This window comes from Clostridiales bacterium, from assembly GCA_014799665.1.
Classification (GTDB): Bacteria; Bacillota; Clostridia; order Christensenellales; family Pumilibacteraceae; genus Anaerocaecibacter.
Genome location: JAAVHP010000025.1, coordinates 1 through 57,671 on the forward strand (window position 1 = coordinate 1; position 57,671 = coordinate 57,671).

The following is a 57,671-nucleotide window of genomic DNA, read 5'->3' on the forward strand; positions in this document are numbered from 1 at the left end:
AAAGTAACGGACGCAAAGAGCTATGTGGTAAAGATCGGGGATAAGACTTATCCTGCACAGAGCAATACCCTCGACCTCAGTAAAATCACGAACGTAACGACGGATAAAATAACAGTACAGGCAGTAGGAAACAACGCGAGCGAAAGTTCTTTATGGTCTGACGAATACGAAGTAAGGACGAGCATAAAAGGAACGGTCAAGTACGAGAGCGGAATAGTGAGCTGGCGACCTGTATTGAACGTAAGCGATTATACGGTCAAGGTCAACGGCACGACTGTAAAGACAATAACGGACGGAAAGACGTCGACAAGGATAACGCTGACGAAAGCGGGCGACAATAAGATAACCGTAAGCAACGCTAACGAGACCGAAGAGATAAACGTATATGCGTATACCGTAAAGTTCGATACGCAGGGTGCTGCGGGAATGTCCGTTGCGGATAAGTACGTAGCGATAGGCGACGAGCTAGTACTTCCCGAACCTCCGGAAGCGTCGGGGTATGAGTTTGCGGGCTGGTACAACTCGGTCGGCGGGGCTAACGGCAACGGACAGAAGCTGGACAAAACGACGGTGTTCAACACCGCAGGCGACCTCATGCTGTTTGCTAACTGGAACAATGCGAAGTATGCGGTAAATCTTAATTACGGTGACGGGCGCGCACCCACAGGTTCGACCGGTCAAGGACTTGCGCAGTACCGGAGCGACTTTGAGTTCGAGGTGCCTACGCCGAATGATGCGAGATACATATTCCTCGGTTGGTTCAGCGCGCCGACAGGCGGTATACAGTACACCGATGAACGAGGAAAGAGCGTGGAAGAGTGGGCTAACCGCTACGGCGGCACTGCATACGCGCGGTATATAGTTGGCTTTGATTTCGCTTATCTTGAAAACAGTGAAGCGTACTCCGTCGTAAAAAACTCCAATCTGTCAAGCTCTACCATTAAGCACATAACTCTTCCCGTTAGCTACAACGACGGTGTTCACGGCGAAAAATATGTGAGGGTTATAGACAGCAACGCGTTTAGCTATTGTTCAAACCTTGAAAGCATTTCCATACCGAATACGGTAACTACGATCGAGGTAGACAGCAGCGCATTTTATAAATGCTCTAATCTTAAAGAGGTAACAATTTATGAGGCGGGCAACAGCGATCCCGTATACAGCTCCGCAAACGGTGCGCTTATTGCGTTTAACGAGCGGACGAGCGATTACGAATTGAAGTTCGTTCCGCAAGCGGTCGTCTGCGAGGACGGCGTTTATACCGTTCCCGATGTAGTGGAAGCAATTCCCGCGTACGCTTTCAGAAGCTGCGAGGTTTCGAAGATAATTATCCCTACCGGCGTAAGGAATATTTACGCCAATGCTATATACGACTGCCAAAACTTAGCGGATATTACGTTTAGTAAGAACGTTGAGAACAAAAATCTCGAACAACTCGTAATAGAGGAAAGTGCGATCCGCAATTGCGGTCTTTTATCCGGCGTAACGCTACCCGCGCATATCTCGGGCTTTAATTCCAAGATTTTCAATAACTGCAAGAATATCTCTAAAATAGATATAGAGACCAACAATAGGTACTATATAGTCGACGATATGCTTGTGGAGAGCGCCGACAGGCGATTGATTTATTTCCCTATAGGAAAGGAAGACTGTAATATAGATTCGCGCATAGCCGTAATCGGCGCCAACGCTTTCTACCAGGCGGCAAAATTAACAAGTGTAGAAATTCCGGCTTGGATAACAAAAATCGAATCGGGCGCGTTCGAGAGTTGCACTGCGCTTGCCGAAGTCACGTTTAAAGGCCCCGAGGACGCCGATAGCTCGAATACGCTTATTATCGACGAGCGTGCGTTCTACGGTTGTAAGACTCTGACCTCGGTTGATTTCCAAACGGGAACGGACGTCAGAAAAATAGGCGATTCGGCGTTTTATAACTGTTCCGCATTAAAAAGTATAGATATTCCCAATACCGTCACTGAAATAGGCGACAACGCTTTTTATAGTTGTACGGGCTTGGCTTCCGTAACGCTCGGGTCGGGCTTAACTACAATCGGTGCGCAAGCCTTTATGATCTGTTCGGCTCTCACGGAAATCGATTTGCCCGAGTCCTTAACGAGAATAGGCGACAGCGCGTTCGCTCGTTGTAATAAACTCAGTCGAATCGATTTCCCCGCAAGCCTGGAGGAAATAGGCGACAGCGCGTTTATAAGCTGCTCCGCGCTTAAAACAATAGGATTTGTCGACGACGAGCTCGGCGCCGATCTTTCGATAGGCGACAGTGCATTCAACGGTTGTACCGGTTTAACGAGCTTCTACGTTCCCAAATACGCCGTGAGCATAAATTCGGGTTTTTTGCGCGGGTGCAGAAATATTACCACCGTAACCTGCTCGGAGAATAACGTAGGATACATGGTCGAGGATAACGTAATTTACGAGCTCGACGTGGACGGCGATATAACGGGTATCCTCTTCGTCCCGACCACTAAGACGGGCGAGTTTAGGCTTCCCGCAAAGCTGACCCGATTGGGTGACGGCGTATTCCAAAATAACACGAGCATAGTACGGGTAGTTATCCCGAGCGGCATTACCTTGATAGGCGAATACGCGTTCAGCGGTTGCACCAATTTGCGTGAGGTCGTGTTCGAAACCGACGAAAATAACGAGAACCATGCCGATATCACAATGAAGAAGTATGCGTTCTATAACTGCAAGAACTTGGAATCCATTAATTTGCCCGAAGGTCTTGTTTATATCGGCACTACAGCGTTCAACTCCTGCGAGAGCTTGTCGAGTATAACCATTCCGTCCACAGTGAAAACGTTGTCTAAGGAGGGATATGCCTCCAATCTTAACAACAGCAACGGTTCGTTCTACGGTTGTACCAAACTGGCTTCCGTTACGTTCGCTCACAGGGTGGACGAAAACGGCGCGCTCGTAAACGATCTTACCACTATCGGTAAAGGTACGTTCTATAACTGCACGTCGCTTGGCTCAATCGAAATACCCGCAAAGGTCCATACGATCGAAAACAGCGCGTTCGATAGATGTTTGGCTCTTACTACGGTTACATTTGAAGATAGCACCGTAGAACTGACTATCGACAACGGAACGACCACGACGAGCAGCGGTGGTCAAGGCGGTGGTTCCACCACTTATAACGGCGCATTTTCGTATTGCACGTCCTTAATAAATATAGAGCTTCCCGACAGATTGAAGCGCATACCCGACTATGCGTTCTACGGCTGTGCAAGCTTGACATCGATAAATATAGCGGGCGGTATTCACGATACGTCCAATACCGACGTGGGCATAGGTATTTATGCGTTTTACGGTTGCAGTGCGTTAACGTCCGTTACTTATGCGACTAACGACGCAGTAGACGCGAACGACGCTTATGCATACCATACGGATAAAGAGATTTCCACCGGTGGATTGTCGATCGGAATGAATGCTTTCGCCGAGTGCACGTCCTTGGTATCGGTCGCATTGCCTAAGCGTTTGGCGCCGCGTTCCAATGCAACCGGCACAAACGCGGGCGAAAAAATAACGAGCCTTATCTATGTCAAATCAAGTCAGGGCACCTACACGGCGTTCACCAACGATTATTCTCTGGAAAGGTTTGTTGTGGAGTCGGGTTGTGCCAAATACGTTACGGACGATCAAGGCTTACTGTATTCGGCAGGATACAAAACCTTGCTCATTTGTCCTAGGGGTAAAACCTCGGTCGTAATAGATTCGAGAGTGCAGTTCATAGAAACGGACGCATTCTATCAAGCGATCTATTTAACGGAAGTGTTGTTCGAAGAGGACACCAAGGCTTATACCGACAGTCATACGGCGGAGCAAAAAGCGGCGCTAAACGATCTCGTTTTCAACGATAAAGACGGCACTTACTCCTACGGCGCTTTCTATAGCTGCACGGCGCTTGAAAGCATAAGCTTCCCTGCGCGGTTGAAAACGCTCGGTATTCAGGCATTTTACAAGTGTACGGCACTTTCGGAAGTCGAATTCGCAGCCAATTGCAGACTGACGAGCATAGGCAAGAACGCTTTCGACAGTGCGCCGTTAATCTCGATAGCCATTCCCAAAAACGTGGTTTCTGTCGGCGACAACGCTTTTAAAGATACGTCGATAACCTCGGTTACCGCGCCGCAGGATATTGTTATCGAAAGCAGGAGAATAGGGTTAACGAAATTAACCGACGTAACCGTTTATGCTTCGGACGGAAGCACGACCAATCCTACCGAGTACCTGACCAATAGCAACGGCGATACATTAACCTGGTATTCGCCTACAAATACGGCTACCTCATTTACCGTGCCCAAAGGCATAACCGCAATAGGCGAGTCTGCGTTTTACGGCAATCCGTATCTGCAAAGCGTTACCTTTGCCGTTAATGATGATGGCAACAGCACTCTTCAAACAATCGGCAATTATACTTTCTACGGATGCACTGCACTTAAAAGCATTACTATTCCCAATACCGTTACGGCGATAGGCGACTATGCGTTCAGCTACTGTACCGACCTCGGTAAAGGCGTTGTAGCGGACGAGAGTAAGGGAATATCTGCGGGCGAAGGCGTTATCTTTGCGGCGCTAAGCGACGGGAAACACAGTATTCAATCGTTTGGCAGGGAAGCGTTTTCCTATTGCTCTTCGTTAGGCGCTATAACCATTCCCGGCAGCGTAGTCAAGCTGGGCACGAGCAACTCCGCAGGCGCGGTATTCAGAGATACCGGTCTTGTTACGGTTACGTTTGCCGAAGCCGAAGTATCGACCGCCGTAAACTTCTACTCGGGCAGTACTTCTTCGCCTTTCTACAATTGCAAAAGCCTTGTTACCGTTAATTGGAACAATAGGGCGGTGAGCTTGCCAACCTACTTCTTTACGGGCTGTACGAGTCTTACTACCGTTACCGGTATCGATAAGGTTACTACTTTCAATACTTACTTGTTCAACAACTGTTCGTCCCTGCAATCGATAACCATACCGAACGGCGTGACGAGCTTACCGAACAACTGTTTCTACGGCTGTAAAGGGCTTCAAACCGTCGATTTAAATAAGGTGACCACTCTCGGAACGAAGGTATTCCAGAATTGCACGGGCTTGCAATCGATAACCATACCGAGCGGCTTGACGAAATTGTCGGACTACACCTTCGACGGTTGTACGGGGCTTCAAACCATCAGCATGGACGGCGTTACTTCTTTCGGAACGTACGTATTCCAAAAGTGCACGTCTTTGCAATCGATAACCATACCGAGCGGCGTAACGAGCCTGTCGAATTACTGCTTTAACGGCTGTACGGGTCTTCAAACCGTCGATTTAAATAACGTGACTACTCTCGGAACGTATGTGTTCCAGGATTGTTCGTCCTTGGGTTCGATAGACCTTAGTAAAGTAACCTCTTTGGGTACGGCTACTGCGAACGTGTATACGTTTAAGAATTGCTCGAACTTAACCTCGGTCACGTTGCCTACGAGCGCGTCGTTCACCGCAATACCCAAATATTGCTTCCAAGCAACGGGATTGACTGAAGTCACGATCCCCGCAAATGTTACTACCATCGCCAACTGCGCATTCTACAACTGCAAGGGTCTGCAAACCTTGAACTTTGCTAGCGGAACCAAAACACTGACGATAACAGACGCGACGTCGGCAAGTACCGGAGCATTCAGCGGTTGCTCGGAATTAACCACGGTTGATTTCGGTGGCAGAACGATTAACGGCTGTAAATACGCGTTTGCGAACTGCACGAATTTGACCGACGTCGATTTGACCGGCGCGACTCTGATAGCGCAATATATGTTCGACGGGTGCACGGGCTTGGAGTCCGTAACCATTCCCGCGTCGGTCGCCACGCTCAATCTCTATGCGTTTAGGAATTGCAGTAACCTCGAAACGGTCGAGTTTGAAGAATCTGCTTCGCTTCTTACAATCCCCGCCGCAAATAACGCGATATACGCGCCTTTCTACGGTACGGCGTTGGGGACGGTTGACTTCGGCAAAAGAAAGATATCGATCGGTACTCGCGCGTTTTACGGTTTAAGCAGTTTATCTACGGTCGAAAATATGGATAACGTTACTAATATCGGCGACTATGCGTTTGACGGTTGCGGAATAATCGAGCTGGTACTGCCGAGTTCGCCCGTAACTCTCGGTATTCAAATTTTCCACGCAAATGAATCGTTGACTAAGGTTACGATTAATACCGACGCGATAACCGCTATAACCAATTATATGTTCAGCGTTTGTCCTAAGCTTTCGGAGGTTGTGTTTGTCGGTGAAGGTACGGCGCTTAAATCAATCGGTATATCGGCATTTCACACCAGCTCGTCGCTCACTTCGATAGTGATACCCGAATATATTACGAGTATAGGTAATTCGGCATTTAACAACAGCGGACTTCAAACGCTTACTTTGCCGTCGACCGTAACCTCGTACGGGTCGTATGTGTTCGCCAATTGCGCTAACCTTCAAACCGTAGAGTTCGAAATCGGCGACGATATGATCACGGAGCTTCCGACCGGTTTATTCTCGGGTTGCGCCAAGCTCGAAGCGATAACGCTTCCCGAAGAAATCGTGTATATAGGCGATTACGCGCTTAGGGGCACGGGACTCAAAGAAATGATCCTGCATAACGGTTTAACGGGCATAGGCAACGGCGCGTTTGCCGATTGCGAGGCTCTTACAAAGGTCTTTATCCCCGCTACCGTTACCGGTATTGACGGCAATCCTTTCCCCAACTGCAAGCTGTTAACCGACTTGACAATCGACGACCTGAACGAATACTATACTCTTTCGGGCGCGTTGGTTTACAATAAAGTGCCGGACGGCAACGGCGGATACGAAGAGGGTAACATACTGGTATCGGTATTGCTGTCCGCTTCCGGCACGATAACGATAACCGGCGATATGACCGTTTCGACGGGTGCATTCGCAGGCTCGGCGATGAAAAGGGTCGTTGTCGAGGAAGGTGTTGCAAGCATAGACGACGGTATGTTCAATGGCTGTGCCGAATTGGAAGAGATAGTTCTTCCGAGTACGCTTGCCAGCATCGGAGTCGGTGCGTTCGAGGGCTGCGTTTCGCTTGCTTCGATTACGCTTCCCAATTCGCTGATCAGTATCAGCGACAGCGCGTTCGAAGGCTGTGTTTCGCTCGAAGAAGTTATTCTTCCGAATGCGCTTGTGAGTATCGGCGACAATGTGTTCGCGGGCTGCACTGCGCTCGGCACGATCGAGCTTCCCAATACGGTTGTAAGTGTCGGCGACAATGCGTTCGAGGGCTGTGTTTCGCTTGAAGCTATCACGCTTTCGACTAACCTTACGATTTTGGGCGCGGAAGCGTTCAAGGGATGCGTTTCGCTCGGTACGATCGAGCTTCCCGCAAAGCTTGCCGCACTAAAAAATAACACGTTCGAGGATTGCTCCGACCTCGAAACCGTTGAGTTTGCGGAAGGCAGCGCGCTCAATGCGATCGGTTCGTACGTGTTCAAGAATAGCGGTATTACGGAGATAACCGTTCCCGCGGGCGTTACGGTATTTAATAACAATCAGTTCAGCGGTACCGCACACCTTGCCAAGGTAAAGTTTGGGGCGGGTGAAAAGGCGCTCACGATCGGCGGTGCGAACTCTGCGTTCTTCGATTGCGCCGCGTTGCAGGAAGTCGATTTCGGCGGACGGAAAACATACTTGCTTGAAAAAGCGTTCTTTAACTGCGCCAACCTCACGACGGTGAGCTGGGACGATTTGATAACGGTTATAGAAAGATATGCGTTCCAAGGTTGCGCGAGTCTTGCCGACGTAACAATTGCCGCAGGCGTTTACAAGGTCAATACCGGCGCGTTCTCAGATAGCGGTGTAGTTAATTTGTCGTTCGGGCTCGGTAATAAAACGCTAATGGGTAGTTCGTTCAAGAATACCAAGATAGTAGAGCTTACGCTTCCCGCCAACGTCAGACTGTCCGACGGTAGCGACAAACAGGATAAGGTGTTCTCCGAGAATGCCGAGCTTACTACGGTGAATATACAGAACGGGTTCAGCTATATCGGAACCAAAACATTTATCGACTGCGATAAGCTAAGCACAGTTAATATCGGCAACGCCCTTCGCGTTATCGAATCGAGCGTTTTCGAGAATTGCACGGCTTTGACGCAGATTTATATTCCCGCCACCGTCACTCAGATCGGCGGATCTTCGTTCAAGGGTTCGGGGCTTGTTACCGTAACCTTCGGTGAGTCGAAGAAATTGTCCGTGCTCTCGTCTGCGTTTGAAAATTGCACTGCGCTTAGAAACATAACGCTCCCGAATGTCGTTACGTCGGTTAGTAACCGCGCGTTCGCGGGCTGCACGAGTCTCGAAAGCTTTATAATACCCGCAGACGCTACTTCTGTCGACACGAACGCATTTACGGGTTGTACTGCTCTTAATAACGTTACGTTCGCGGGCAACAAGTGTGTGTCTATATATGCAAACGCATTTAACGGTTGCGACAGCTTGACGAGCATTACCTTACCCGCCGGTATCAGGACGATTAACGTGGCCGCGTTTACCGGCTGCGCTAACCTTACCGATATCTACGTTCCGCACATTGCAAGCGCGGAGCTTGCGCCGAAAAGCTGGGCGGAAGGCTGGAACAGCGGCGCTACCATCCATTGGGGCGCGTCCGCTCCCGTAGCGGTCGGTTACGACGAAACCGGACTTGCGGCGTAAAAAAATACTTGGTTCTACACAAGAGCCCGCGAAAAGTCGCGGGCTTTTGCGTTAGTCAAAAGATTGACAGGAGACGGCTTTAAGTGTACAATATCGGTATGAAAATTCTTGACGATATTGATTATAGGGTAGAGCGCGAGGTGCTCCTCGACGCGGTTAATTTTCAGGGTGGCAAGCTGATTGTTCATGACGAGAACGCGGCAATAGTAGACATGGGCGATTGGTATAAGTGCGCGTTTCGCACCGCTTCGGCGTTCGCCGCGCATAAGGCGAGTTTGCGTAAGGGTAACGAGGCGTGCGTTATGGGCGCAAACTCTCTCGACCCTGCCGAGTTCGGTATAGGCTCACTCGAAACCCCGCCGTGCAAAAGCTTTGCTTATCTGGGCGCTATGCCGCCCGAGCTCGACTTGCCCAGGGGCGTCGTTATAAAGCGGCTCGCGCCGTCGCTTGCCGAAACGGTGGCTAAGGCGTACAACCATAACCCTGTGGGATACTCGCCAGAGCGCATGGCGGAAATTATGCGTACCATGGGTGTTTTCGGCGCGATAGCGGACGGCAAGCTCGCGGGCTTTATCGGTAGGCATAAGGAAGGCTCTATGGGTATGCTCGAAGTATTCGAAGCTTTCCGAAGAAAGGGGATTGCAAGCGCGCTTGAAAAATTTATGATAGGCTACGTTATGACCTTCGGTCGAACGCCGTTTTGCGACGTCTTCGCCGACAATGCGGCGAGCCTCGCTTTACAAGATAAGCTCGGCATGACGGCGAGCAACTTTTATACTTTTTGGTTGGAGATCGAGTAAAATTGTATTGTTAAGCGAATGAAAAATTTTTTGTGTCATACCTCATTGTGCTTGACATAAGAATATATATATGGTAGAATAGATATAACTATACAAGTAGTTTTGCAACGGTGCGAATAGTGTATAGCATATTTATGGATCTGACAAAGCCGTCGACGCATTTTATTTGCGTGGGCGGTTTTTGTTTGACATAAGCTGTCGAAGTATGTTAGAATAAACGATACGACGGCTGCAATCTCAAAGGAGGCTATTATGCAAAACGAAATCTTCAACAAGTTCAGAAAGAGATTGGTTCTCGAAGGAATTCTTAAAGCGTTCCTTTTGGGCCTTGCCGTATGCGGCGGAGTCGAATTCATTGTCGCGTTTATTACGTGGTTCGTGCCGTCGTTTAAGGGTGGCTTATGGCTGTCGATCGGTCTCGGTCTCGGCGTAGGCGCTATTGTCGGCGTGCTTGTATATTTCTTAAAGTACCGTCCTACTACCGAGGACGTGGCGCGCAGGCTCGACCGCATGGGTATGCAGGAGCGTATGATAACCATGCTCGAACTTAACGGCGACGAAAGTTATATGGCTACGGCACAGCGCGAAAACGCGGTCGGTGTTGCGTCGACCGTTTCGAGCAAAGGACTTAAAATAGGCGCTTCGGTCGTGAGTATCGTGCTTGCTTGCGTGTTTGGTATTGCGGTAGGTCCCGCAATGACAACGGTTACTGCGCTCAGCGCGCAAGGCATAATCGACAAAGGCGGCGATTTTATAGACAGCATAACCGAGACGGATGTTTTCTACGAGGTTGAGTATGCGATCGGTAACGGTTCCGGCGACGGCGAGATATTGGGCGATATCGTTCAGGTAGTTAAGGCGGGCGAGTCGACCTTACAGGTTACCGCCGATCCCGACGACGAGTCTGTGTTCTACGAATGGCAAGACGAATTCGGTAATTCGCTCGGCAAGAATCCCGTGCGTATCGACACAAATATAAATAACAACCTGGTGATTTACGCAATATTCGCCCAAAGCGATGAGAGCGACGACGGCGATGAAGAGGGCGACGACGAAGGCGATAAAAACGCGCCGTCCAATCCCGGCGATCCCAACCAGAACGGCGGCGGAGGCGCAGGTGGGCTTGAAGACAACGGCTCTAATAGCGTAATAGACGGCGAAACCCCGTACAGCGCCGTATTCGACGAGTATTACCGTTTGGCAATGCAGTACCTTGCCGACAACGGGACTATTCCCGAATATCTTCGTAAAATAATCGAAACGTATTTCGGAGTACTTGCGTAGTATTCACAAAGTATATTTCGGTATTTTGTTTCAAAAAACTAATAAAAGAGGTTGGATAACTTTTATGGCAGAAGAGAAGGACATCAAGCAGTTCAGCGAACAGTGCAAAAACATTTTCGCGCAGGTCGAGCGTGACGTTATAGGGCAAAAGAACGTCGTCGAAGGCACGATCATCGCCATGATTGCGGGCGGTAACGTCTTGCTCGAAGGTGTTCCCGGCGTAGGTAAAACGCGTTTGGTGCGTTCGCTCGGACGCGTATTCAATCTCCCGTTCTCGCGTATTCAGTTCACTCCCGACCTGATGCCTGCCGACGTTACGGGTACAAACATTATCGTCAAAGACGAAAAGACGGGAAGCTCGTCCTTCCAGTTCCAACCCGGACCTATTTTCAGTAATATCATACTTGCGGACGAGATCAACCGCGCCACGCCCAAAACGCAGTCGGCGCTTCTCGAAGCCATGCAGGAGCATACTGTTACCGTTATGGGTGTTTCGCGCAAGCTTAACGAGCCTTTCTTCGTTCTCGCTACGCAGAACCCGATCGAGCAGGACGGTACTTATCCACTTCCCGAAGCGCAGATGGACCGTTTCATGTTCAAGCTTATTGTCCACAACCCGTCGCTTGACGAGCTTATGGATATAGTCGATATGACCCAAAAGACCATGGCTGAGGTCGCTGAAGCGGCGTGTAGCGGCGACGAGCTTTTGAAAATGCGCAAGACCGCTAATCAGATCCCCGTTGCAAAAGAGGTTCTGCGTTATGCAATGACCCTTTGCTCGGCAACTCACCCCGACAGCGAATACGCGTCGGAAGCGGCTAAGCAGTACGTGCGTCTGGGTGCTTCGCCGCGCGCGGGACAAGCGCTTGTATCGGCCGCAAAGGTCAAGGCGCTCATGAACGGACGGTTCAACGTTGCGTACAGCGACATCAACGAGCTTGCGTATCCCGTCCTTCGTCACCGCATGAAGATGAACTTCGAAGCGATTGCGGCGCGCGTATCCGCCGATAAGGTAATCGAAATGATGATTGCCGAGCTGTGCAAAAAGAACGGCATTTCGCCTAATGCAAAAGTAGAGGGTGAGCCCTTGGTTCAAGGTGCGGCGTTTGTCGAACAGACTGCGTCGTCCGAAATCGAGTCTGCGGTAGGCGAAGTCAAGGAAGCGCCCGTCGAGGAAAGTGCAACCGAAAATAAGACGGAGGAAGGCAAGAAGTCCAAGCGCAAAGGCTTCGGCCGTAAATAATGAAAGTTTCTTACATTAACGATGATTTTTTCAGTCGGTTGGAAACTTTGGCGCTTAACCTGAGGACCGATTTGTCGGGATTTTTCGGCGGCAAGCATCTGGTTCGTACTTACGGACAGACTGTTGAGTTTGCCGATTACCGCGAGTATATGCTCGGCGACGACATTCGGCGTATCGACTGGAATTTATACAGTCGGTTTGAAAAATTCTTCTTAAAGCTGTTCACTGACGAGCGGCAAATGCACGTTCAAATTTTTTTGGACTGCTCCGCTTCCATGGGAAAATCCGACCCTCAAAAAGCCGCGTACTCGATAGCTACTGCGGCTGCTTTGGGGTTCTTGTCGGTTCATAACATGGATAAGCTTTCCTTTAAGCTCATAAAGGGCAATAAAGCCGAGGACCCGTTTGGCACGATTATAGGCAAAACACCCTTTTTCAGAGCCGTAAGCGAGCTTGAAAAAATAACCTTTTCGGGCGAAACCGATATCGCCGCGGCGGTAACGGGTTGCCCTAATACGGGGACGAGCGACGGTCTTACCGTAATCATATCCGACTTCTTTACCGAAAACGATTGGAAAAAAGCGGTTGATTACATTTGCTACAAACGCCGTCAGGTATTACTCGTTCAAATAATGTCGCCTGAGGAATACGACCCGCTGTACAACGGCAGGGTGCATCTCATAGACGCCGAGAGCGAAGATTTATTAGACGGGCGCAATATGAAAATAAAGATTACGCGCGCAATGCAGCTTGCATACAAGGAAGCTATGTCCGATCTTATTTCGGATATTCGCTCGTTTGCTGCGGCGCGCGGCGCCGAGTTTATTTCGGTACAAACGGATAAGCCTATCGAAAAGATGCTGTTCGGAGAACTGTTAAAGGTGGGGGTAATATCATGAGTTTACTTACGCCTTTGGGCTTGCTCGGACTTATCGGTATTATCGGGCTTATACTTATCTATATACTCAAACCCAACTACCAGCAAAAGATAATTTCGAGTACATTTGTTTGGAAGCTGAGCCTTAAATACAAAAAGAAAAAACTGCCCATAAGCAGGTTTAGGAACATACTCCTTCTCATTTGTCAAGTGCTCGTACTTATATTCTGCGCGCTTATTTTGACGCAACCGTTTATTCCCGGCAGCTCGACCTCGCACCAAGCGGAGAAGATAGCCGTTATAGACGCGTCGGCGAGTATGCGTGCCGACGATTTGGGAGAAACACGGTTCGAGCGCGCGATCAATAAGGTCAAAGCTTTGGTTGCCGATACGCTCAAATCGGATGGCGGAGCTATTACCATTATTCTTGCCGACAGCGAACCTACGTACGTTTGCCAACGTATGACCTACGCGGACATCGTCGAGGTTAATTCGCTACTGGATGAGCTTGCCGATCCCGACGATCTGGGTTGTACTTACGGCACTTCCGATATAGAAGAGGCGATGAACCTTGCAAGTAGCGTGCTTTTGGAAAACCCCAATACCGAGGTTTTGCTGTATACCGATACCGACTACGTAGACGCCGGCAGAGTTACCGTCGTCGATATGACATTGGACAGCGAGTGGAATGCCGCCGTTCTCGGTTGTACGGCTTCGATTACCGATAACAACTATTATACATTCGACGTGGAAATCGGGTGCTACGGCAAGGCCGCGGACCTCGTTTTGTGCATGGATATTTACGGCGTCAATAACGAGAATAGAACGGTAAGCGTGCAGCAGGATATCCGCTTCGACTCCGACGGCGAAATGCACGTGCTTGTGGGTGAAGAACCCGTTACGCTCGTCGAGAACGCGGTATACGTTCGTCCCGACGTATCCGTTTATTCTTACGATAACGTGTTCGTATATTTTACCAACGCCGAGGACTCCTTTGATACCGATAATGTATACAGACTGTACGGCGGCAAAAAAGAGTCGCTCAAAGTGCTGTATTGCAGTACCAACTCCAACCCGTTTTTCAGCGCGGTGTTTAACAGCTTGCGCCAAGTATTCGGCGATTTCTGGGAAATAGAATATACAGAGCTTAAACTTAGGGAAAATCAAACAGTCGATCCCGAATACTGCAAAGACTACGATTTCTATCTTTTTGAATATACAATGCCGAGCTCCATGCCTACCGACGGCGTGGTTATGCTCGTGTCTCCCGACCGCGCGCCTTCCGGTTCGGGGCTTGGTATCAACGGGTCGACGAGTCGACCTAACGAAGCTCCGCTTACTATGGGCGTCAAGCACGATATAACCAATTACTTAACTTTCGATAACATTAAGCTAAACGAGTATGTCAACGTGAGCTTCAGCGACGGTTACGACGAACTGGCATACTGTAATGACAGTCCCGTTTTGCTGTTAAAAGACGAACCGTCGACGAAAGTCATAGCTATGCTGTTCAGCGTTAAAATGTCGTACGCGGCGCTTTTCCCCGAGCTGTCGGCAATGATGGGTAATATGTTCATGCACTTCTTCCCGCCGACGATCGATCGGTTTGTGTTCGATGCGAACGACAGTGTAACGCTCAACGCGCGCGGCAATGTTCTTCAAGTAACGACGGTAAACGGCGACAACTTGCTTTACGAAACCTTCCCGAGCACACTCAAAGTGACGACGCCCGGCGTTTACAGTCTTGAACAGCCTATACTTGCCGCCGATCTTGCTTCGGCTACGCGTAGGCAGGTCGAGTATTTCTACGTTAAAGTTCCGACCGCGGAAAGCAATATTTTCGCGACCGCGGACACTCTCGAACAACCCGAATGGGTGGTCGAGCCCGAACGGATAGATACCGATATCGTGCTCTACTTCGCAATAGTTTTGGTGTCCTTGTTATTTGCGGAATGGCTTCTGCAAATCAAGGAACAGTATTAAGGAGGCGGGATGACAAACTTTGTTATTCATTTTAATAATAGCCCGTGGTTGTTCCTGCTTCTGATACCCGCGTTTTTCCTTGCGTTGTTCCCGTACTTCCGCTTGGCTAAGCGTTACAGGCGCACGCGCAACCGCATTACTTCTATTGTATTGCACTGTATAGTAATGGTACTTTGCACCGTCGTGCTCGTCGGTGTATGGTTCTCGTACGATGTTCCCAACGCCGAAAACGAGGTGATCATTCTCGTCGACGCATCGCATAGCGGACGGGAAGCGGACGTCGACAGGGACGATTTTGTACGCGATCTAATCGCGCAGAGCAACGGCGACTTTAAGCTTGGTGTTGTCACGTTCGGATACAATCAGGTTTACGCGGTACCGCTATCCGCAAATATAACTCATGCGTACGATACCTATTTGAACGCCGAGAAGCCCGATGATAGCGCGAGCGATATAGCTGCGGCACTCAGCTATGCGGGCAGTCTTTTCGAAAAACCCGAAACGGCTAAAATAGTGCTTTTGTCAGACGGATTGGAAACGGACGGCAACGCGATCACCGCCGTAAAGCTCCTCGCCGCACAGGGCATAAAGGTCGATACCGCCGTATTCTCGGGCGAACATTCGAATAGTGAAGTTCAGCTTATGGGCGTAACGCTTCCCGACTATAACATAGTAGCGGGCGATCTCTTTACGCTCGGTTTGTCCATTCAAAGCTCCTACCGCGGAACTGCGGTGGTCACGCTTAAAGACTCTATTCTCGACGAGGAAAGCGGCGAGTTCGTCGACGCGGGATCCTCCGAAACGGAAGTAAACCTTACTAACAGAACCTTGCAAGAAATTTCGATCGAGTATTCGTTCGAGAAAGCCGGTATGCACAGGCTGTATTTCTCGATAGCTAGCAGCGGTGATACACTCACTCAAAACAACGGTTACTACACATATATCGATTTGCAGGTGTACGACAATATCCTTATAATCGAGCGTTACGACAAGGAAGCGGAACGGCTTCAAACGCTTCTCAAAACGCGCTTTGAAAACGTGGACGTTTTAACGATAACCGACGAGGAAAGCTTGCCGAAGAACGTTAACGATCTCCGCGAGTACGATCAAGTAATACTCATGAACATAGCTAACGAGGATATGCCGCTCGGCTTCGATCAAATTTTATACAGCTACGTTCACGATTTCGGCGGCGGTATGCTCACCGTCGGCGGTAATAAGCAGGGCACTGACACGCCCAACGCTTACGACAGAAGCGACATGATAGGCACCGTTTATCAGGATATGCTACCCGTGGAAGCGATCAACTACACTCCGCCGCTGGGCGTGGTTATAATAATCGACCGTTCGGGAAGTATGTCGAGCGTGGACGACTCGACGGGTAAAACCATTTTGGAGCTTGCCAAAGAGGGCGCCAAGTCGTGCTTGAACGCGCTTACCGAACGCGACTATTGCAGTGTCATGACGCTCGAAGACGAAGGTCAAGAGAAGCTCACCCTGACTCCGCTCACTCAGTACCACAAGATAGTCGCCGCTATCGATAATATCGAAAATACGGGTGGCGGCACTAATTACACCAATTCGATAAAGCAGGCGGGCAGAATGCTTCGCGCGGTGGACGTCGAGCGTAGGCATATCATACTTGTGTCCGACGGTCAGCCGACCGATGACAACGAATTATATCAGACTGCGGTCGAGAATAATTTCAATAACGATAAAAAGGTTACTTTCTCGTGCGTAGTAGTAGGTAACTCGCCTTCGAAGGCGCACGAGATAGAGGTTGCGTGTCAAATGGGCGGCGGTGAGTATTACCGCGTGACCGACGGTACGCAGCTCACCCGTTTTATGCGCGAGGACTTGAACCGCAGCGAGATAAAGGACGTTATAATCCCCGATGGCGGAATTACGCCCGTTATAGGCGAACATAACTCGGTAGTAAGCGGCGTATTGAAACTGCTTGCAGAAGAGGGTAACGTCATGCCTAATCTTTACGGCTACTACGGCACCAAGCTTAGGTCGGGTCTAACTGCAATCTTGATGGGCGAGTTTGTACCCATCTATGCGCAGTGGAAATACGGCGCGGGCATGGTCGGCAGCTTTATGTGCGATTTAAGCGGCGTATGGTCGGACGAGTTTATGAACAGTAATGTTGGGCAGGAGTTCATATTCGGTGCAATCAACGCATTGTTCCCCACCGACGATATTCGTCCGAACGATATCGACGTTACGCTTAACGAGCTTAACTATTCAACTCAGGTCAATATTTATACTAATCTCGACAACGGTCAAACTCTCGATGTGGAGATAACAGCGCCTATAGCTGACGACGAGGAAAGCGCACCCGTCAAGAAAATGCACTTAACGGCGGTGGATAATTACAGCCGTATAACGTTTACCAACGAGCGTTCCGGACTTCATAAACTTACTATAATCAAAAGGGACGCCGACGGTAATATACTTGGAGAATATTCGACTTACAGGGCATTCTCTTATTCCGCAGAGTATGACGAATTTGTGGACGCGGCGGACGGCGAGGACCTTATGGCCCGCCTTGCGCAGAGCGGCAGGGGCGCGGTTGTGGACGAAGCAGTGTCAGTATTCGAGGGTATTGAAAAAACGACGCATAAGACCTATGATCCGCGTATCCCGCTTATAATCATCGCTATAATTTTGTTCTTGCTCGATATTGCCGTGCGCAAGTTCAAGTTTAAATGGCCGCACGAGCTAATTCGCGAGTATAAAGAAAAAAAAGAAAAATCGTCGGCGGATAAAAGGTAGGAGGGCGTAATGAAAAAACTGCGAATTATATTTATCGTAGGCGTAATTGCGACGCTTGCCGTATTGCTCGCCGCGTGCGGCGCTCCGCCGCTTCCGTCACCTCAAAACGTAACAGTCAACGAGCAAACGCTTCAACTCTCGTGGGACGAGGTCGAGGGCGCAAAGAGCTATATTGTGTCTTTCGGTGGCGAGGAACGCACAACTCGCCGAAACACATATTCGCTGTCCAATCTTGCCTCAGGCACCTACGGAGTTAAGGTAAGAGCGGTCGGCGACGGCGATAAAACAGGCAACTCTGCGTGGTCGTCCGAAATCATGTTCGTGCGACCCGTCGAGAGCGGGCTCAGCTATCGACTTATAAACAGTAACACCGAGTATGAGGTTTCTGGTATGGGTACGGCAAGCGGCGAAGTAGTCGTCGACAGCGTTTACCGCGGAAAGCCCGTTACTCGTATAGGCGATTCGGCGTTCTATAACAGCGGCAAGCTCACCTCGATAACAATCGGCGAAAACGTTACGAGCATAGGCGTTCGCGCGTTCTATAACTGCTCGTATCTTCAACAGGTAATTATTCCCGAGGGTGTTACCGAAATCGGAGAGTACGCGTTCCAGAACTGCCGCGCGCTTACTTCGGTCAAAATTCCCAATAGCGTTACCAAGATTAACGATTATGCCTTTTCAATCTGCCGCGCGCTTGATGAAATAGATTTCGGCGACGGTGTGACCGAGATAGGTAAGTATGCGTTTACGAGCTGTGTTAAGCTCGAAAACCTCGTTATACCGGACACGATTAAATTTATTGACGAGTACGCGTTCTCCGACTGCGTAGAAAAGGACGAAGACGGAAACGTGACCGGTGGAATTAAAAGCGTTACCATAAGCGGCGCAACCGAGCTCGGCGGGTACGCGTTTAATCGTTGCAGCGCGCTGACTACCGTCAATATCGGTTCTTCGCTCAAAACGATAGGCATGTATGCGTTTTCCGACTGCGACGCGCTTAATAACGTTGTAATTCCCGATAACGTTGAGACTATCAAAGAATACGCGTTCTACAACTGCGACGCGCTCGATACGATCGAGATAGGCAAGGGCGTTACTAGCATAGGCATGAGCGCGTTCAGAGCGACTAAGCTGTGGAACGACGTTTCATATACCCCGTCATCCTCCTCAGACGCTTCGTACGGTTTGGTATACGCAGATAAATGGCTTGTCGGCAATAAGGATACTTCGCGTAAGTCGATAGCTATTGCCGCCGATACCATCGGTATCGGCGCGTACGCACTCTCGGCGATGACCGATCCGGGCATTACCGTATCGCTGCCCGACAGCCTTAAATATATAGGCGATTACGCGTTTGCGGGCTGTGCGGGTATAGCCGGTATTGCGCTTAAAAACGTTGAGCGTGTCGGCGACAGTGCGTTCTACAACTGCGCTAATTTGGGCAGTTTCAGCTTCCGCGAAAGTCTTAGATCGATAGGTAGCTATGCGTTCGCTTACTGCAAATATTTGAATAATCCCACTACTGCGTTTTCGGAAAACTTCGAGAGCATAGGCTCTTACGCTTTCTACGAAACCAAATTTTGGAATGATGCGACAGACGTCGTGTATTGCAGTAATTGGGTTGTTGGCTTTAAGGACGGATCTACCGATGCCGGCAAGGCATTCGTTTCGCTCAAAGCAAATACGCTGGGTATTTCCGATTACGCGTTTTACCAGAGTGCGGCATTGGGTTCCATATCCGTACCGGACACCGTTAAGCGCATAGGCACCGGAGCGTTCCGCGAGTGCAGTTATCTCGTCAGCGTGCGTTTACCCGCCGAGCTCAAAGAGATAAAAGCATATACATTCTATAAATGCTATAATCTCACCGGCATAAATTGGCCAAACACTCTCGAAACTATAGGTCGGTCGGCGTTTTATAACTGCTTCTCGTTTAATGAAATCGTTATTCCCGATTGCGTCAAAGAGATAGACGACTATGCGTTCTATAACCTCACTCTCGAATTTATGGGAGAAATCGTAATCGGAACGGAAAAAATAGTCATAGGCGCAGGCGTTGAAAAGATAGGTAATTATGCGTTCGCAAAGACGACTTCCGTAGAGCAAATCGCCATTCCCGATAGCGTTAAAGCGCTGGGCGTTCACGTGTTCGACAACTGCGGGTTCACCAAGATCACTATCGGCAAGGGACTCGAAAGCATAAACGATTACGCTTTCCGTAACTGCGTAAATCTTACCGAGCTCGTTATTCCCGGTAACATTAAATATATCGGCAAGTATGCATTTAAGAATTGCTCGTCGCTTAAAAAGCTTACGATAGAGGACGGCGTCGAGAACATAGGTCAGTATGCGTTCTCCTCGTGCTCGGCGCTTATGGGCTTGGCTATACCCGATAGCGTAACCTATATCGATAACTACGCGTTCTGCAAATGCGGTTCGCTTAAAAGCCTTAATATAGGCGGTTATGTCGATTACGTGGGCAGACATGCCTTCTACGGCAATAAGTTCATGACCGTCTACTTCGAGGGCGAAACGGTTCCCGACGAATGGAACGGCTATTGGAATTCGTCCTACCGTCCCGTTGTTTTCGGCACGGAACTGAGTAGCGATAAAACGGTGGTTTTGTCGGTAACGCTTAAAGAGAACGGCATTCTTTATCTCGACGCTCTTAACGGCATAGCTGCGCCGGTAAGACCGCTTGAATACGACTGCGTGGGATGGTCGACTACAGCGGACGGCGAAGTCGAAATCAGAGCCGACGAGATCGACAAAACGGAAGGGGATAAAAAACTCTATCCCGTTTGGGAAGAATACGTTGAGCCTGAACCCGAACCTGAGCCGGATACGGGTGCTTCCGAATAAAATGCGACTTAAAAGTACGGTTATTAACGACCGTACTTTTATTTATTTCTAATTAACAATCGCTTGACTTGACCCGCGAATTACTGTATAATACTTAGGTATTATTTGTGGCAGTGCCACGACTTTTGGAGATAACGATATGAAGAGAACCTATCAACCCAAGAAACGTCAGCAACGCAAAGTTCACGGCTTCCGTCAAAGAATGAAAACGCAGGGCGGCAGACGCGTCCTCAAACGCCGTCGCAATAAGGGCAGAGTCAACCTTACGCCCAAGCCGCTCGGCAAATAATTAATTGCTGAATAAAGCGAACAGACTCAATAAGCACGGTTCGTTCTCGTACGTTTACCGCAAGGGTAGGCGACTTACGGAAGCGGACGTCGTTTTGATCTACACACCCGCGCGATCGGTGCGGGTGGGTTTTTCGGTATCGAACAAAGTCGGTAAGGCCGTAGTGCGCAACAAGGTAAAACGCCGCTTGCGCGCGTCGGTCGCCGAGCACCTGAATACTATGTTGGGCTGTCAGGCGATTGTTGTTGCCAACCCGTCGGCGGCGGGCAAGGACTATTCCACGCTCGACTCTCAGCTTTTGGGATTGTTCAAGCGCGCGGGGCTTATTAAATGAAAAAGCGTAAACCTTGGCGCATTATCCGCGATATCGTAACGCTTAAATGGCTGTTCCTCGGGCTTGTGTACTTTTACAAAAAGTGCATTTCGCCGCTCACGCCCGACGTGTGCATATACACGCCGAGCTGTTCCACGTACATGGTGGAAGCCATACGCAAGTTCGGCGTAATTCGGGGTATATTCCTCGGCACTAAGCGTTTGCTTCGCTGTGTGCCGTGGAAGGCGGGCGGGTTCGATCCCGTGCCAGACAACCCCCATGGAGATATGAAATGGCTGTTCTGAACTTAATAACCTCATTTATGAGTGCGGTTCAAGCCGCGATCACGCCGAGCGTTGCGGCGCCCGGCAGTATGTGGCATTTACTGATCCTTAAAACGTTTGCGTTCGTCGCCGATTACGGCTGGCGTATCGTTGTGTTTACCGTGCTGTTAAAGCTTGTCATTTCGCCGCTCGACTTTTATCAGCGGTACAAAATGAACAAGAACCAAAAGATCACCGAGCGGCTCAAACCGACCATTGAAAAACTGCAAAAGCAGTATGCGGGCGACAAGCAGATGCTTTCGCAAAAGCAAATGGAGCTTAACCGCAAGGAAGGTTACAGTTATTTCTCGTCGTGCCTGCCCATGATCCTTACCATGGTCATATTCATTACGTTGTGGTTATCCATGCAGACGATCGCGCAGTACATGACTTTCAGGGAATATACGTCCATGTACGATGAATATCGGTACGTGTACAGCCAGATCTACGATCCCGTCGATCCTGAAAACGTGACCGAGGACGAAGCTAAGAACAAGGTTATTGCACAGAAAATCGGTCAGGAAGTCGTCTTCCAAATGTACTACGAAGGCATTGACGACGCCTATATACAAACTCTTAACCAAACGATAAAAGATTGGCAAGCCGCCGACGTTCAAGCCGCGGCTGATTACGAAGCGGCTATCGCGGCGGGCGAGGAAGCCCAAAAGCCGACGGTAGTAGTGCCGGAAGGGTTTACACTCCCCGACGATTTCACGCTCATGCGCGAGGACGTCACGAGCATTAAAAAGGTTCAGGCGTCATTCCTTTGGATACAGAATATCTGGGCGCCCGACGTGCCGTGGGGCAGTCAGGCGGTTCTCGACTGGTCGACGTTTTTAAAGGGCATTAACAAATACCAGAACGCATCTAAGAGCGAGCTACCGACCGAGGTGCATCAAGACGCGTGCAACGAGGTCATGTACAACGAGGTAATGGGCAAGATACTTTCCGACACCTCGCACAGCCGCACGAACGGATATTTGATCCTGCCTATACTTGTAGTATTGCTGTCGATCGGTACGCAGATACTCTCCATGTTCCAACAAAAGCGCGCGGGTCAGGTCAACGCCACGGGCGGCGCGGCTACGAGCATGAAGGTCATGATGGTAATCATGCCTATAATGTTGGCGGTATTCGCTATACAGTACGCGTCGATATTCGCGCTGTACATGGTAGTCAACAGCGCAACCACTCTGTTCTTTAACTTTACGTTTACGGGCATAATACGGCTCATCGACAAGCGCCGCCACAACCGTAACTACGGTATCTCGGTAGGCAGCACGCGCGGCACCGTCAAGGCGGGTGCCGACGACGCTATTATTCATTATATCAAGGGCGCCAACCCCAATGCCGGTATCAAGGTCGTCGAGGAAGAGCAGCCCGAACAAACGAAAGCCGACAAAAAGGCAAAAAAGGCGGAAAAGGCGCAGAGCTCGTCAAGAACGGTAGTGCGCGGCAGCCGTCCCGACCCGAACGAGCTCATGAGCAGAAACACGTCGCGGACGTCGGACAAGCCGCCTAAGAAAAGATAAAAACACCTTTTAACTACTATAAGGAAACGGATAACCATGACAATCGAAGTTACGGCGAAGAAAATAGAGGACGCCATCAATCAGGGGCTTGCTCAACTTGGTACTACTATCGACAAGGTCGACGTGGAAGTGCTTGAACAGGGCGGTGTGTTCCGTAAAGCCAAAGTGCGTTTGACGCTCGCGGACGAAGCGGAAGAAAAGACCGAGAAAATCGAAAAGCCCGTTAAAACCGAAAAGGCTGCGGAAGAAAAGGTCGAGCCTAAAAAGACCGAAAAGATCGAGAAAACCGAGAAAGCGGAAAAGTCGGTTAAACAGGAAAAACCGACGAACAATGCCGCTGAAAAGCCCGCCAAGCCCGTGCAGCCTAAAAAGCCGCAGGGCGAAGGACCCAAACAATCGAGCGAAAAGAAAGAGGTCAAAGAGCCGCGTGCTCGTACCGAGGAAGATAAGGCGGCGTTTGCGCGCGCAGTAGAGTTCGTCAGGGAAGTCATAAGCAAGATGGGCTTTGAGGGCGCGGAGATAACCGCCGACGAGAAAGCCGAGGTTGTTTCGATCAGCGCGCCCGCAGGCGACGACTCGCTCATTATCGGGCGGCACGGCGAAACGCTGTCTGCGTTGTCGTACATTGCCGAGACCTGTGCTCGCGCCGAGAAGTGCCATATAAACGTTACCGTCGACTGCAACGGCTACCGCGATAGGCGCGCGCAGTCGCTCACCGCTATGGCAAAGCGCCGCGCCGACGAGTGCGTTAATAAGCACCGCCGTATCAAGCTCGAACCAATGGAACGCGTCGACCGCAGGACGATCCACAACGCGCTTACGGGCGACGACCGCGTCACGACCGCATCCGAGGGTAAAGAGCCGTACAGATATATAGTGATCGCGCCCAAGAAATAGCCTACTTCTTTTGAAAAAGAGGCAAGCAAGAAAACTTTGCTGTTGCGTGTCAGATAAGTAAGTATTGCTTCGCTGCACCCAATTAGCTTCGTGTCGTTACTAATATCTTTACGCAAAAACATTCAGATTAATATTATTTATTGATTGCTACCGATAATATAATATTAACCAAAGACGACAATAAAATTATTCAGAGGGTTACGTTGAAATTCAGAAAAGGCGTATATATAATATTTTTTGCTATCGGGCTGACGTTGTTTGCGTTCAGCCTTATGCCTTTTTTCAGGAACTTTCACGAGGACACGTTTTGGATAATGACTATCGTGAGTGTTGCGCTCATGATCTTCTGTCTTTTCGCGCTGTTCCACAAGCCCAAAGAAAAAGTAAAGCTCAACGCCAGATACGAGCGCAAGGGGAATATGCTCACTCGTCCCGAATACAATTTCTTAATGACGCTTCGCGAGATCTCGCCGAGCAAGTACGAGGTAGTGCCGCAGGTCGCGCTTACTTCGGTAATCGATAAAAAGACGAACACTTCCTACCGCAACGAGCTTTTCCGCGTATGCGATTATTGCTTTGTCGACCGCGATACATTCGAGCCGTTGCTTCTCGTTGAGCTTAACGACCGCTCGCACCTGCGCGAGGATAGGCGTATCCGCGACGAAAAGGTTGCGGCTATCTGTGAGGACGCCAAGCTTCCGCTCGTCACGTTTTGGCTGGACGGCGATCTTAGCTACAATACGGTCAAGCGCGTCGTTATGAAGGCGATATTGAAATGAAGTGCGTAGACTGTCCGCGCTTTTGCCGCGCCGACCGCGACTGCGGCGAAATAGGGTTATGCGGCGGCGGAAGACTCGCGCGGGTCGCTAAGGTCATAAACGAATTTAAGTACGAGGAACCCTGTCTCGGCACGGTGACGGCGGTGTTCTTTTCGGGCTGTGCGCTCAAATGCTCGTACTGTCAGAATTATAAAATAAGCCGCGGGGGAGCGGGCGAGGAGTACGACGACCGTAGGCTCGCCGCGCTGTTCGACGGCGCGGAACACCCGCTCGATCTTGTCACACCGTCGCACTATCTGTCGAATATAGAGCGTGCGATCGATATATCGGCAAATGCGCATTCGTTCATATATAATACTTCGGGCTACGAGACGGTCGGCGCGGTAAAGCGCGCGGCGAAATTCACCGACGTTTTCCTTACCGATTATAAGTACGGCGATAACGCGGTGGCGACGCGGCTGTCCAAGGCGGGCGATTACGTGGAAGTAGCGCAAAAGGCGTTACGCGTTATGCGCGACGCAGTCCCCGACGAGTGGGCGATCGAGAACGGCGAAAAGCTGCTAAAACGCGGGCTGATAGTTCGGCACTTGGTTTTGCCCGAGTGCGTGGATAACTCGATAAAAGCGATAGACGACATAGCGCGTATAGCGGGAACGAATACCGTTCTGTCGCTCATGAGCCAATTCACGCCAAACGGCGTAGGCGAGCCGAACGCAAGGCTTAAAAAGATCGAGTACAAGCTCGTAGTCGAGCATGCGTTAAAGCTCGGCTTCAACGTGGGATATATCCAAGATTTCGATTCGGCAAACAGCGCGTACACGCCCGAGTTTTAGGCACAAGGAAAGTTATGGATTTTTTCGAAAGCGACAATTTCAACGCCGAGCAGATAGCCGAGGAAGCCGAGCATTTATCGCGCGTCCTCGACATGATGCGCGAGCAAATATATCTTTTGGAGAACGACGGGTTCGAGTACCGCACCGTCGATATTTACGACGAGAATGACGTTGAGGAGTACCGCACGGACAAGTTCCGTCACGACGCGCGCAAGCGCGATATTGCCATACTCAAAAAATCGCTGTCCACACCGTACTTTGCGCGTATGCGGCTTCAACCGGTGGGCAGGGTCGCGGCGTTCGACGATACGCCGTCCATGACGCGCCGCCGTCCCAACGATATAGAGGAAGTGTTTCTCGGCGACGACCCGGACGTGTACGTGGGCGCGAACGTGATCGTGTACAAGGATAAGATCATCGTTTTTTCGCACAACTCGCCGCTCGGCAACAAGGTGTACGAACGGTTCGAGAACGGCACGATAGAGTACGGCGGATACGAGTACAAGGTGATTTTTCGGCGCAAGTTCGATATACGTGACGGCAAGCTGGAAGCGGTGTTTCAAGACTATTCGAGCGAAGCGGGCGGGGTAGTCTACGATAAATTCCTCGCGCATATGCTCGAAATAAAGCGCGGCGATAAGCGCTTGACCGATATAATCCCGACGATCCAAGCCAACCAAAACGCCGTCATCATCCGTCCCGCCGACGAGAACTGCATAGTATCGGGCTGCGCGGGCTGCGGCAAGACCATGCTTCTGCTGCAACGGCTGGAATACCTCGGCTTTAACAAAAAGCTCGACCTCGAGCGCGCTGTGGTCATCTCGCCGAGCGAAAGGTATATCGAGCATATCCAGCCCGTTGTCGACGATCTTATGATAAACGCCGCGCGGCGCATAACAATGCCAGAGTTTTACCGCGAGCTTATCTTATCGCTTAAAGGCGTTAAGGCGGCCGAGAGGAAAGCGCTCCAATCGGGCGAGCCGATAGGCGATGAGCAACTGTCGAACGAAACGGTAGCCGCCTGCTACGGCGACGGTATCAAGCGCAAGCTTATAGCAGCGCTCGGTACTGTCAAACAGAACTACAAGAAAAAGCTTGCCGCATACCGCGAGGAGCTCGATAAGTACGAGCGCGAGCTCGCCTGGACGCGCGGCACGTACCTATCGCCCGAACTGAAAAAGCCTAAGCTTCCCGTGCTCGCGATCGATATAGATAAGTTCCCGTTCATTCCTACGCTTCCGCGCGGACTTACCAAATGCAAACTGTACCTACTTCTCACCGCGTACTGCTACGTGCTCGGCAAGCCTGCGTTCGACGGCGTGCTGTTTATCGACGAAGGACAAGACTATTTTTACAACGAGTATAAGCTCATCGCCGAGTGCACGAAATCTACGGTAAATATTTACGGCGACACTAATCAGCAAATCACGGCGAGCCGCGGCATCGACGATTTTTCAAGGCTCGACGGACTGTGGAGCGTGGAGCATTACGCGCTGAACGAGAACTACCGCAACGCGCGCGAGATAACCGAGTTTGTCAACGACCTTTTGGGTATGAACGTTACCTCGCTCGGGCTTGACGGCGGCGTAGTCAAAAATATAGATTTCGGCGAGCTTAACGGCGAACTCCGCCGTGCGGGCGACGACCGTATCGCGGTCATTTATTCGGCGAACGATAAAGATACTTACAAGCGGCTTAAAGGCGTCGTGCCCGAAAAACTGCTGTATACGGTTGCGCAGAGCAAGGGTATGGAATACGAACGCGTTTACGCTTGCGGCAGTATGACGGACACCGAGAAGTACGTGGCGTATACTCGCGCGCTCGGCGAACTGTATATAGTTAATTGAAAAAGAGGTTCTTATGATACATTCTATGAGCGGCGGCGTGCTCAGCGAGTACGACAGCTTAACGTTCGTTAAGCTTCAATTCGACGGCGAGCAAGCGCCGTACTGGTATATAACCGAACTGGAAGTGGATGAGGGCGACCGCGTTCTCGCGCCGTTCGGCGTTGCGGGGCTGGGCAAGGAAGCTACGGTGATCAAGGTCGAACGCAACGTTTCCAGTCAGGTCGCGCCCGTGCCCGTAAAGCGCGCCAAAAGAATATTGCGCGTGCTCGACCGCAAGTAAAATATAACGCTTGACTTTTAAGCCCGTACACTGTATAATTAAACCATGTTTTTGAGTTTGCAAACCTATATAGTCGGGATAATAATCGGCGTTGTCGTTTTGCAGTACGCGTTCGCGCTGTTCTGCTTGATGAAGCTTGCGTACTTCGATTTGGAGCGGTATCAGTATATACTGTGGAACTTGCTCATACTTATCGTGTTCTTTATTGGCGGCATATCGTTCCTTATATATTGCGCCAAGCACCCCGAAAAAAGATTGAAGCGCGCGACCGATAAGCTCGAACAGCCCGAAGGAGATGAACAATCGAAGGCGGCAGACGAACAACCGCCCGCCAAAGAGGATAACGCGCAGGATAACGAATAAACTTTCCCTCGGCGTTTCAAGGGTTTTGTTTTATCTATAATTATTAATTTTTAATTGACTATGAACGGTCGCACTGTACGCGCGGCGGTCACACTCGGTGTGGGGCTCGCGCTCAACATAGCGCTCGGCGTTACCAAGCTTGTCGTAGGCATAACTGCGGGATCGACGTCGGTAACGAGCGACGCGATAAACAACGTGACGGACGCGGCGGTGTCCGTCGTTACTCTCATTGCGACTTTTCTCGCCGCGCGCGGCGCAGACCACAAACACCCGTTCGGGCACGGTCGGTACGAGTATATCGCAACCTTCGTCCTCGGCGCGGTCATACTCGCCGTGGGTATAGAGGTTTTCACGAACGGGCTCGAACGCGCGATAACGCCCGTCGCGGTCGACGCGGGGCTCGCCGTATGGCTTGCGCTCGGCATATCCATTGCGGTAAAGGCGTTCATGGCGCTGTTCTATGGCATAAGCGGCAAACGCACGAAATCCGACACTATCAAGGCGGCGGCTGTCGACGCTGTGTCCGACGTTGCGGTAACGACAGTCGTTCTCGCGTGTATGCTTATCGAAAAATTCACGGGCGCGTACATAGACGGCTATGCTTCCATGGCGGTATCCGTCGTTATCGTCGTCATGGCGATACGCATACTTATAAGCACCGTCAGCGTATTGGTGGGCGAGCGTCCCAACTCCGCGCTGTATGCCGAGGTCCTTGCGATCGTCGAGAACACGCCCGAGGTCGTCTCGGCGCACGACCTTATCATAAACGACTACGGCGCGGCGACCAAGATCGCCGAGGTGGACGCGGTACTGCCCGCGGATATGCCGTTCGTTAAGGTCCACGCCGTGTGCGACGGCATCGAGCGCAGAGTGCTAGCGGCAACGGGCGTCAAGCTGTGCGTGCACGCCGACCCGCTCGACGGCGACGCGCGCGTGACCGAGATCAAGCGCCGCGTGGACGCCGCGCTCGCTAACTGCGGCGCTTCGGCGCACGATATAACTATCGACGACGAAGCGGGCACTGTCACGCTTGATATTCGGCTCGCGGACGGGAGCGTGCACGAGAAAGCCGTCGTTGCCATGGCGGAAGCGGAAGTGCGCGCGGTAACGCCGTTTGCCGTGGTCGTAAACGTAGATTACATTTGAGGTGTTCGTTGGGTAAGAAGGTCATTATAGGAATGAGCGGCGGCGTCGATTCGGCGGTCGCCGCGTACGTACTCAAACATGACGGCTACGACGTTACGGGTCTTTTCATGCACAATTGGGAGGAAGAAGGCGAGTGTCCCGCCGCAACCGATTGGCAGGACGTACGCGCGGTCAGCGACAAGCTCGGCATAGAGTGCTACTCGGTCAACTTCGCCAAAGAGTACATGGACGGCGTGTTCGAATATTTCTTAAAGGAGTACCGCGCCTACCGCACGCCCAATCCCGACGTGCTTTGTAACCGCGTGGTCAAGTTCGGCGCGTTCCGCGACTACTGCATGACGCTCGGCGCGGACTATATCGCAACAGGGCATTACTGCAATATCTCGGGCGATAGGCTCATGCGCGCGGTGGACAATAACAAGGATCAAACGTACTTTCTCAATCAGGTAAAAACCGAACAGCTCGGTGGCGTTCTGTTCCCCATCGGCGGCATGGTAAAGCCGGATGTGAGAAAGCTCGCGGACGAGCTCGGCTTGTCCGTCGCCAAAAAGAAGGACAGCACGGGCATTTGCTTTATCGGCGAGCGCAAGTTCAAAAAGTTCCTGTCCGAATATCTGCCCGCGCAGAGCGGCGAGATCGTCGATACTTCGGGCAAGGTAGTTGGCAGGCACGACGGGCTTATGTACTACACGCTCGGTCAACGGCGCGGCTTAGGTATAGGCGGCGTGAAAGGCGAAGCGGGCAGGTGGTTCGTGCTACGTAAGGACGTTAAGAATAATCGGCTTATCGTGTCGTGCGGCGACGAGAGCGAGCTCTTTACTTCGTCGCTCACGGGCAGCGAGTTCAATATAATAGGCGAGTTCGATATGCCGAGCGAATTGCGCTGCACCGCCAAAACGCGCTACCGTCAGCCCGACTTCGGCGCTACGCTTTACTATAAGCCCGACGGAAGCTTTACGCTCGATTTCGACGAGCCGCAGCGCGCCGTCACGCCCAGTCAGTATGCCGTGATATACCTCGGCGACAGATGCTTGGGCGGCGGAGTGATCAACTAAATCATTCCTAATTGAATAAACCTATCTGCACAAATATCAATATCGCCTGCGCCCATGAAAATGAGCGCTTTTTCTTTTAGTCCTTTACAGAATTCGAGTATCTCGGTGAACGTGTCGAAGCAGTACGCGTTCTCTTTGTTTTCTACGATCTTGCGGCAGAGCGCGTGCGAGCTGACGCCCTCTATCGGTTTTTCGCGCGCGGCAAATATGGGCGCGAGAACGACCGTGTCTGCTTTGCCGAGCGCGCTTGAAAAATCGTCTAATAACGCTTGCGTGCGCGAGTACGTATGCGGCTGGAACACGACCGCGACCGACGGAAAGATCTCGCGCGCGGCGGATATGGTCGCTTGTATTTCGGTTGGGTGGTGGGCGTAGTCTGTCAGTATCGTTTTGCCGAACGCAAGCCCCTTGCGCTCGAACCGCCGTCCCACGCCGTTGAACTCGTATAGCATGGGCAGTATTTCGGTGAGCGGCACGCCGCACTCTGTTGCCGCCGCAATGGTGGCGAGCGCGTTGTATACGTTATGTACGCCAGCCACGCGCAGCTTGACGTCGGCGTGCTTTTTGCCGACAAGAGTGAAGGTGCGCAGCCCGTTCTTGCTTGCGATATTCACGGCGCGGTAGTCGCAGCCCTCGCGCGTGCCGAAAGTGACGGCGGTGGGGAAAAGCTTAACGCACAGCTCGTCGTCGCCGTTCACGATAAGCTTTTTGCAGTTTTTCGAAAACTGCACGTATGCGCATATAAGCGAATCGAGCGTTTTATAGTAGTCGGGGTGGTCATACTGTACGTTGAGTATAACGCCTACGTCGGGATGCAGGTGGGTAAAGCTGGCGCGATACTCGCACGCCTCGGTCACGAAAAACTTGTCGCCGCCCGCGTGCGACGCGTCCTTAACGCCCACGTGCACGGTAGGGCGGCGGTTTTTAAGCGCCGCGCCGAGCATGGCGGTCGTCGTGCTTTTGCCGTGACAGCCCGCAACCGCTATGACCGTTTTATACACGCGCGCAAGCTCGCCGAGATATTCGGCGCGTTCGATTATCGGGATATTAAGCTCGCGGGCTCGGACGAGCTCGCAGTTGTCCTGCGGCACGGCGTTGGTGTATACGACAAGGTCGGCGCCTTCTACGTTTTTGGGGTCGTGCCCGCCGAGCGTATTGTCCGAGCCCGTTACAATATGCCCGCGGCTTGCCGCAGCGTCAGAGAGCGCGCGCATAGAAACGCCCGATATTCCTACGAAATGAATTTTCATATAATTAGATATGCCGCGGACGGGGCTCGGGTGCTTGTACGGCACGGTTAAAAACAAACGGCTATAAACAAAAAATTTTTACAAACCTATTGATTTTACTTGCAAAGTATGTTACACTAAACATGGTCGCAATCCAATTTCGGAGGAAAATTGTGGAAATCACCGAGGTAAGGCTTCGCCTTGTCAAGGAACCCGGCAAACTCAAAGCGGCGGCATCTATCACTATCGACGGTTGCTTCGTCGTCCACGATTTGCGTGTGGTTGAAACGGAGGGTGGTCTTTTCGTCGCCATGCCTAACAAGCGATTGGGCACAGGCGAGTTCCGTGATATCGCGCATCCCATCAATAACGAAACGCGCGATTACATAGCACAACTCGTGATCGGTAAGTACAAAGAAGAACTCGAACACGCTAACTCTGCTCCACAAGATTGATAATTGGTTCCATTGTAAATATCGTTACGCGAACCCGCCGAAGCCAAGCTCGGTTTCGGCAGGGTTTTGTGTTGTAAATTTTTGTTAATCGGGAATTAAATATATTGTTTATCCCCGAGTATACAAACCTAAAAGTTTCTTGGTGACTTCTTTGCCAAAAGAAGTAACTTTTTCGACAAATTTCTTCTTTTGTGTTGACAAAGGCGTGGGCATTTGTTATACTTAACAACGATAGGCTTCGCGCCTAAAAAAATTTTGCTTTTTTTCGGGGAAGAACTATTTTTTCGGCGCGCGTATGCCTTTGGTTTTCGGTATTACGCGTTTTTTATCGCGCAGTATTAATCAAACAAAAGGAAGGAAAAACTATGGAAATGATCTACGGCGTAAAAGACAGGCCGAAATTCGGTCGGCTTTTACTCTTTTCGCTGCAACAACTGCTGGCGATACTCGCGGCTACGATTGCCGTCCCGATGATCGTAAAGAACGGGATGTCGCCTGCGGCGGCGCTGTTCGGCGCGGGTATCGGCACGTTCGTTTACCTGCTCTTTACCAAGTTCAAAAGCCCCGTGTTCCTCGGCAGCTCGTTCGCGTTCCTCGGCTCTATGGCTGCGGCGTTTGCAGGCGGCGTGTCCATGTCGCTCGGCTATCTCGGACTTATTATCGGTGCGGTGTTCGCGGGACTTGTGTACGTGATAATCGCGGTCATAGTCAAGTTTGCGGGCGTTAAGTGGATAGACAAAATCATGCCTGCGGTCGTTATCGGACCTACGGTCGCTATCATCGGGTTGTCGCTTGCAGGCAACGCGATAGGCGATCTCATGAAGGGCAGTGCGACTTACGACGTAACTTCGATCGTAGCAAAGATAGTTGACGGTATGCCCGTGATTGAGAACGGCGTTGTAGTTACCGAGGAGATAACCACGACTTTCACATACGCCAATACGTTTATCGCATTGCTTTGCGGACTTGTAACGCTTATCGTCACGATCGTGTGTTCGGTATACGGCAAGAAAATGGTCAAAATGATACCCTTCGTTATCGGTATCCTTTCGGGCTACGCGCTTGCCGCTATATTTACCGGATTCAGCTATATAGAGGGTGCCGAATGCCTTCGCGTTATCAACTTCGATACGTTCAGCACGCTCGGACAAGCCTCGGCATGGTATCCCGACTTCTCGTTCATAACCGCTTTCTCCGGTAACTACGTTGCACCCGAGGGTGGCACGATAGGTGGATATATCGGCACGATCGCCGTTGCGTACATACCCGTCGCGTTCGTCGTGTTCGCAGAGCACATCGCCGACCACAAGAACATTTCGTCCATTATCGAAACCGATCTACTTAAAGACCCCGGACTTCACCGCACGCTTCTCGGCGACGGCGTAGGCTCGATCGCGGGTGCGTTCTTCGGCGGCTGCCCCAACACCACCTACGGCGAATCGGTCGGCTGCGTGGCTATATCGCGCAACGCTTCGGTCGCTACTATATTCGTGACTGCGTGCATGGCGATTATTGCGGCGTTCCTTGCGCCGTTTACGCTCTTCCTCGCCAGCATTCCCAGCTGTGTAATGGGCGGCGTGTGTATCGCGCTCTACGGCTTTATCGCCGTAAGCGGTCTTAAAATGATCCAGAAGGAAGACCTCGACGACCACCGCAACCTGTTCACCGTTTGCGTTATCCTTATCGCCGGTGTGGGCGGCATGGCGCTCAAAATCGGTCAGGTCACCATTACCGAAGTCGCGTGCGCGCTTATCCTCGGTATCATAGTCAACCTCATAGTCAATATCAAGAAAAAGAAAGGCGCCGAAACCGAAAACGGCGAAACGGTAAACGCTTCCGCAGAACCCGAAGCCGTCGAGCAACCGACGGCCGAATCGACCGAAAGCGAAGCTCAAACGGAAGCGGCTGCAACCTCCGACGAGCGAGCTCCCGAAAAGGAATAGGATAGGTGAAAGCATGAAACATTTCGATAACGTTACTATACTCGACCATCCGCTTATCAGCCACAAGATAGCTATACTGCGCTCGGTCGATACGCACACCAAAGACTTCCGCGAGCTTATCGAGGAAATAACCGTGCTCCTTACGTACGAGGCGTTCAAGGACGCGCCGACGCAGGTCGTAGAGGTCCAAACCCCGCTCGAAAAGTGCAAGCAGAAAATGGTTCAGGAAAACTCGATAGCGATCGTTCCCGTGCTCCGCGCGGGGCTCGGCATGGTGAGCGGCGTGCACGTTCTGTTCCCCACGGCAAAGGTCGGGCATATCGGTATGTACCGCGACGAGGAAACGCTCGAACCGCAGGAATACTACTGCAAGCTCCCCGAGGGTATCGAGAAGAAGCGCGCTATCGTGCTCGATCCCATGCTCGCAACGGGCGGCAGCGCCGACGCGGCTATCAAGCTTCTTAAAAAGAAGGGCTGCAAGGATATTCGGCAAATGTCGATCATCGCCGCGCCCGAGGGCGTTGAAAAGCTCGCCACCGCGCATCCCGACGTAAAGATTTACGTGGCGGTGCTCGACAGATGCCTTAACGAGAACGGCTATATCCTTCCCGGTCTCGGCGACGCGGGCGACAGACTTTTCGGCACGAAATAAGAGCAATTAAAAACAATCAACCGTCGCTTATAAAGCGGCGGTTTTTGTATGTCAAAAAAACAAATATTTCAGCGTAACTTTTCTTCGCTTCCTTCTTTTATTCAAAAGAAGGAAGAAAATCTCTTGCAATTATCTTTTAGATATGATAAAATGATAAATGTTGCATAGTATATGCGCGAGAGGTAACAATGGGACTTATTTCGTTTATAACAGGCAGTGACAACAGGCGCAACGTGCGCAGGCTCTCGGCAAAAGCCGAGCAAGTCCTCGCGCTCGAAGACAAGTTCGCGGCAATGTCCGACGACGAGCTTCGCGGCATGACCGAGATTTTCAAAAAGCGATATAAAGAGAATTTCGAAAGCCTCGACGATCTTTTGCCCGAGGCGTTTGCCGTCGTTCGCGAAGCGGGCAAGCGCGTACTCAATATGAAGCACTTCAAAGTGCAGATCATGGGCGGTATCGCATTGCACCAAGGCCGAATCGCCGAGATGCGTACGGGTGAAGGTAAAACGCTTGTATCGACTCTGCCCGCGTACCTTAACGCGCTTACGGGCAAGGGCGTTCACGTAGTCACGGTCAACGACTACCTCGCGCGCCGAGATGCGGAATGGATGGGTAAGATTCATAGGTTCTTGGGACTTACCGTCGGCGTTGCAGTTTCCGGCATGAGGCCCGACGCTAAGCGCAAGGCGTACAACTGCGACATTACCTACGCCACCAATAACGAGCTCGGTTTCGACTACCTGCGCGACAACATGGTAGTGCGCCGCGAGGACATGGTCCAGCGCGATCTCGCGTTCGCCATAATCGACGAGGTAGACTCCATACTTATCGACGAAGCGCGTACCCCGCTCATCATTTCTGGCAAGGGCGGGAAGAGCAGCGAAATGTATAGCCGCGCCAACCGCTTTGCGCGTCGGCTCGTCAACGAAGAAGATTACGAGATAGACGAGAAGAAGCGCGCCATCAACCTTACCGAACAGGGTATCGAGCGCGCCGAAACGTACTTCGAGGTAGAGAACCTCGCTGATATCGAGAATACCGAACTTTATCATTATATCAACAACGCGCTCAAAGCGAACTTCATAATGCACCGCGATCAGGACTATATCGTCAGCGACGGCGAGGTCGTCATAGTCGACGAGTTCACCGGTCGTCTTATGATAGGTCGGCGGTACAACGACGGCTTGCATCAAGCCATCGAAGCCAAAGAGAACGTGCGTATCCAGTCTGAGAACAAAACGCTCGCGACGATCACGTTCCAAAACTATTTCAGACTGTATGACAAGCTTTCGGGCATGACGGGTACCGCCAAGACCGAGGAGAACGAGTTCCGCTCGATTTACAAGCTCGACGTCGTAACGATCCCCACCAACCTGCCTATTCAGCGCGTTGACGAGAACGACCTTTTGTTTATTAACAACAACGGCAAGATGCGCGCTATCGTCGCCGACATTAAAGAATGCTACGACCGCGGTCAGCCCGTTCTTGTAGGTACGACCAACGTAGAAAAGAGCGAAGCGCTCAGCAAGATCCTTCGGCACGAAAAGATCCCGCACAACGTTCTCAACGCGAAGAACCATGCCAAGGAAGCGTCTATCGTAGCACAGGCAGGCAAGTTGCATCAGGTCACGATCGCGACCAACATGGCGGGTCGTGGTACCGATATTATGCTCGGCGGCAACGCCGAATTCATGGCGAAAGAAAAGCTTGCCAAGGACGGCTTCGACGAGCCGACTATCGACCTTGCGGCGTCGGTGTTCCCCGCGGAGACCGAGGAAGTCAAGCAGGCGCGCGAGCTGTACAATAAGTACATGGACGAGTTCAAGGCGGAAGTCGCCGCTGAGAAAGAAAAGGTAATCGCGTTCGGCGGTCTGCGCATAATCGGCACGGAGCGCCACGAGTCTCGGCGTATCGATAACCAGCTCCGCGGTCGTGCCGGTCGTCAGGGCGATATGGGTTCGTCCATATTCTATCTGTCCGCCGAGGACGACGTTCTGCGGTTGTGGGGCGACAGGCTCAAAAAAGTCATGGGTATGTTCAAGGTGGACGAGGACACTCCGCTCGCCGCCAAGATCTTGTCCAAGCAGATAGAGAACGCACAGCGCAATATAGAGGGGCGCAACTTCTCGGTGCGTAAGTCCGTTCTCGAATACGATAACGTAATGAACAAACAGCGCGAGATTATCTACGCGGAGCGCGGCAAAGTCCTTAAAGGTATGCCCATGCACGAGGAGATACTCAAAATCATGCGCGACCGTTGCGATACGGTCGTCGACGCTTACACCGATCCCAAGGTCGACTACGACGAGTGGGACGCGGAGGAGCTCAACAAAGAAGTGGAGCGCAAGCTTCTGCCGGGCGTCGTGGAGTTCTTCGACGAGGACAAGCTCAAAAACTATGCGCTCGACGAGCTCAAAGATATGCTGTATCAAGCGGTCGAGAAAACGTATCAGGAAAAGATCGACGAAGCTACCGCGCACAACGTCAACTTCGAGGACATCGAGCGGTACGTCATGCTTCGCGTCGTTGACCAGAAATGGATGGACCATATCGACAACATGGACGCGCTTCGCAGCGGTATCGGCTTAAAGGCGTACGGTCAGCAGGACCCCGTTATCGCGTACCAGCGCGAGGGCTTCGATATGTTCGACGAAATGATCTCGAACATTCACGAGGACGTTGTAACGATGCTCATGCGCGCCAACGTCGAGTATCCGCCCGAACCGCCCAAGCAGGAGACCGTGCTTATAGAGAACCACGGCGACGGCGAGCGACAGGTCCAAGAACCCGACGTAACGCCCAAGTCCAAGCAGGTAGGGCGTAACGATCCCTGTCCGTGCGGCAGCGGCAAGAAGTACAAGAACTGCTGCGGCAAAGACGAGAGCAACTAACAATTAAAAATTAATAATTAAAAATTAAAAGAGTGGTTTGTTTTTTGTAACCACTCTTTTTGATTTTTATTATTTGATTGCTATTTCGACCTTGTCGTAGCGCGGGGTGGACAATTGTGCAAGTAAGCACTTGTACGGATCGAGGTCGCCGCTTAATACCATGCTCGCTATCGTCGGGCTGAACCCGCTGACGAGCGCTACGCCCAATTCGTTCTCGCGGACGGGAACTGTGAGCGTTCGGCTGTTTATATTCCAGAACACGAGCCGCGGTAGCTTATAGCCTTTTTCCTCGTAGCGCGCCCCGAGCTCCTCGAACAATCTCACGCCGTCCGCGTTGTTCGCGGTTAAATATACTTTACCTTTCGTTTTGCCGACGACGGCGCAATTATCGAATTCCATATCCGAAAGGATTAAGACGTTACGGGGCAGGTCGGCTTGGTTAAGCTTGTTTTTGACCGCAGTATTCAGTATTAAATCAAATACAGCTTCTATATTGGTGTTTGCGACCTCGCTGTACGCAAACGCCTTGGCGAGTTTGTCGTGCAGCGTTTTTTGTTTGGATAGGTCGATATAACGGGGCCGTTCGCTGAACGTAATGAACTTGTCTTTATACCGATCATTGCAACGCTCGGCGAAGTATATGCCGAGTGCGAACGCGACCTCCATCGCCTTTACTCGGGTGTTGCCCACACGGACGGTCATACTGCTCGAACCGTCCACAACGCACATGGTCGAGTCGTCGCCGTCCACGTAGTCGGGTAGGGCGCGCCAAAGTTCTTCGAGCGTTTGGTCGAGCTCCTTGACGGTAAGCGAATAATCTCCGTACGAATACGAATGAACTATATCGTGCGGGAACAGCACGCCTGAGTTTATCTTTTGCTCGCCGCGGCTGACCGATTCGAGATAGGCGATGCGGCGGTCCTCGTCGTGCTTAAAAAACGCCTTGCCGTATATAAGGTTGGCGCGCGAGGGGACTGCCGAATAGTTTATCTCGCTCCACTCGTCGGCGCTCATCTGCACTTCCACTACCTTCAAGTATTTGCGGAGCGAGGATAACGCGGTGCGGTATTGCTTGTTCGTCATGCCGAGCGCGCGGCAAAGATACTTTGCATACTCGACCGTTTCCTTACTCGTCGCGTTGAGCGAGGGCAACCACTTAGCCAGGAGCGATACGGGCTTGTTCGCGCGCATTGCTTTAAGGTCGGCGTTAAGCTGCTCGCGAATAAGAGAAATCGCGTCTTTTTCGACGGGCGTGCTGAGCAGGGTAACTACGTTATCCCAGCGCGTGTATTCGGGGATGAGCGGGATAAGCTTTTTTGCAAGCTCGGGCTCGGAGTACGCGAGATATGCCATGCCGAGACGGAACAGCCTGCGTTCGCCCATGCCGCCGCGCACGTCGCCGGCAAAGAACAGCCATTTAACGGCGAGCGTTTTGTCCTCATGGAACACGCGCGCAAATCGCTTAACGACTTCTATCTCCGGACAGCTGCGCAAGGACGATACCGCGAAATTGATGTCGAGCAATTCTTTTCCTGATGTGCTAAACCCAAGCGCACCGTTTTCGGTGACCGAAACGTTACGCTCGTTATCCAGCACGTTTTTTATCATGTCCATGAAATTGCTCATACCGATTTCGACTGTACCCTCCTTTGAGATTTAGTTGTGGGAGCGGATGGACTCGAACCACCGACACACGGCTTCTTAGCTACAAAAAATTTGCTGTACGAGATTATTTCTAACCTCGTTTTTTCGTTGCTCTACCGACTGAGCTACGCTCCCGTATATGTATTATCCAAGCAAATTCGTGCGCTAATCTTACTGTCGATTTGCGCGCTAAGTTCGTCCGCGCACCGCGCACGTAGCGCCGCTACGAACGCGGCACACGTCCTGCTTATCACTCAAATCGCCTACGTAATATTAACGCGTCATTTGCTCGTATAATACGGTGTGTATTATTCTATCATATAAATATTTGATTGTCAATACCATTAGAATTACGTTTTTTCAAAAACACTTGACTTAAATACACGACTCTTATATAATATAAAATGTATAGCTATGGATATAGAAGAAATCAAAAATCGAATAAAAGACGCCAAGAACATGATTTCGGACGCGTACGCCGCAGTCGACGCGAGTAAGCTCGAAAGTCGGCTCAAAGAGCTTGTGGAAAAACAAAACGATCCCAATCTCTATGCCGATCCCAAAGCAGCGCAGGCGGTCAACAGCGAGGCTAAGTATATCGACGATACGCTCGCACGCTACAAAAAGCTGTTCCGCACGGTAGACGATCTTAACGACATGGCGGAGCTACTCGAAGTCGAGCCCGACGGCGAGCTCGCCGAGGAGCTTTCGTCGGCGTCCGTCGCGCTCTATAAGGATGCGGAAGCGGTGCAGATCTCGGCGCTTCTCCGCGGTGAGTACGACAAGGCGGACGCCATACTCTCGCTCCATGCGGGCGCGGGCGGTACGGAAGCTCAGGACTGGGTGCAGATGCTTTTCCGTATGTATAAAATGTATTGCGAAAAGTCGGGGTACTCTGTCGAGGTCGTCGATCGCTTGGATGGCGACGAGGCGGGGATCAAGTCTATAACGTTCATTGCGCGCGGCATAAACGCGTACGGCTATCTTAAAGCCGAAAAGGGCGTGCACCGCTTGGTGCGCATTTCGCCGTTCGACGCCAACGCGCGTCGGCACACCTCGTTCGCGAGTCTCGAAGTCATGCCCGAGATCAAGGACGATATTACAATCACTATCAATCCCGACGAGATACGCGTCGATACTTACCGCAGCAGCGGCGCTGGTGGTCAGCACATAAACAAGACCGACTCGGCTATACGCATTACGCATTTCCCGACGGGTATAGTCGTGACCTGCCAGAACGAGCGGTCGCAAACGCAAAACCGCGAAATGGCAATGACCATGCTCAAATCCAAGCTCGTCGAGCTCAAAGAGCGCGAAGCCGCCGAGAAAGCGGCGAGCATAAAGGGCGATCTCAAAAAGATCGAATGGGGCAGTCAGATCCGCTCGTACGTGTTCCAGCCGTACACGCTCGTCAAGGACCACCGTACTAACTACGAGGACAGCGACATTCAGTCGGTAATGGACGGGGATATAGGCGAATTTATTATAGACTATCTAAAAAAATCCGTTTAGCACATTTAAGGCGAACTACTACAATGAGCGATAAAATAATCTTAGGAATAGAAACGTCGTGCGACGAGACTTCGGCGGCGGTGCTTAAAGGCGATACGCTGTTATCCAACGTTATATCGTCGCAGATAGAAATTCACCGGCGGTTTGGCGGGGTAGTGCCCGAGATAGCGTCGCGCAACCACTTGACCGCAATACTGCCCGTTATCGACGAAGCGCTTGAAAAAGCGGGCGTTAAACTGACCGAGCTCGACGCGATAGCCGTCACCTACGGCGCGGGGCTTGTAGGCGCGCTACTTGTGGGCGTGTCGGCGGCGAAAGCGCTCGCGTACTCGCTCGGCATACCGCTGTACGCGGTCAATCATATCGAAGCGCACATTGCTGCAAACTATATATCGTGCCCCACACTAAAACCCCCGTTTCTTGCGGTGGTGGCGAGCGGCGGACATACAGGCGTTTGTAAGGTGGACGGGCTTAACAGCTTTACAATGGTCGCATCCACAACCGACGACGCGATAGGCGAAGCGTTCGATAAGGTCGCGCGCGCGGTGGGCTTGCCGTACCCCGGCGGACCCGAAATAGACAAGCTTGCCAAGACCGGCAATAACAATATTACGTTTATCGAGCGCAAGCACAAGCAAAAGGATTTGAGCTATTCGGGACTGAAAACTGCGGTCGTCAATTACCTGCACAACCTCGAACAGCGCGGCGAACAGCCCAATATCCCCGATGTGTGCGCGTCCTTTCAGTGTACGGCGGTCGATATGCTCGTAGATACCGCGATGTCGGTAGTAAAAAAATCGGGGCTCGGTACAGTGGTCGCGGCGGGCGGCGTGTCGGCTAACTCGTACCTTCGTGAGAAGCTCAAAGCGGAAGGAGAAAAGCTCGGTTGCGCGGTGCATTTTCCGCCCATGTCGTTATGCACGGACAACGCGGCTATGGTCGCGGTGCGCGCGCGCGACATGATAAAAGAAGGACTTGCGCCGGCGGCGCTCGATCTCAACGCTGTCAGCTATTTGAAAATAGCTTCGGTTTAAGGCATACCCTAAAAGGAGAAAAGATATATGCTGCATAAGAAAAGCGGACTCAATCATTCCGATAAAATATTCGTCACAATGGCGATGTGGATAGCCGCGATCGTAATCTTTGCGACTGCGCTCACGCTCCCAATGCTCCCGAACATGGTAGCTATTTTCCAGTATCCCGTAGAGGACGGCCCGTTGCCCGAGCTCAGCAGTAAGTTCAATAATCTTTTGCTGATAATTATGTGGGTTATTCCCGCATTGATAATCGGCGTCTGTACTTGGCTAAGGCTCAAAAACCGCTTGCAAAATAATTTTGTGTCGATCATACTTTTCAGTATAATTCTGTCGTGCTCGTTCAGCGTAGTCGTTATTTACGGCATTTCGCGGCAGTTCGTTTCCAGCTCGACCGTGCAAATGGTAAACATTCACGCTTTGGTTTGTATATGCGTGCTGTTCGTACTGTCCATGACCTCGGCAGCTATGCCTAAAATCTACCATGCCGAACGCTTCAACTACAAGCGCGCCGTCAATGAGTTTACGCACAGACTCAGAGTCAATACCGATAAGTTTTGGTACGTTGGCGCGGCAGGGTACTTGATCGCCGCTGTCGCGTGCGCGTTTATACCGAGCTTTTACGGCTATATCGTTCTCGCCGCATTCATAGCCGCGCACGTATTGCTCGTCACTCTTAACAAGAAATCTACAAATAAATAAAATTACGCATTATAAAACGGTGGTTGTCGCCACCGTTTTTGTTTTGCCAAGTAGTTTTTAGTTTACGCCAAATATTTAATTCCCGCGTTCGATACCTGGACGCCTACGTCCGCGATATCGTTTATGCTCTCGCGCATACCGCTGTTAAGCCAGTATTCGAGCAGCCCCAAGAACCCGTTGGAAACGAATATATAGTAATAGTTTATCTTGGACGCAGGGCAGTTGGGGTAGAGCTGCGACATTACGGACACGACCTTAGTCCTACCTGCTTCCATTGCGCGCGATAAAAATTCCGATTGCCGCTGTGCTCCGAGCAAAAGCTTGCACACGCTTACATTCCTGTAAATAAACTCGAAGAACGTTACGTAAAAGCTTTTTTCGGGCGCGCCGTTGCTCGCGACCGTCGCCTGCGACATCCACTGCGTGAACTCGGCTTCCAGGTCGTCCTCTATCTCGGTGAGAACGTCCTGCACCGAGTTGTAGTGATAGTAGAACGTGGCGCGGTTGATTCCGGCGTGACTGCACAATGCGGTAGCGGTCACGTCGTCTATCGGTTTATCGGCGAGCAGTTCGGTCAAGCTCGCTTTGATTTTATCGGTTGTTTTCTTTTTTGCGGTAGCCATTTTTTCGCACTTTATTTTAAATTTAAATCTTAGACAGTATACACCTTTTTGTCTAAACTGTCAAACCGATAATGGTTAGATTTAATATATTTATTTTTAATAGAAAAACTAGAATAAACGGGGTTTTCCTCCGCCCAAACATGACAGTGCGGCAATCACTTCTTCGCTCACTCCGCTTTCCTTGGTGCATTGTGCGCAGAGTTTTTTATCGCGTACAAACTCATTGATGGCGGTCAAGGTTTTATCGTCGAGCTCACCGCTCTGCGGACAGTCGTAAAGCTTACTGTATAGCTTGCGCTGAATATACAGCACGCCGTTCCGCATACAACCGTATTCGAGCGGCTTGCGCGCGGGGAGTATAAGCTCGCGCCACAGCGCTGCATCCACACCGCCCGAAAGCCCGTTGTTCTGTTCGAACGCCTTGACGGCGAGATCGGTTTCCTTGCCGTAAACGCCGTCGACCTCGACTTTCATCCCATTTGCCGCAAGCAGAGCTTGAAGCATTTTGATCTTGCGCCCGCGCTTACCCGTAGCCGCCGTGCAAAGAATAGGGTAGGCGGTAATATCGTCCTGCCTAATGTACGGATAACCGAAATACTCGCACACGCCCATGGCTACGTGCTCGGCTATCGTCTGCGCATAGTCGGGATCGAGCGACAGCTTGGCTTCGTCGAAATTTGTAAGATACCCCGCGTCGACTACCGCCGTCGGGCAAACCGCGCCCTGCCACACCCTGTCGCCACCGAGCGAAGCGCAAGAAATATTGCGACTTAGCGCGGCGCAAATATCCTCGCAAAAAACCTTATGCTCTTTGCTCGTCGAATGATAAACTACCGCGCCCTTAACGTCGTTAAAACTCTTGCGCGACCCGAATGCGCCGAGCGAAATCAGCACCGCGCCGTCGGCGGTAAAGCGGTTGACGCGCATGATCATATCCCGCGCGTCGACGACGGGCGACGGCACTTCGAGCACATCGAAATCGCACCGAATAAGCGCCGCCGTCAGATACAGCGCCGCAAGCCGCGTAAAAATCTTGCCGTCCGCTTTTTCGCCTACGTACGGCATGACGGGGGAGTGTCCGCACTCCGACCCGCCTACTGCTATCGTTATAACGTTCATTTCCGAATTACCTCGTTCAAATAATATATGCGTCGCGGCGCACAATGTTGAATAATCGGTGATTATAGATTTAATTCATACTAATTTAGTAGGAATTTATATAAAACACTTGACATAATATCATATCGGTGATAGAATACTAAGGTAATGAAGAAGATTTTTTCGGTTAGCGGAATGACTTGCGCGGCGTGTGCGGCGCACGTTGAAAAGGCGGTAAGGAAGCTCGGCGTACAAAACGTCGAGGTCAATTTGCTCATGAACCGCATGACCGTCGATACCGATATAACGGACGGCGATATCATTCGCGCCGTCGAGGCGGCCGGGTACGGCGCGGTGCGCTACGACGGAGGGAAAGGTGAAACCGTAAAGAGCGAAGCTCAAAAGCCCGTCGACTATGCTAAAACGCTGCTTATAAGGTTTTTAAGCTCGTTGGTTTTCCTTATTCCGCTCATGTACTTTTCCATGGGGCACATGGCAAGCTTTCCTATGGGCGCGCTCGATCCGCACATAAACCCGTCGTCGTTCGCGCTTATTCAGCTTGTGCTTACGACCCCCGTTCTTGTAATAAACGGAAAATTCTTTATAAACGGTTGTAAAGCGGTTTTGCACCGTGCGCCGAACATGGATACGCTGGTTGCGCTCGGCAGCGGTGCGGCGTATATTTACGGAATAGTCCAACTCTTTATAATCAATGCGGGTGTTGCTTCGGGCGATATGCACGGCGCATCGATGAACGCAATGAGCCTGTTCTTCGAGGGCGCGGCAACTATACTTACGCTCGTAACTCTCGGAAAGTTCCTCGAAGCAAAGTCAAAAGGCAAAACTCGGTCGGAAGTGGATAAGCTGTTGCGGCTCCGTCCGCAGACGGCGACGGTCGTTCGCGACGGCGCGGAAATATCTGTCGCGGTCGAGGACATACGCGTAGGCGACAGGGTGATAGTATTGCCCGGTGAGTACGTGCCGTGCGACGGCGTTGTCGAGGTCGGCTCGACCACGCTCGATAAGTCTGCAATAACGGGCGAGTCGTTGCCCGATGAAGCGACGGTGGGAAGCCGCGTGACGTCCGCCGTGCTCAACCTCACCGGCAGGGTAGAGCTTACCGCCGAAAAGGTGGGTGCGGACACCACGCTCAGCAAGATAATCGAGCTTATAGAAAACGCAGGCGGTTCGAAAGCGCCCATACAGAAGATAGCCGACAGGGTGGCGGCGGTGTTCGTGCCGACGGTGTGCGCGATCGCGCTCGTGACCCTTATCGTGTGGCTGATTATAGGCAGTGCGGCGCAGGCGTTCACCATGGCGATATCTGTACTCGTCATATCCTGTCCGTGTGCGTTAGGGCTCGCAACGCCAGTCGCCGTCATGGCGGGAACGGGCAGAGCGGCGGCGTACGGCGTGCTTGTAAAGAACGCCGAGGTACTGCAAGCGCTCCAAAGCGTAGAGGTGTTCGCGCTCGATAAAACGGCAACGATAACCGAGGGCAAGCCGCGCGTGGTCGGTATAAAAACGTTCGGTCTTACCGAGGACGAGGTTTTAAGCATTGCCGCCGCGCTGGAAAAAACAAGCACGCACCCGCTTGCGCAAGCGATAATCGACGCGACGCACGATAGGAACTTGGTATCACCCGACGCGACTGACGGCGAGTACCGTATAGGCTACGGTGTGATCGCTAAGTCGGACGGCACAGAGTATGCGCTCGGCTCGGCTCGGCTCATGGCGGAGTTCGGGGTGAAATGTGACGAGGACGATGCGCAAACCGTATTTCTTTGCAAACGCGGCGAGCTGCTCGGCGCGATAACGGTCGCTGATGAGATCAAGCCGTCGAGCGCCCGCGCTATCGAAATGCTCAAAAGCTGCGGCGCGCGCGTGGCGATGCTTACGGGCGACAACGCGGCGCAAGCCCACCGTATAGCCGAGAAGGTCGGTATAACCGAAGTGTACTGCAACGTTCTGCCGAGCGACAAGCTCGATATCATTAAGTCGCTCAAATCGGGCGGCGGCAGGGTCGCAATGGTCGGCGACGGCATAAACGACGCGCCCGCGCTCAAAGAAGCGGACGTCGGCATAGCGATAGGCTCGGGTACGGACGTCGCTATCGAGGCGGCGGACGTGGTGCTTGTTAAGAGCGATCTTATGGACGTGCCGCGCGCCATGGCGGTGTCGCACGCGAGCCTTAGGAATATCAAGCAAAACTTGTTTTGGGCGTTTATATATAATGTTCTCGGCATACCGCTCGCGGCGGGCGTGCTGTTCGGCGTAGGCGTTACGCTCAATCCCATGATAGCCTCGGCGGCAATGGCGTTCTCGTCGGTATTCGTCGTTTGCAACGCATTGCGGCTGACTGTTATGAAGTTCGACGATTCGCGGCTATCCCGCAAGCTCAAAGGTGTGGGCAAGCGCAAAAATAAAAATCGCACAGACGAAAAAGAGTTATCAATAACCGAAATCGGAGGTAATAATATGGAAACGGTTCTTAAAGTCAAAGGCATGATGTGTATGCACTGTGTCGGTCACGTAAAGTCGGCGCTCGAAAAAGTGGAGGGAGTGACCTCTGTCGACGTCAGTCTCGAAAAAGGCGAGGCGACCGTTCACAGCGCAAACGTAAATATCGATGCGGCAATCAAAGCGGTCGTTGACGCAGGGTATGAGTGCAGTATTAATTAGTAATTAGAAATTAGGAATTAGGAATTGCGGACTCGCTTCGCTCGTAATTTAATAAATCATTCATTGCTAATTATTAAAATCCTATTAGAATAACATTAGGACTTCCTTACGGGCATTGACAAAAAAATGCTTGCGTAGTATAATAATCGTGTAATAAAGTAGAGTATTACGCGATTATTTTTCGTTTTGGAGTAAAAATGGCTGAAAAGATAGGAGTGTCCGAGAACGGGGGCAGACCCGAAAAAAAGAAGCACAGATGTTGTTCCTGCTGCTTGGCGGTGCTTGTCTTAATATTGATAATATTTGCGGCGGCGTTCGGCGTAGGCTGGTATTTCGGCGATAAATTTACTCAAGAGAATTTGGATATGTCGCTTGCAGACACGCTCGGCGTAGTGAACGATTTGTATTGGGCGAACGACAAGAAGGTAGTGACCAATCCGTATAGCAAGGACGACGTAAACGATTTCTACAAGGAAATCAAGCGCAACGTTCTTCTTAAAGACGACGCGGAAGTCGATTTCGAAAAGGCGCTCGAAAGCGCTATCGATAACTACGCAAACAAGCCGCAAGCCGCCGTCGCGCGCAACTCCGATTACGGCGACGAGAACGAGACCGGCGATAATGAGGACGGCGAACAGGAAAGCTCGTCGAGCTCCGCGATCATGCGTATTCTTACCGACATGATTTCGGGCGTTCTCAACCGCGATAACATAGACTTCGAAAGGTTAAATCGCTACGACGAAAACGATCCCTCGACCGATGAGTATTTGTTCAAGCTCAAAGACAAACAACTCGCATCTTTCATAAACGCCATACTCGAAGCGATACTCCAAAACGCTTCCGGCATCGACTCGTTACAGAGCATATCCAATGTGATCGATCTGAAATCGGTGCTCGCGCTCAAACAGATCACCTTCGCGGCGCAGACCGACGGCGATACTACGGTATCGACCACCGCTTCGGTCACCGTGTGGATAGGCGTGCAGTCTGCGGCGGGGCAGGCGCTCACTTCGGTAATGAACGAAAACGGAATGGGCTGGCTGAGCTGGCTTGCGCGCGGCATGGGCAATATATTCCTGCCTAAAAACCTTTACGCCACCGTTTCCATTCCGCTGTACGGCGAAGCCGATATGTCGGTCAATATCAACGCCATGAACGACGCTAAGCATGCCCGCGCGGTGAAGCTGGTTAACGGCGTGATGAAAATGTCGGGCAGCGAGAACACGCTCGACGATATGCTCAAAGAATACGGCGAAAAGATCACGCCTTTCCTCGAAACGGCGTCGCAGAATATGCCGCTCGACAAAGTGGACGACGGAACGATAACGATCGACTTCCTCGACACGCTCGCGCGTCTTGCGAGCAAGTCTACCGAGGGCGAGCCGCTCACCAAGGCGGACTTTATCTACGTTCTTAAAGCGGTGTTATCGGATGCCGACGAGCAATACCGCTACGTTTCGCCTTACCGCTATAAGGGTGTATATCTCGTCGACGGCGAGGAGAAATATGTTGAGGACGGCGTGGACGGGCAGACCCCTATCGACTACGAGGACAAATTCGCAAAGGCGATTTCGCAGGCGTATTCGATCGATATAAAGGACGATGAAAAACTTGCCGACGTTCTCGCCATGATGGGCGTGTCGCTCGACGGCGGCAAGACTCCCGTCAATTCCGACGAACTGTTAAACCGCATGAACGGTAATCGGCTCAATGCGTCCATAAACAGCGACAGCGCGCCGCAAAAGCTGTTCGTCACCGACAAGATGCTCGCCGCGGCGTTCGAGGACGATCTCAAAGCCAACCTTAACGGGTTCGACATGGAGCTTATCGCGCTCACGTTCATGAGCAACCCGCAAAAGCTAAACCACACCTACGCCATGATCGCCGTCGAAGTCAATCTCGGCAGTATGCTCGGCGAAGCGGGCGGGATGATGACCTCGCTTGCTTCGGGGCTTATGCCGGATAGAATACTTTTGACCGTGGTCGTCGACATAACTCAGGACGGCGAGCTGAACGCGGGCGAGAAGCGCGATCCCGTATCGTATAAGCTCAACTCGTGCAAAGACACCGCGCGTGCGATAGCGGCTGTCGAGAAGCTTGCTCCGTCGATAAGCCTTGACTGTATGTCCGACCAGATTGAAACGATGATGGTCGACATGGTGAAGCAGATGTTCAATAAGCTCGAAGGCATGGAGCTCAAAACCACTACGTACGAGTACGACGAGCAGTCCAACCCCGTATCGGGCGACAACGGCGCGATCGTAATGCCCGACATATTCACGATCATGGCAAACCTTGCTATCAAAGGTGAGGACGGTCAGCCCGTAGTGGACGGCGCGCAATTAAAGAACGTTCTCAAAGAGCTCAATAACGTAGACGGCTTGCCCGAAACTACCCAAATCGAAACGAAAGACGGCAACCCCGACTATTCGGGCTTTGTCGCCGACGTTGTGGATAAATACTATCTCGACGACAGTCAAGCGAAGAACGGCAGGCTCGAAACGTTCGACGACCTTACCGAGTTTATGTCGAGCACAGCTAAGGACGACGGCAGCTTGGGCGGCTTTGATACCGACAAGCTTCGAGTCAACGACGGCACCGTGAAATGCCTTGCCTACGATACGCGCAAGGTCAGTCAGCTCAAACCGACGATGACTCCCGCGCAGCTCGGCGCGTTCCTGCAAACCGAAATGGTCGGCGACGACCTGAAAAATTACACGATCATGGAGGTCGAAACCGATACCGACGAGCTCACGCTCATTCTCGCCATAAACGTAGGCAGTCTGTTGCCCGCAAAGGTTAGTAAGCTATTGGCTACCGAAAATATATTCGTCACCGCGACTATCGATATGAGCGAGCCTGAAACCGACGAAACGGACGGCAAACTCTACTATCCCGTGACTACGGTCGTCAATAATATGAGCGGTGCCGATAAAAAAGGTGTATACGACGACACACTTAAAGTAGTTAAATGCTTTGCGCCCGACTTCGATATACAAAAACAGGTGCTCGAACTCGGCAAAACAATGTACGAGGAAATGACCGCGCTCCAAGACAGCATGACCGGTAGTAGGACCGCCGCCACAGACCCGGACGAAGAACCGAACGATGACAATGCTGAACCGTTCTTCCGGTTTGAAAAAGCGGGACTTGTAATGACCGATTTCTATACCTTCCTCGCCGAGAAGATGGAGCTCTCGCTTGAAGGTCGTACTTCCGAAACCGTTAAGGAAGCGGTGCAGGGTATGTACGTTCGTTCGCATGATAGCTCGCTCAGAAATACCAATAACTACGTATTGGATATCTTCGACGGCATAAGCGACGACGATATGAAAGACTTGCTTCTCCGCAACCCCGCCGCAGGCGAAAAATGGGACGAGGATGAAACAGAAAAGTTCCTGCTCGGTAAAACGGAGAGCGATATCGGCTTTAACGGCTTTATGAAACAGGTCGAGCAAATCGACAAGAAAGAGGAAGTTATTGCCGTTCAAACTATCATCCTCACGAAAGGTGTCGATACCGAGGAGGCGAAAGCCGCACGCGTGTGGCTTAATGAACGCATAGGCGAAGATAAGGATGAAATAACCGAGGATAACGATTATCTCGTCGTAACGTTCAAGCTAACTATGGGTAACATGGTTGAGCACGAAAGTAAGCTGAACGAGAATTTGACGCCGAGCGAGGTGTATGCCACTATCGTATATACCAAAAACAGCGAGGGCGTATTCGAGAGCGTAGATACCATATTCAACGGCATGACCGCTGCACAATACAAAGTCGTTACCGAGCTTATGGAAGCGAATGATACCGACGGCGATACCACGAGTACCGAAAAGGTCAATATAGTTAGTATCACCAAAGAGGGCGCTACCGTATTTAACGAAATGCTCGAAAACGGCACGGTAACGTTCGGCGAGCAGAACGGCGGCAAGGGTATAGGCAGTATCACTTACGCGCCGAAGATCGGCTCGCAGGCGTAAAAACGAGGTGAATGCAATGAAATATAACCGATTGATAATGTTTTGCGATTACGGACTGGACGACGCGATAGCCACTATGCACGTATTGACAAATGTCGATATGTTCAACTATATAGATATAGTGCCTATCGGCGGCAACGTTAGCGTGCAAACGGCTTACCGCAACGCTCATACGTTGCTCGCAGCGGCAGGCGCGGATAAAAACAAGGTGCGAATAGTCGATACGCGAAATATTAAGCAGTGTTCCGCAGATATTCCCGACGTTCACGGCACGGACGGAATAGGCGACATACTCGAACAAAAGCAGTCGAACGTAACGGTGATCGACTTCCAAGCGTTCAAAAAAGAACTGGAAGGGAAGAAAGAGCCCGCGCACGACTGTGTGCTGTCGCTCGGTCCGTGTACTTTGCCCGTTATGCTTGGCTACGTTCCGTTTTGCACCGTGTTGATGGCGGGAACGTATAAAGAACAGCCCAACTACGGCGACTACGAGTTCAATGAGGCTTTGGACGTGCCTGCGTTCAAGACGCTCGCCGAAAAGGCGACCGCTGTCGCAACGCTCGATTCCTGCCATGATAAAAAGCTCGCGTTCGAAAGCTTTAAAACGGGCGACGAGCTTACCGATAAATTGGTCGATAAGTATAAGGACTTGTGCATGAGTCGTAGTGCGCCCGTCGCTATATACGACTACGTGGCAGCGCTCGCCGTTACAAATCCCGAGCGGTTCGATGCGGTAAGGATAAGACGCGCCGACGGTGTAGAGTTTAATCAGTTGCAAGTCAAAGAATGAGATATGCTGAGAGCGGTTCGTCCGCTCTTTTCTTTTATATAGTATATATCACTCGGAACGGGGGGATAATAAGTATATCCTGTAAGATTTGACAATATAAAGGACTGTTTTTTGTGCAAAATGAATAAAAATAATAAAAGAATTTTGCCAAAAACTATTGACAAGGGTAAATTATAATGTTAAAATTATTCTAGCAATTAAATAAATTCATATTGGAGGGAAATTTATGAAGAAATTGCTTGCTACATTACTTGCGTCTACAATGGCGTTCTCGGCAATTGCCGGTCTCGTTGCTTGCGGCGGCGGTGACAACGGCGGAAACGGCGGCGGCGACGTTAATAACAAATTGGCGGATGATCTTCCGACCGTTTCGGATGTAAACGATCCGTTTGCGGGCGACAACGAGGCTGTTGCTGCGTGCACGATCGAAGTTTGGGCGCCTGAAAAGACGGTTGCTGCTTTTGAAACGCTTGCAGCAAAGTTCACGTCCAACGAATATCATAACGGCAAATACGCCAACGTTACGATTAACTTCACCCCGAAGGGTGAGGACAAGGCGCAGGAAGCGCTTGCTACCGACCCCGAGCAGGGCGCCGACGTGTTCTTCTTCCCGTCGGACCACTTGGATAAGTTCGTTCAGGACGATATACTGCAAGAGTTGCGTGGTAATGTCGGTTCGTACTATACCAAGGCTATCTCCGAGCGCGACAGTGAAGGTACCTACAGCGCTGCGCTTAGCAAGGATGGCTACATGCTTGCTTTCCCCGCAACGGCGGATAACGGCTACTATCTGTGGTATGACGGCGACTTCTTCTCGGATAGCGACGTCGAGACCTTGGACGGCATGATGGAAAAAGCCAAGAAAGCCAACAAGAACATCATTTGGGATTACGGCACCGGCTGGTATACCCCTACGTTCTTCTACGGAATGGGCTGCAATGCCGGATACGTAGGCGACAATTACGAAATCGACTTCAATAGCGCGAACGGCAAGATTGCTGCCGAGGCTATGATTAGATATCTCGTTACCGATAACGTTATGGAAAACGAGAAACCCTGCCTTATCAAAGGTGCGATCGGCGACGATATCGTAGCCGGCATGAAAGACGGATCTGTTGTAGCCGGTATCGGCGGCGGCTGGTTCGCAGGCGATTTGCCCGCAAATGCAAAGGCAACGAAGCTTCCCACGTTCACCGCTAAGATCGACGGTAAAGACGTTCAGAAGCAGATGTACACCTTCTTCGGCGGCAAGTACTGCGGCGTCAACTCGAAGAAGACCAATATTTCGGTTTCTATGGCGTTCGCGAACTTCCTCACCAGCTACGAGGGTCAGGTTGCGCGCTATAATGCGGACAATGCAGGTCCGAGCAACAAAGAAGCGGCGAAGCTTCCCGCGGTTCAAAGCGACAAAGCGCTTTCCGCACTTCTTGCTCAGGCTGCCGTAGGTTCTTACGTGCAGGGCAACCAAGATCCGTTCTGGGATCCCATGCAATCGTTCTGCGCCGAGATTGCCGACGGAACTACCACGATTGACAATCTGCAAACCGCACTTGACAACTTAGTAGCGGCTATTAAGCAAAAGGCATAATAGCGGTTGTCGTAAAGAAAATTGGTATTGATATTCAGCCGAGTCGGACGAGTTTCGGTTCGGCTGAACTTTTTTATCCAAATCATGACAAAATAAAAATTAGGGATGTGATTTAAATGGAAAAAACAGAAAAAACCACGCCCACTTGGAAACAATTTAACCGCCCTTGGTATCAAAAACTCGGACTTGCAATTTGGGATTACATTAAAGGTGTAGGTCTGTTATTGTGGAGTATAATCAAGGCTATCCCCAAAAAGGTTTCGAGATTTTTCATCGCTATCGGTTTATGCTTTAAGGGGCTGTGGTTAAGGTTCAAGAATGGGGACTGGCGTACGAAAACGTCCTATCTCATTATGGGATTTGGCAATTTTTCGCGCGGACAGGTGCTGAAAGGGTTTTTATTGCTTGCCATAGAAGTTTTGTATATACTGTTTATGGTATTCCTTGGCGGCAGCAATCTTGCCATGTTCGGATCGCTCGGTAAGGTAGCTACAATAAAAGTAGACGGACCGGATGGATTCCCTGTATCGAAGTACGTAGATAATTCGCTCACTATTTTGATTTTCAGCGTTATGGCTATAATGCTGACGATTTTCTTCGTGTATATGTGGATTCTTAACACCAAGATCGCTTATAACACGCAGAAGAGAGTGGAGGAGGGCAAGCCGCTTTCCACTGTAAAGCAACAGGTCAACTTTGCGCTTAACGACGGATATCACGTAACGATACTTGTTTTGCCCATTCTCGGCATATTGTTGATTACGGTATTGCCGTTGGTGTGTAATATTATAGTTGCGTTCACCAATTTCGGTAGGGTAAACGGCGTTAACCATTATCCGCCCGGATCACTGTTCACCTGGACGGGATTCAGCGCTTTCGCCGACGTATTTGGTAAGACGTACGGCACCGTTTTGTGGAGCGTTTTGGGCTGGACGCTTGTTTGGGCTGTATTCGCTACGTTTACGAACTTCTTCTTCGGAATGTTCTTGGCGATGATGATCAACAAAAAGTCGATCAAGCTTAAAGCGTTCTGGCGTGTTTGCTTTATTGTCGTCATAGCCGTTCCCGATTTCGTAACGCTCCTTATGATGAGCAAGTTCTTTGGATACAGCGACAACGATTCCCTTACAGGTCCGATGAACCAGATACTTATAAAAGTGTTCGGAATGAAGCATTCCATCGACTTCCTCGGCTCCAAACCGTCTAACTATATGTTAGCGCGAGTTATGGTTATAGTCATTAACTTGTGGCGTGGTATGCCGTTTACAATGCTTGCTACAATGGGTATTCTCATGAATATTCCCGACGAGCTGTACGAGTCCAGCCGTATCGACGGCGCGGGACCTGTTCGCAGGTTTGTATCGATCACGTTCCCGTACATTATGTTCGTTATGGGTCCTCAGCTCATCACGACGTTCACGGGCAACATCAATAACTTCAACGTCATATTCTTCTTGACGGGTGGCGGTCCTTCCCGCATACTCGATGGCGGCGCGATGGTTTATTCCACGGACTTGTTGATTACTTGGCTTTACAGGTTGACGGTAAGCAAGTCCAACCCCGAATACAACTACGGCGCGGTTATCGGTATATTCACCTTCCTTATTACCGCGTTCTTCGCGCTCATCGTATTCAATAGCTCCAAATCTGTTAAGCAGGAGGATACGTTCCAATGATAGGTTTAAGATCGAAACGTATATTATCGGATACGGTCATATATATCATACTGATATTAATGGTGTTCATTTGGTTGTTCCCCTTAGTATGGATGATATTGCGCGCATTCGACGCAAACACTTCTTCTACCTCGACGACTATTTTCCCGACGGAATATACCTGGAATAATTTCAGAAATTTGTTTCCCGGCGGACCCGGCGTTCCCAGTAACGACGGAACGTACCGTAACGACTATTCTTCGTTCCCGTACATGACGTGGTTTAGTAATACGCTGATAGTCGCTCTCATTTCGTGCGTTATTTCGACGATCCTCATACTCATGGTATCGTACGCGTTGTCGCGGCTTAGGTTCTCGGCGCGTAAGAAGCTCATGAACATTTCGCTGATACTCGGCTTATTCCCCGGCTTCCTGTCGATGATTGCTTTGTACAATATCTTTAAGGCGTTCAATCTGACCGGCAGTCTTATCGGCTTGGCATTGGTGTATTCGTTGGCTTCCGGTACGGGCTACTATATCGTCAAAGGCTTCTTCGATACGGTGCCATTGGCTATCGACGAGGCGGCGCGCATAGACGGAGCTACCAAGAACAGAATTTTCTGGCGAATGATCATTCCGCTCAGTAAGCCGATCATCATATACACGATCTTAACGTCGTTTATCTCACCCTGGTGCGATTATATTTTAGCCAGCGTGTTCATGATGAATCAGACCGAAAAGTATACTATCGCGGTCGGAATTAGGCAATGGGTCACGGAGCGCGAGCTTGTAGGTAACTACTTTACGCGGTTCTGTGCAGGCGGCGTGTTCGTATCTATCCCGATAGTCATTCTGTACATGATTATGCAGAAGTTCTATGTTGCGGGTATCACCGGCGGCGCGGCTAAGGGCTAAGATTAATGGCAGCTATAAAACAGCACGCGGTACCGTGTGCTGTTTTTAGTTGCGGCATTAGAAAAAACTCTTTTATAAGGACACTTTATCATGAAATTCAAAAAAATAATAAGCGCTATTACGGCGGCGGCGTTAACGTGCGCGTTTGGTGCGTCGCTTATCGGTTGCAGAAACGACAACGGCGGCGACGGGTATGACGATAGCGACATCGTAGAGTATGATCACAACGGCGATACTGCGAGTGCGCTCAACGTTCCCAACGATAACTGCCGCACATATTACGAGATTTTCGTGCGCTCGTTTGCAGACAGCAATAACGACGGTATCGGCGATTTCAAGGGTATTATCGATAACCTCGATTATCTCAACGACGGGGATCCCAATACCGATACCGATCTCGGAATAAACGGTATTTGGCTCATGCCGATCAATCCTTCGCCGTCATACCATAAGTACGACGCGACCGATTATTATGACGTTGATAAAAGCTACGGCACGCTTGCGGATTTCGACGCGCTCGTTAAAGCTTGCGACGACCGCGGAATTTGGTTGCAAATGGACCTCGTGCTTAATCACTCGTCCAATGAGCATCCGTGGTTCTTGGAAGCGGTAAAGGAAGCGCAAAAGGGTATTACCGTCGAAGACAGCAGGTACATGAAAATGTACAACTTTGTACTCAAAGACGATAGACCGTCGAGAGGCACGTATTACGCTGTGCCCAATTCCAATTACTATTACCTCGGCAATTTCTCGAAAACGCAGCCCGACCTTAACCTTGATAGCGAGGAACTGCGCGAGGAGATAAAGAAGATAGTCGATTTCTGGCTGGAACGCGGCGTGCGGTCGTTCCGTTTGGACGCAGTGCCGTGGGCATACGGATTTGCGGCTTCGGACACAAGCAGCGCCAATATCGAATTTTGGACTTGGTTCAACGATTACTGCAATAAAAAGGGTGCGGAAGTGTTCGCCGAGAGCACGCCCGGTCTTGCGAGGTATTGCTACAACGTAGGCGAGGTATGGTCTACGTCGTTCGTTATCGATAAGTATTTCGCAACGGGCATGAGTAATTTTAATTTCACTTACGCAGCTACTTCGAGTTCCGGATTTATAAGCACAGCAAAAGGCTCTGCCAAATCGGGTGCGTCGTCGCTCGTTAAATCGATGGCGGAAATTCAGGCGACCGAGCTCAAAAATGACAGTGCGGCGTTGCTTTCGAACTTCTTGTCCAACCATGACGGCGATCGTTCGTCGGGATCGATGGATGCGACCCAGATTAAGAAAGCCGCAGGGCTGTATCTGCTCATGCCGGGTAACCCCTATATTTACTACGGCGAGGAAATCGGCGCGGCGGGTAGTGGCTCCGACCCTAACCGTAGACTTCCGTTTAATTGGGGGGACGACAGTCATTCGAACATATTCGACCCGCCCGGCGCGGACTATAAGGGTGCGCAAAAGAACGGATCGGTAAAAGATCAAAAGGATAAGACCGATTCGATTTTGGCGTATTACCGTCAGGCGATCAAGCTTCGCAACCGCTTCCCCGAAATCGGTCGCGGTGTGATGACCGCATATGCGCTTGATAAGTGGGGAGTAATCGCTTCGCTCGGCTCGTTCGGCGAAAATAGCGTTAACGAAGTGAATGAGCTCAATAAGTCGGTGGCGGTTTACAAGCTCGAATGGAACGGTAAGAGCGTGCTCATCATACAGAATGTAGGAAAAGAAGAAGCGGAAGTTAAACTCGGTAAAGAGTTTAACGAGACCAAGCTTGTAGGTTCGATTGTTGCGAGCACGGGTAGCGTTTCTGTCGATATGAAAGGTAATGTTTCGCTTCCTGTCGGCGGCGTCGCCGTGTTCAAGTAATTGAGAATTAGCAATTAGAAATTGGGATCAAAGAGTGGTTGCGCCGCGTGGGTGCAGCCGCTCTTTTCAATTAAAAATTAATAATTAAAATGAGTGCTTCGGCTTAACCGCATTAAAATATTTTAACTTAAAGTTTTCTTGCACGCTTTTTAAGAATGGCGTAGAGAAATTAATAACGACCTGAACTTTATTGGGTGTACAAAACAATACCTGCTTAGTC

At 51.0% G+C, this 57,671-nt stretch carries 38 protein-coding genes and 1 tRNA gene; 34 read left to right on the plus strand and 5 right to left on the minus strand.

Features of this window, described 5'->3' with window-relative positions; translation table 11 throughout:
• The 20 genes from HDT28_07780 to mnmA form a co-directional block, all read left to right on the plus strand.
• On the plus strand, positions 1-8,712 hold an 8,712-nt coding region (locus HDT28_07780; protein ID MBD5132466.1), incomplete at its 5' end, for a leucine-rich repeat protein.
• Positions 8,713-8,810: 98 nt separating this feature from the next.
• Entirely contained in the window at positions 8,811-9,512 is a 702-nt protein-coding gene (locus tag HDT28_07785; protein MBD5132467.1) for a GNAT family N-acetyltransferase, read from the plus strand.
• A gap of 252 nt (positions 9,513-9,764) precedes the next feature.
• Entirely contained in the window at positions 9,765-10,796 is a 1,032-nt protein-coding gene (locus HDT28_07790; GenBank protein MBD5132468.1) for a DUF4175 domain-containing protein, read from the plus strand.
• Positions 10,797-10,860: 64 nt separating this feature from the next.
• Positions 10,861-12,039, plus strand: coding sequence for a MoxR family ATPase (locus HDT28_07795; GenBank protein MBD5132469.1), 1,179 nt, complete (start codon positions 10,861-10,863; stop codon positions 12,037-12,039).
• Complete coding sequence (locus HDT28_07800) at positions 12,039-12,938, plus strand: DUF58 domain-containing protein (GenBank protein MBD5132470.1); 900 nt, start codon at positions 12,039-12,041, stop codon at positions 12,936-12,938. The genes HDT28_07795 and HDT28_07800 overlap by 1 nt, the downstream gene beginning before the upstream one ends.
• Positions 12,935-14,899 carry a VWA domain-containing protein gene (locus tag HDT28_07805; GenBank protein MBD5132471.1) on the plus strand — a complete coding sequence of 655 codons (1,965 nt, stop codon included), beginning with the start codon at positions 12,935-12,937 and terminating at the stop codon, positions 14,897-14,899. Before HDT28_07800 ends, HDT28_07805 begins: the two co-directional genes overlap by 4 nt.
• A gap of 9 nt (positions 14,900-14,908) precedes the next feature.
• On the plus strand, positions 14,909-17,677 hold the full coding sequence (locus tag HDT28_07810) for a VWA domain-containing protein (GenBank protein ID MBD5132472.1): 2,769 nt from the start codon (positions 14,909-14,911) through the stop codon (positions 17,675-17,677).
• Positions 17,678-17,686: 9 nt separating this feature from the next.
• Positions 17,687-20,539, plus strand: a complete 2,853-nt coding sequence (locus HDT28_07815) for a leucine-rich repeat protein (protein MBD5132473.1) — start codon at positions 17,687-17,689, stop codon at positions 20,537-20,539.
• Positions 20,540-20,678: 139 nt separating this feature from the next.
• The gene (gene rpmH, locus HDT28_07820; GenBank protein MBD5132474.1) at positions 20,679-20,828 is read left to right on the plus strand and encodes a 50S ribosomal protein L34; all 150 of its coding nucleotides are present in this window, start codon (positions 20,679-20,681) and stop codon (positions 20,826-20,828) included.
• Between the two features lie 4 nt (positions 20,829-20,832).
• Positions 20,833-21,162, plus strand: a complete 330-nt coding sequence (rnpA, locus tag HDT28_07825) for a ribonuclease P protein component (protein MBD5132475.1) — start codon at positions 20,833-20,835, stop codon at positions 21,160-21,162.
• A complete protein-coding gene (gene yidD / locus HDT28_07830; protein ID MBD5132476.1) occupies positions 21,159-21,446 on the plus strand; it encodes a membrane protein insertion efficiency factor YidD in 288 nt (95 codons plus the stop codon). The genes rnpA and yidD overlap by 4 nt, the downstream gene beginning before the upstream one ends.
• Complete coding sequence (locus tag HDT28_07835) at positions 21,434-22,996, plus strand: membrane protein insertase YidC (GenBank protein MBD5132477.1); 1,563 nt, start codon at positions 21,434-21,436, stop codon at positions 22,994-22,996. Before yidD ends, HDT28_07835 begins: the two co-directional genes overlap by 13 nt.
• A gap of 36 nt (positions 22,997-23,032) precedes the next feature.
• Entirely contained in the window at positions 23,033-23,893 is an 861-nt protein-coding gene (locus HDT28_07840) for a KH domain-containing protein (protein MBD5132478.1), read from the plus strand.
• A 203-nt stretch (positions 23,894-24,096) separates the two neighbouring features.
• Positions 24,097-24,672, plus strand: coding sequence for a DUF2726 domain-containing protein (locus tag HDT28_07845; protein ID MBD5132479.1), 576 nt, complete (start codon positions 24,097-24,099; stop codon positions 24,670-24,672).
• Positions 24,669-25,505, plus strand: a complete 837-nt coding sequence (locus HDT28_07850; protein ID MBD5132480.1) for a 4Fe-4S cluster-binding domain-containing protein — start codon at positions 24,669-24,671, stop codon at positions 25,503-25,505. Before HDT28_07845 ends, HDT28_07850 begins: the two co-directional genes overlap by 4 nt.
• Before the next feature lie 14 nt (positions 25,506-25,519).
• Complete coding sequence (locus tag HDT28_07855; protein MBD5132481.1) at positions 25,520-27,352, plus strand: AAA family ATPase; 1,833 nt, start codon at positions 25,520-25,522, stop codon at positions 27,350-27,352.
• Between the two features lie 13 nt (positions 27,353-27,365).
• A complete protein-coding gene (locus tag HDT28_07860) occupies positions 27,366-27,632 on the plus strand; it encodes a hypothetical protein (GenBank protein MBD5132482.1) in 267 nt (88 codons plus the stop codon).
• A gap of 45 nt (positions 27,633-27,677) precedes the next feature.
• Positions 27,678-27,995 carry a hypothetical protein gene (locus HDT28_07865; GenBank protein ID MBD5132483.1) on the plus strand — a complete coding sequence of 106 codons (318 nt, stop codon included), beginning with the start codon at positions 27,678-27,680 and terminating at the stop codon, positions 27,993-27,995.
• Positions 27,996-28,055: 60 nt separating this feature from the next.
• Positions 28,056-29,141: a cation transporter gene (locus HDT28_07870; GenBank protein MBD5132484.1), complete on the plus strand. Its 1,086-nt coding sequence runs from the start codon at positions 28,056-28,058 to the stop codon at positions 29,139-29,141.
• An 8-nt stretch (positions 29,142-29,149) separates the two neighbouring features.
• Entirely contained in the window at positions 29,150-30,196 is a 1,047-nt protein-coding gene (gene mnmA / locus HDT28_07875; protein ID MBD5132485.1) for a tRNA 2-thiouridine(34) synthase MnmA, read from the plus strand.
• Here the strand turns inward: mnmA and murC are convergent.
• The gene (murC, locus tag HDT28_07880; GenBank protein MBD5132486.1) at positions 30,193-31,446 is read right to left on the minus strand and encodes a UDP-N-acetylmuramate--L-alanine ligase; all 1,254 of its coding nucleotides are present in this window, start codon (positions 31,444-31,446) and stop codon (positions 30,193-30,195) included. The genes mnmA and murC overlap by 4 nt on opposite strands.
• 152 nt (positions 31,447-31,598) lie before the next feature.
• Here murC and spoVG point away from each other — a divergent pair, with 152 nt between their 5' ends.
• The 4 genes from spoVG (at position 31,599) to secA (ending at position 37,369) form a co-directional block, all read left to right on the plus strand.
• Positions 31,599-31,880 carry a septation regulator SpoVG gene (gene spoVG / locus HDT28_07885; protein ID MBD5132487.1) on the plus strand — a complete coding sequence of 94 codons (282 nt, stop codon included), beginning with the start codon at positions 31,599-31,601 and terminating at the stop codon, positions 31,878-31,880.
• Between the two features lie 365 nt (positions 31,881-32,245).
• Positions 32,246-33,823, plus strand: coding sequence for a uracil-xanthine permease (locus HDT28_07890; GenBank protein MBD5132488.1), 1,578 nt, complete (start codon positions 32,246-32,248; stop codon positions 33,821-33,823).
• A gap of 13 nt (positions 33,824-33,836) precedes the next feature.
• Positions 33,837-34,475, plus strand: a complete 639-nt coding sequence (upp, locus tag HDT28_07895) for a uracil phosphoribosyltransferase (protein MBD5132489.1) — start codon at positions 33,837-33,839, stop codon at positions 34,473-34,475.
• A 188-nt stretch (positions 34,476-34,663) separates the two neighbouring features.
• Positions 34,664-37,369, plus strand: a complete 2,706-nt coding sequence (gene secA / locus HDT28_07900) for a preprotein translocase subunit SecA (protein MBD5132490.1) — start codon at positions 34,664-34,666, stop codon at positions 37,367-37,369.
• A gap of 69 nt (positions 37,370-37,438) precedes the next feature.
• Here the strand turns inward: secA and HDT28_07905 are convergent, their stop codons facing one another.
• Both HDT28_07905 and HDT28_07910 read right to left on the minus strand, forming a co-directional pair.
• Positions 37,439-38,995, minus strand: a complete 1,557-nt coding sequence (locus tag HDT28_07905) for a DUF2828 family protein (GenBank protein ID MBD5132491.1) — start codon at positions 38,993-38,995, stop codon at positions 37,439-37,441.
• A 37-nt stretch (positions 38,996-39,032) separates the two neighbouring features.
• Positions 39,033-39,148, minus strand: a tRNA-Phe gene (locus tag HDT28_07910).
• Between the two features lie 279 nt (positions 39,149-39,427).
• On the opposite strand from HDT28_07910, the gene HDT28_07915 reads away from it, so the two are divergent.
• The 3 genes from HDT28_07915 to HDT28_07925 are packed head-to-tail and all read left to right on the plus strand — an operon-like array spanning position 39,428 to position 42,261.
• Complete coding sequence (locus tag HDT28_07915; protein ID MBD5132492.1) at positions 39,428-40,525, plus strand: peptide chain release factor 2; 1,098 nt, start codon at positions 39,428-39,430, stop codon at positions 40,523-40,525.
• A gap of 23 nt (positions 40,526-40,548) precedes the next feature.
• Positions 40,549-41,559 carry a tRNA (adenosine(37)-N6)-threonylcarbamoyltransferase complex transferase subunit TsaD gene (gene tsaD, locus HDT28_07920; GenBank protein ID MBD5132493.1) on the plus strand — a complete coding sequence of 337 codons (1,011 nt, stop codon included), beginning with the start codon at positions 40,549-40,551 and terminating at the stop codon, positions 41,557-41,559.
• A 27-nt stretch (positions 41,560-41,586) separates the two neighbouring features.
• Positions 41,587-42,261 (plus strand): hypothetical protein, encoded by a 675-nt coding sequence (locus tag HDT28_07925; protein MBD5132494.1) that lies wholly within the window; start codon positions 41,587-41,589, stop codon positions 42,259-42,261.
• Between the two features lie 62 nt (positions 42,262-42,323).
• Here the strand turns inward: HDT28_07925 and HDT28_07930 are convergent, their stop codons facing one another.
• Complete coding sequence (locus HDT28_07930; protein MBD5132495.1) at positions 42,324-42,884, minus strand: TetR/AcrR family transcriptional regulator; 561 nt, start codon at positions 42,882-42,884, stop codon at positions 42,324-42,326.
• Positions 42,885-42,992: 108 nt separating this feature from the next.
• Positions 42,993-44,003, minus strand: a complete 1,011-nt coding sequence (locus tag HDT28_07935) for a hypothetical protein (protein MBD5132496.1) — start codon at positions 44,001-44,003, stop codon at positions 42,993-42,995.
• 147 nt (positions 44,004-44,150) lie between these two features.
• Between HDT28_07935 and cadA the strand changes: the two genes are divergently transcribed.
• From cadA to HDT28_07970, 7 genes are all read left to right on the plus strand, one after another.
• A complete protein-coding gene (gene cadA, locus HDT28_07940; GenBank protein ID MBD5132497.1) occupies positions 44,151-46,664 on the plus strand; it encodes a cadmium-translocating P-type ATPase in 2,514 nt (837 codons plus the stop codon).
• Positions 46,665-46,861: 197 nt separating this feature from the next.
• Positions 46,862-50,644, plus strand: a complete 3,783-nt coding sequence (locus tag HDT28_07945) for a hypothetical protein (GenBank protein ID MBD5132498.1) — start codon at positions 46,862-46,864, stop codon at positions 50,642-50,644.
• A gap of 16 nt (positions 50,645-50,660) precedes the next feature.
• On the plus strand, positions 50,661-51,434 hold the full coding sequence (locus tag HDT28_07950) for a hypothetical protein (GenBank protein MBD5132499.1): 774 nt from the start codon (positions 50,661-50,663) through the stop codon (positions 51,432-51,434).
• Between the two features lie 226 nt (positions 51,435-51,660).
• Entirely contained in the window at positions 51,661-53,022 is a 1,362-nt protein-coding gene (locus HDT28_07955) for an extracellular solute-binding protein (GenBank protein ID MBD5132500.1), read from the plus strand.
• Positions 53,023-53,138: 116 nt separating this feature from the next.
• Positions 53,139-54,698 (plus strand): sugar ABC transporter permease, encoded by a 1,560-nt coding sequence (locus HDT28_07960; protein MBD5132501.1) that lies wholly within the window; start codon positions 53,139-53,141, stop codon positions 54,696-54,698.
• Positions 54,695-55,591 carry an ABC transporter permease subunit gene (locus tag HDT28_07965; protein ID MBD5132502.1) on the plus strand — a complete coding sequence of 299 codons (897 nt, stop codon included), beginning with the start codon at positions 54,695-54,697 and terminating at the stop codon, positions 55,589-55,591. Before HDT28_07960 ends, HDT28_07965 begins: the two co-directional genes overlap by 4 nt.
• A 90-nt stretch (positions 55,592-55,681) precedes the next feature.
• Positions 55,682-57,451, plus strand: a complete 1,770-nt coding sequence (locus tag HDT28_07970; protein ID MBD5132503.1) for an alpha-amylase — start codon at positions 55,682-55,684, stop codon at positions 57,449-57,451.
• Positions 57,452-57,671 lie beyond the last annotated feature (220 nt).

Coding starts and splice junctions, on each gene's coding strand:
- HDT28_07925 (MBD5132494.1), top strand. CDS start 41,587: ATGCTGCATAAGAAAAGCGGACTCAATCATTCCGATAAAATATTCGTC.
- HDT28_07800 (MBD5132470.1), top strand. CDS start 12,039: ATGAAAGTTTCTTACATTAACGATGATTTTTTCAGTCGGTTGGAAACT.
- HDT28_07950 (MBD5132499.1), top strand. CDS start 50,661: ATGAAATATAACCGATTGATAATGTTTTGCGATTACGGACTGGACGAC.
- HDT28_07965 (MBD5132502.1), top strand. CDS start 54,695: ATGATAGGTTTAAGATCGAAACGTATATTATCGGATACGGTCATATAT.
- upp (MBD5132489.1), top strand. CDS start 33,837: ATGAAACATTTCGATAACGTTACTATACTCGACCATCCGCTTATCAGC.
- HDT28_07860 (MBD5132482.1), top strand. CDS start 27,366: ATGATACATTCTATGAGCGGCGGCGTGCTCAGCGAGTACGACAGCTTA.
- yidD (MBD5132476.1), top strand. CDS start 21,159: ATGAAAAAGCGTAAACCTTGGCGCATTATCCGCGATATCGTAACGCTT.
- murC (MBD5132486.1), bottom strand. CDS start 31,446: ATGAAAATTCATTTCGTAGGAATATCGGGCGTTTCTATGCGCGCGCTC.
- HDT28_07790 (MBD5132468.1), top strand. CDS start 9,765: ATGCAAAACGAAATCTTCAACAAGTTCAGAAAGAGATTGGTTCTCGAA.
- HDT28_07835 (MBD5132477.1), top strand. CDS start 21,434: ATGGCTGTTCTGAACTTAATAACCTCATTTATGAGTGCGGTTCAAGCC.
- HDT28_07805 (MBD5132471.1), top strand. CDS start 12,935: ATGAGTTTACTTACGCCTTTGGGCTTGCTCGGACTTATCGGTATTATC.
- HDT28_07785 (MBD5132467.1), top strand. CDS start 8,811: ATGAAAATTCTTGACGATATTGATTATAGGGTAGAGCGCGAGGTGCTC.
- HDT28_07905 (MBD5132491.1), bottom strand. CDS start 38,995: ATGAGCAATTTCATGGACATGATAAAAAACGTGCTGGATAACGAGCGT.
- HDT28_07810 (MBD5132472.1), top strand. CDS start 14,909: ATGACAAACTTTGTTATTCATTTTAATAATAGCCCGTGGTTGTTCCTG.
- HDT28_07840 (MBD5132478.1), top strand. CDS start 23,033: ATGACAATCGAAGTTACGGCGAAGAAAATAGAGGACGCCATCAATCAG.
- HDT28_07960 (MBD5132501.1), top strand. CDS start 53,139: ATGGAAAAAACAGAAAAAACCACGCCCACTTGGAAACAATTTAACCGC.
- HDT28_07890 (MBD5132488.1), top strand. CDS start 32,246: ATGGAAATGATCTACGGCGTAAAAGACAGGCCGAAATTCGGTCGGCTT.
- HDT28_07815 (MBD5132473.1), top strand. CDS start 17,687: ATGAAAAAACTGCGAATTATATTTATCGTAGGCGTAATTGCGACGCTT.
- HDT28_07865 (MBD5132483.1), top strand. CDS start 27,678: ATGTTTTTGAGTTTGCAAACCTATATAGTCGGGATAATAATCGGCGTT.
- HDT28_07955 (MBD5132500.1), top strand. CDS start 51,661: ATGAAGAAATTGCTTGCTACATTACTTGCGTCTACAATGGCGTTCTCG.
- cadA (MBD5132497.1), top strand. CDS start 44,151: ATGAAGAAGATTTTTTCGGTTAGCGGAATGACTTGCGCGGCGTGTGCG.
- secA (MBD5132490.1), top strand. CDS start 34,664: ATGGGACTTATTTCGTTTATAACAGGCAGTGACAACAGGCGCAACGTG.
- HDT28_07945 (MBD5132498.1), top strand. CDS start 46,862: ATGGCTGAAAAGATAGGAGTGTCCGAGAACGGGGGCAGACCCGAAAAA.
- HDT28_07935 (MBD5132496.1), bottom strand. CDS start 44,003: ATGAACGTTATAACGATAGCAGTAGGCGGGTCGGAGTGCGGACACTCC.
- HDT28_07915 (MBD5132492.1), top strand. CDS start 39,428: ATGGATATAGAAGAAATCAAAAATCGAATAAAAGACGCCAAGAACATG.
- tsaD (MBD5132493.1), top strand. CDS start 40,549: ATGAGCGATAAAATAATCTTAGGAATAGAAACGTCGTGCGACGAGACT.
- HDT28_07870 (MBD5132484.1), top strand. CDS start 28,056: ATGAACGGTCGCACTGTACGCGCGGCGGTCACACTCGGTGTGGGGCTC.
- rpmH (MBD5132474.1), top strand. CDS start 20,679: ATGAAGAGAACCTATCAACCCAAGAAACGTCAGCAACGCAAAGTTCAC.
- HDT28_07855 (MBD5132481.1), top strand. CDS start 25,520: ATGGATTTTTTCGAAAGCGACAATTTCAACGCCGAGCAGATAGCCGAG.
- HDT28_07795 (MBD5132469.1), top strand. CDS start 10,861: ATGGCAGAAGAGAAGGACATCAAGCAGTTCAGCGAACAGTGCAAAAAC.
- HDT28_07970 (MBD5132503.1), top strand. CDS start 55,682: ATGAAATTCAAAAAAATAATAAGCGCTATTACGGCGGCGGCGTTAACG.
- HDT28_07850 (MBD5132480.1), top strand. CDS start 24,669: ATGAAGTGCGTAGACTGTCCGCGCTTTTGCCGCGCCGACCGCGACTGC.
- HDT28_07930 (MBD5132495.1), bottom strand. CDS start 42,884: ATGGCTACCGCAAAAAAGAAAACAACCGATAAAATCAAAGCGAGCTTG.